The sequence below is a fragment of the Flavobacterium rakeshii genome (genome assembly GCF_009741375.1).
Classification (GTDB): Bacteria; Bacteroidota; Bacteroidia; order Flavobacteriales; family Flavobacteriaceae; genus Flavobacterium; species Flavobacterium rakeshii.
Genome location: NZ_WOWP01000058.1, coordinates 1 through 50,207, shown reverse-complemented (window position 1 = coordinate 50,207; position 50,207 = coordinate 1). Strand labels below are relative to the sequence as shown.

At 37.0% G+C, this 50,207-nt stretch carries 54 protein-coding genes and 1 riboswitch; of the genes, 17 read left to right on the top strand and 37 right to left on the bottom strand.

Going from position 1 to position 50,207, the window contains the following annotated elements:
• Positions 1–228: 228 nt before the first annotated feature.
• Complete coding sequence (gene fumC, locus GN157_RS15135) at positions 229–1,626, bottom strand: class II fumarate hydratase (protein ID WP_157484343.1); 1,398 nt, start codon at positions 1,624–1,626, stop codon at positions 229–231.
• A gap of 221 nt (positions 1,627–1,847) precedes the next feature.
• Here fumC and GN157_RS17875 point away from each other — a divergent pair, with 221 nt between their 5' ends.
• Together GN157_RS17875 and GN157_RS15130 are read left to right on the top strand one after the other, a co-directional pair.
• Positions 1,848–2,012, top strand: coding sequence for a hypothetical protein (locus tag GN157_RS17875; protein ID WP_197429474.1), 165 nt, complete (start codon positions 1,848–1,850; stop codon positions 2,010–2,012).
• A gap of 23 nt (positions 2,013–2,035) precedes the next feature.
• A riboswitch (Fluoride riboswitch) is annotated at positions 2,036–2,100 on the top strand.
• 39 nt (positions 2,101–2,139) lie between these two features.
• Entirely contained in the window at positions 2,140–3,480 is a 1,341-nt protein-coding gene (locus GN157_RS15130) for a voltage-gated chloride channel family protein (protein ID WP_157484342.1), read from the top strand.
• Here the strand turns inward: GN157_RS15130 and GN157_RS15125 are convergent.
• The 5 genes from GN157_RS15125 to GN157_RS15105 form a co-directional block, all read right to left on the bottom strand.
• Positions 3,450–5,720: an ATP-binding protein gene (locus GN157_RS15125; RefSeq protein ID WP_157484341.1), complete on the bottom strand. Its 2,271-nt coding sequence runs from the start codon at positions 5,718–5,720 to the stop codon at positions 3,450–3,452. The two genes, GN157_RS15130 and GN157_RS15125, sit on opposite strands and share 31 nt — an antisense overlap.
• A 13-nt stretch (positions 5,721–5,733) precedes the next feature.
• Positions 5,734–6,327, bottom strand: coding sequence for a biliverdin-producing heme oxygenase (locus GN157_RS15120; protein ID WP_157484340.1), 594 nt, complete (start codon positions 6,325–6,327; stop codon positions 5,734–5,736).
• A gap of 15 nt (positions 6,328–6,342) precedes the next feature.
• Positions 6,343–6,777 carry a response regulator gene (locus tag GN157_RS15115; protein ID WP_157484339.1) on the bottom strand — a complete coding sequence of 145 codons (435 nt, stop codon included), beginning with the start codon at positions 6,775–6,777 and terminating at the stop codon, positions 6,343–6,345.
• A 143-nt stretch (positions 6,778–6,920) separates the two neighbouring features.
• Entirely contained in the window at positions 6,921–7,367 is a 447-nt protein-coding gene (locus GN157_RS15110; protein WP_157484338.1) for a response regulator, read from the bottom strand.
• Between the two features lie 6 nt (positions 7,368–7,373).
• On the bottom strand, positions 7,374–7,934 hold the full coding sequence (locus tag GN157_RS15105) for a helix-turn-helix domain-containing protein (protein WP_157484337.1): 561 nt from the start codon (positions 7,932–7,934) through the stop codon (positions 7,374–7,376).
• Positions 7,935–8,165: 231 nt separating this feature from the next.
• Here GN157_RS15105 and GN157_RS15100 point away from each other — a divergent pair, with 231 nt between their 5' ends.
• Positions 8,166–8,840, top strand: coding sequence for a hypothetical protein (locus tag GN157_RS15100; RefSeq protein ID WP_157484336.1), 675 nt, complete (start codon positions 8,166–8,168; stop codon positions 8,838–8,840).
• A 54-nt stretch (positions 8,841–8,894) separates the two neighbouring features.
• Here the strand turns inward: GN157_RS15100 and GN157_RS15095 are convergent, their stop codons facing one another.
• The 4 genes from GN157_RS15095 to GN157_RS15080 form a co-directional block, all read right to left on the bottom strand.
• A complete protein-coding gene (locus GN157_RS15095) occupies positions 8,895–9,308 on the bottom strand; it encodes a VOC family protein (protein ID WP_157484335.1) in 414 nt (137 codons plus the stop codon).
• 181 nt (positions 9,309–9,489) lie between these two features.
• A complete protein-coding gene (locus GN157_RS15090) occupies positions 9,490–9,873 on the bottom strand; it encodes a DUF3037 domain-containing protein (protein ID WP_157484334.1) in 384 nt (127 codons plus the stop codon).
• On the bottom strand, positions 9,863–10,645 hold the full coding sequence (locus tag GN157_RS15085) for a HipA family kinase (protein WP_157484333.1): 783 nt from the start codon (positions 10,643–10,645) through the stop codon (positions 9,863–9,865). The genes GN157_RS15090 and GN157_RS15085 overlap by 11 nt, the downstream gene beginning before the upstream one ends.
• 98 nt (positions 10,646–10,743) lie before the next feature.
• The gene (locus GN157_RS15080) at positions 10,744–11,295 is read right to left on the bottom strand and encodes a hypothetical protein (protein ID WP_157484332.1); all 552 of its coding nucleotides are present in this window, start codon (positions 11,293–11,295) and stop codon (positions 10,744–10,746) included.
• A gap of 169 nt (positions 11,296–11,464) precedes the next feature.
• On the opposite strand from GN157_RS15080, the gene GN157_RS15075 reads away from it, so the two are divergent.
• Together GN157_RS15075 and GN157_RS15070 are read left to right on the top strand one after the other, a co-directional pair.
• Positions 11,465–12,715: a hypothetical protein gene (locus GN157_RS15075; protein WP_157484331.1), complete on the top strand. Its 1,251-nt coding sequence runs from the start codon at positions 11,465–11,467 to the stop codon at positions 12,713–12,715.
• A gap of 1 nt (position 12,716) precedes the next feature.
• Positions 12,717–13,943 carry a hypothetical protein gene (locus GN157_RS15070; RefSeq protein WP_157484330.1) on the top strand — a complete coding sequence of 409 codons (1,227 nt, stop codon included), beginning with the start codon at positions 12,717–12,719 and terminating at the stop codon, positions 13,941–13,943.
• On the opposite strand, the gene GN157_RS15065 is transcribed toward GN157_RS15070, so the two are convergent.
• The 9 genes from GN157_RS15065 to GN157_RS15025 all read right to left on the bottom strand — a co-directional run bounded on the left by GN157_RS15065 (position 13,940) and on the right by GN157_RS15025 (position 21,140).
• A complete protein-coding gene (locus GN157_RS15065) occupies positions 13,940–15,328 on the bottom strand; it encodes a sensor histidine kinase (RefSeq protein WP_317163547.1) in 1,389 nt (462 codons plus the stop codon). The genes GN157_RS15070 and GN157_RS15065 overlap by 4 nt on opposite strands.
• A gap of 17 nt (positions 15,329–15,345) precedes the next feature.
• The gene (locus tag GN157_RS15060; protein ID WP_157484329.1) at positions 15,346–16,008 is read right to left on the bottom strand and encodes a response regulator transcription factor; all 663 of its coding nucleotides are present in this window, start codon (positions 16,006–16,008) and stop codon (positions 15,346–15,348) included.
• A 3-nt stretch (positions 16,009–16,011) separates the two neighbouring features.
• Positions 16,012–17,334 carry a DUF3570 domain-containing protein gene (locus tag GN157_RS15055; protein WP_157484328.1) on the bottom strand — a complete coding sequence of 441 codons (1,323 nt, stop codon included), beginning with the start codon at positions 17,332–17,334 and terminating at the stop codon, positions 16,012–16,014.
• 2 nt (positions 17,335–17,336) lie between these two features.
• The gene (locus GN157_RS15050) at positions 17,337–17,546 is read right to left on the bottom strand and encodes a DUF4266 domain-containing protein (RefSeq protein WP_197429473.1); all 210 of its coding nucleotides are present in this window, start codon (positions 17,544–17,546) and stop codon (positions 17,337–17,339) included.
• Complete coding sequence (locus tag GN157_RS15045; protein ID WP_157484327.1) at positions 17,543–18,529, bottom strand: FAD:protein FMN transferase; 987 nt, start codon at positions 18,527–18,529, stop codon at positions 17,543–17,545. The genes GN157_RS15050 and GN157_RS15045 overlap by 4 nt, the downstream gene beginning before the upstream one ends.
• A 3-nt stretch (positions 18,530–18,532) precedes the next feature.
• Positions 18,533–18,964 carry a thioredoxin family protein gene (locus GN157_RS15040; protein ID WP_157484326.1) on the bottom strand — a complete coding sequence of 144 codons (432 nt, stop codon included), beginning with the start codon at positions 18,962–18,964 and terminating at the stop codon, positions 18,533–18,535.
• Between the two features lie 140 nt (positions 18,965–19,104).
• Positions 19,105–19,899 carry a prohibitin family protein gene (locus GN157_RS15035; RefSeq protein ID WP_157484325.1) on the bottom strand — a complete coding sequence of 265 codons (795 nt, stop codon included), beginning with the start codon at positions 19,897–19,899 and terminating at the stop codon, positions 19,105–19,107.
• A 5-nt stretch (positions 19,900–19,904) separates the two neighbouring features.
• Positions 19,905–20,099, bottom strand: coding sequence for a hypothetical protein (locus GN157_RS15030; protein WP_157484324.1), 195 nt, complete (start codon positions 20,097–20,099; stop codon positions 19,905–19,907).
• Between the two features lie 132 nt (positions 20,100–20,231).
• Entirely contained in the window at positions 20,232–21,140 is a 909-nt protein-coding gene (locus GN157_RS15025; RefSeq protein ID WP_157484323.1) for a LysR family transcriptional regulator, read from the bottom strand.
• Positions 21,141–21,243: 103 nt separating this feature from the next.
• On the opposite strand from GN157_RS15025, the gene GN157_RS15020 reads away from it, so the two are divergent.
• Together GN157_RS15020 and GN157_RS15015 are read left to right on the top strand one after the other, a co-directional pair.
• On the top strand, positions 21,244–21,846 hold the full coding sequence (locus GN157_RS15020) for an NAD(P)H-dependent oxidoreductase (RefSeq protein ID WP_157484322.1): 603 nt from the start codon (positions 21,244–21,246) through the stop codon (positions 21,844–21,846).
• The gene (locus GN157_RS15015) at positions 21,833–22,123 is read left to right on the top strand and encodes a putative quinol monooxygenase (RefSeq protein ID WP_157484321.1); all 291 of its coding nucleotides are present in this window, start codon (positions 21,833–21,835) and stop codon (positions 22,121–22,123) included. The genes GN157_RS15020 and GN157_RS15015 overlap by 14 nt, the downstream gene beginning before the upstream one ends.
• Before the next feature lie 27 nt (positions 22,124–22,150).
• Here GN157_RS15015 and GN157_RS15010 read toward each other — a convergent pair whose 3' ends face one another.
• Positions 22,151–23,734, bottom strand: a complete 1,584-nt coding sequence (locus GN157_RS15010) for a L,D-transpeptidase family protein (RefSeq protein ID WP_157484320.1) — start codon at positions 23,732–23,734, stop codon at positions 22,151–22,153.
• A gap of 208 nt (positions 23,735–23,942) precedes the next feature.
• Here GN157_RS15010 and GN157_RS15005 point away from each other — a divergent pair, with 208 nt between their 5' ends.
• The 4 genes from GN157_RS15005 (at position 23,943) to GN157_RS14990 (ending at position 25,454) form a co-directional block, all read left to right on the top strand.
• On the top strand, positions 23,943–24,197 hold the full coding sequence (locus GN157_RS15005) for a hypothetical protein (protein WP_157484319.1): 255 nt from the start codon (positions 23,943–23,945) through the stop codon (positions 24,195–24,197).
• Positions 24,198–24,335: 138 nt separating this feature from the next.
• The gene (locus tag GN157_RS15000; RefSeq protein WP_157484318.1) at positions 24,336–24,704 is read left to right on the top strand and encodes a helix-turn-helix domain-containing protein; all 369 of its coding nucleotides are present in this window, start codon (positions 24,336–24,338) and stop codon (positions 24,702–24,704) included.
• An 11-nt stretch (positions 24,705–24,715) separates the two neighbouring features.
• Positions 24,716–24,988, top strand: a complete 273-nt coding sequence (locus GN157_RS14995) for a hypothetical protein (RefSeq protein ID WP_157484317.1) — start codon at positions 24,716–24,718, stop codon at positions 24,986–24,988.
• 211 nt (positions 24,989–25,199) lie between these two features.
• Positions 25,200–25,454 carry a hypothetical protein gene (locus GN157_RS14990; protein WP_157484316.1) on the top strand — a complete coding sequence of 85 codons (255 nt, stop codon included), beginning with the start codon at positions 25,200–25,202 and terminating at the stop codon, positions 25,452–25,454.
• 46 nt (positions 25,455–25,500) lie between these two features.
• On the opposite strand, the gene GN157_RS14985 is transcribed toward GN157_RS14990, so the two are convergent.
• From GN157_RS14985 to GN157_RS14965, 5 genes are all read right to left on the bottom strand, one after another.
• Positions 25,501–26,514 (bottom strand): M28 family metallopeptidase, encoded by a 1,014-nt coding sequence (locus GN157_RS14985; RefSeq protein ID WP_157484315.1) that lies wholly within the window; start codon positions 26,512–26,514, stop codon positions 25,501–25,503.
• Between the two features lie 39 nt (positions 26,515–26,553).
• Complete coding sequence (locus GN157_RS14980) at positions 26,554–27,573, bottom strand: DUF3667 domain-containing protein (RefSeq protein WP_157484314.1); 1,020 nt, start codon at positions 27,571–27,573, stop codon at positions 26,554–26,556.
• A gap of 123 nt (positions 27,574–27,696) precedes the next feature.
• Entirely contained in the window at positions 27,697–28,170 is a 474-nt protein-coding gene (locus GN157_RS14975) for a hypothetical protein (RefSeq protein WP_157484313.1), read from the bottom strand.
• A gap of 40 nt (positions 28,171–28,210) precedes the next feature.
• Positions 28,211–28,975, bottom strand: a complete 765-nt coding sequence (locus GN157_RS14970; protein WP_157484312.1) for a dienelactone hydrolase family protein — start codon at positions 28,973–28,975, stop codon at positions 28,211–28,213.
• Positions 28,976–29,065: 90 nt separating this feature from the next.
• Positions 29,066–29,614 carry a type 1 glutamine amidotransferase domain-containing protein gene (locus GN157_RS14965; protein ID WP_157484311.1) on the bottom strand — a complete coding sequence of 183 codons (549 nt, stop codon included), beginning with the start codon at positions 29,612–29,614 and terminating at the stop codon, positions 29,066–29,068.
• A 161-nt stretch (positions 29,615–29,775) separates the two neighbouring features.
• Here GN157_RS14965 and GN157_RS14960 point away from each other — a divergent pair, with 161 nt between their 5' ends.
• Positions 29,776–30,468 carry a DUF421 domain-containing protein gene (locus GN157_RS14960; protein WP_157484310.1) on the top strand — a complete coding sequence of 231 codons (693 nt, stop codon included), beginning with the start codon at positions 29,776–29,778 and terminating at the stop codon, positions 30,466–30,468.
• Between the two features lie 58 nt (positions 30,469–30,526).
• Here the strand turns inward: GN157_RS14960 and GN157_RS14955 are convergent, their stop codons facing one another.
• Complete coding sequence (locus tag GN157_RS14955; protein WP_157484309.1) at positions 30,527–31,843, bottom strand: hypothetical protein; 1,317 nt, start codon at positions 31,841–31,843, stop codon at positions 30,527–30,529.
• 145 nt (positions 31,844–31,988) lie between these two features.
• Between GN157_RS14955 and GN157_RS14950 the strand changes: the two genes are divergently transcribed.
• Positions 31,989–32,483, top strand: coding sequence for a GNAT family N-acetyltransferase (locus GN157_RS14950; protein WP_157484308.1), 495 nt, complete (start codon positions 31,989–31,991; stop codon positions 32,481–32,483).
• A gap of 17 nt (positions 32,484–32,500) precedes the next feature.
• On the opposite strand, the gene GN157_RS14945 is transcribed toward GN157_RS14950, so the two are convergent.
• Positions 32,501–33,472, bottom strand: coding sequence for a YihY/virulence factor BrkB family protein (locus GN157_RS14945; protein WP_157484307.1), 972 nt, complete (start codon positions 33,470–33,472; stop codon positions 32,501–32,503).
• Positions 33,473–33,738: 266 nt separating this feature from the next.
• Between GN157_RS14945 and GN157_RS14940 the strand changes: the two genes are divergently transcribed.
• A complete protein-coding gene (locus GN157_RS14940) occupies positions 33,739–35,013 on the top strand; it encodes an NAD(P)/FAD-dependent oxidoreductase (RefSeq protein ID WP_157484306.1) in 1,275 nt (424 codons plus the stop codon).
• Between the two features lie 161 nt (positions 35,014–35,174).
• On the opposite strand, the gene GN157_RS14935 is transcribed toward GN157_RS14940, so the two are convergent.
• From GN157_RS14935 to GN157_RS14900, 8 genes are all read right to left on the bottom strand, one after another.
• Positions 35,175–36,929: a serine hydrolase gene (locus GN157_RS14935; protein WP_197429472.1), complete on the bottom strand. Its 1,755-nt coding sequence runs from the start codon at positions 36,927–36,929 to the stop codon at positions 35,175–35,177.
• A 111-nt stretch (positions 36,930–37,040) separates the two neighbouring features.
• Complete coding sequence (locus GN157_RS14930; RefSeq protein WP_157484304.1) at positions 37,041–37,523, bottom strand: hypothetical protein; 483 nt, start codon at positions 37,521–37,523, stop codon at positions 37,041–37,043.
• Positions 37,524–37,541: 18 nt separating this feature from the next.
• Positions 37,542–38,009, bottom strand: a complete 468-nt coding sequence (locus GN157_RS14925; protein ID WP_157484303.1) for a hypothetical protein — start codon at positions 38,007–38,009, stop codon at positions 37,542–37,544.
• On the bottom strand, positions 38,009–38,383 hold the full coding sequence (locus GN157_RS14920; protein WP_157484302.1) for an NTF2 fold immunity protein: 375 nt from the start codon (positions 38,381–38,383) through the stop codon (positions 38,009–38,011). Before GN157_RS14920 ends, GN157_RS14925 begins: the two co-directional genes overlap by 1 nt.
• A 29-nt stretch (positions 38,384–38,412) precedes the next feature.
• A complete protein-coding gene (gene tamL / locus GN157_RS14915; protein ID WP_157484301.1) occupies positions 38,413–40,749 on the bottom strand; it encodes a translocation and assembly module lipoprotein TamL in 2,337 nt (778 codons plus the stop codon).
• Positions 40,742–45,829 (bottom strand): translocation/assembly module TamB domain-containing protein, encoded by a 5,088-nt coding sequence (locus tag GN157_RS14910; RefSeq protein WP_157484300.1) that lies wholly within the window; start codon positions 45,827–45,829, stop codon positions 40,742–40,744. Before GN157_RS14910 ends, tamL begins: the two co-directional genes overlap by 8 nt.
• 99 nt (positions 45,830–45,928) lie before the next feature.
• A complete protein-coding gene (locus tag GN157_RS14905; protein WP_157484299.1) occupies positions 45,929–46,495 on the bottom strand; it encodes a pseudouridine synthase in 567 nt (188 codons plus the stop codon).
• A gap of 33 nt (positions 46,496–46,528) precedes the next feature.
• Positions 46,529–47,275, bottom strand: coding sequence for a hypothetical protein (locus GN157_RS14900; protein ID WP_157484298.1), 747 nt, complete (start codon positions 47,273–47,275; stop codon positions 46,529–46,531).
• Positions 47,276–47,399: 124 nt separating this feature from the next.
• Here GN157_RS14900 and GN157_RS14895 point away from each other — a divergent pair, with 124 nt between their 5' ends.
• Genes GN157_RS14895 through GN157_RS14885 form a run of 3 tightly spaced genes read left to right on the top strand, consistent with a single transcriptional unit; the run spans position 47,400 to position 48,652 of the window.
• Positions 47,400–47,861, top strand: a complete 462-nt coding sequence (locus tag GN157_RS14895; protein ID WP_157484297.1) for an SRPBCC domain-containing protein — start codon at positions 47,400–47,402, stop codon at positions 47,859–47,861.
• A 29-nt stretch (positions 47,862–47,890) separates the two neighbouring features.
• Positions 47,891–48,205 (top strand): ArsR/SmtB family transcription factor, encoded by a 315-nt coding sequence (locus tag GN157_RS14890; RefSeq protein ID WP_035133752.1) that lies wholly within the window; start codon positions 47,891–47,893, stop codon positions 48,203–48,205.
• 15 nt (positions 48,206–48,220) lie between these two features.
• Positions 48,221–48,652, top strand: a complete 432-nt coding sequence (locus GN157_RS14885) for an SRPBCC family protein (RefSeq protein WP_157484296.1) — start codon at positions 48,221–48,223, stop codon at positions 48,650–48,652.
• A gap of 25 nt (positions 48,653–48,677) precedes the next feature.
• Here GN157_RS14885 and GN157_RS14880 read toward each other — a convergent pair whose 3' ends face one another.
• Both GN157_RS14880 and GN157_RS18095 read right to left on the bottom strand, forming a co-directional pair.
• A complete protein-coding gene (locus tag GN157_RS14880; protein ID WP_157484295.1) occupies positions 48,678–49,958 on the bottom strand; it encodes an acetyl-CoA C-acetyltransferase in 1,281 nt (426 codons plus the stop codon).
• A 111-nt stretch (positions 49,959–50,069) separates the two neighbouring features.
• A partial coding sequence (locus GN157_RS18095; RefSeq protein ID WP_197429471.1) for an OmpA family protein occupies positions 50,070–50,207 on the bottom strand: 138 nt, incomplete at its 5' end.

Genomic DNA, 50,207 nt, shown 5'->3' with positions numbered 1-50,207 from the left:
TCCTTTTGTCTTGAAACAAAAGAACCAAAAATTCAAGGCTCGAACTCTTTAGACTAAAAATTATTTCATTCGTCTAAACCATCCGAACTCGGCTTGCCTCAAACACCGGATGCTTATTAACGTCTCATTTATAATTTTCTTACGTCACAGAGTTTAATGCCAGTAGGGGGTTGATGAAAAATAAAAGCCCCGTTATTGCGGGGCTTTATATATAAATTTAAGTATGTCTTATTTTAAAGAACCTACCATGTCTTCAGGTTTAACCCAAGCGTCAAAATCTTCAGGAGTCACATAACCTAAACGTACAGCCTCTTCTTTAAGGGTAGTACCGTTTTTATGTGCTGTTTGAGCAATTTCGGCAGCTTTGTAGTAACCAATTTTAGTATTAAGCGCAGTTACAAGCATTAATGAGTTGCTTACAAGCTCGTTGATACGAGTGTGGTTTGGCTCAATTCCTTTTGCACAGTGCTCGTTAAAAGATACACATGCATCACCAATTAATCTTGCTGACTGTAGGAAATTAGCCGCCATAACCGGTTTGAATACGTTAAGTTCGTAGTGACCCTGAGTACCACCTACAGTGATAGCCACATCGTTACCCATTACCTGAGCACAAACCATAGTTAAAGCCTCACACTGAGTAGGGTTAACTTTACCCGGCATTATAGATGATCCCGGTTCGTTTTCAGGGATAAGGATTTCTCCAATTCCCGAACGCGGACCAGATGCAAGCATACGGATATCGTTAGCTATTTTATTTAATGAAACAGCAAGTTGCTTTAATGCACCGTGAGTTTCCACAATAGCATCGTGTGCAGCAAGAGCCTCAAATTTGTTCTCTGCAGTTACAAAAGGATGTCCTGTAAACTTAGCGATGTACTCAGCTACTTTTACATCATATCCTTCAGGAGTGTTAAGTCCTGTACCTACAGCAGTACCACCAAGGGCAACTTCTGATAGGTGAGCTAAAGTATTTTTAAGTGCTTTTAAACCGTAGTTAAGCTGTGCTACATAACCTGAAAGCTCCTGACCTAAAGTTAGGGGAGTAGCATCCATAAGGTGTGTACGGCCTATTTTTACTACGTTCATAAACTCCTGAGACTTTTTGTGTAAAGTATCACGAAGTTGCTCTACACCCGGAATAGTGATTTCCACAACAGCTTTGTAAGCAGCAATGTGCATACCTGTAGGGAAAGTATCGTTAGAAGACTGGGATTTGTTTACGTCGTCGTTAGCTTTAAGTACCGGCTCCCCTTCGCCAATTTTACCTCCGGCAAGAACCTGAGCTCTGTTTGCAACAACCTCGTTTACGTTCATGTTACTTTGCGTACCCGAACCTGTTTGCCATATTACAAGCGGAAACTGATCGTCCAGTTTACCAGCAAGGATTTCGTCGCATACCTGAGCGATAGCATCACGCTTCTCTACAGATAGTACGCCTAAATCGTGGTTAGCATAGGCAGCAGCCTTTTTAAGGTAAGCAAAACCTTCTACGATTTCTTTTGGCATAGAAGCGGCATTACCTATCTTAAAGTTGTTTCTTGAACGTTCGGTTTGTGCGCCCCAATACTTGTCTGCAGGGACTTTCACTTCACCCATGGTGTCTTTTTCTATTCTGTATTCCATTTTTTGTGTATTTATTGTAATTCAGTTTGATTTGGTTTTTTAAAACGTAACTGACTGATGTTGTGAACGCGTTTTAAAAACTCAGCCAAAAATAAGCAATATCACCAGGTATTGAAAACGATTTCATAAAATTATTTTGTGTGTTTTTTGGTTTTTTGTGTTGGTAAAAATAAATTTTAGGATTATCTTTGGCGTGAATTAGAATAAACATATATACGATCATGTTCGAATTTCATCAATACTTAGGTTTCTTAGGCTTTCTAACTATTTTAACAATAGGATTTTGGTTAATGATGTTCCTTGTAAGCTTCGTGTTTTACTGGGTAGGCGGTGCAACCGTTGAATTAATCAAAGAGAAAAGAGCTAACAGAAATAGCGAAAACTAATAAAAGCTGCCTCAGGTAGCTTTTTTGGTACAGGCAATGATGTCTGCCTTGAACCGCCCTTCACAGGGCTGATGGCGTCTACAGTTACGGCAATTGCCGTGTAGATGTATTATATAAACAAGGTAACATGAATAAACAATCTTTAAAAGGACTCATTGCATCTGTCGAACAGATTCCACAATTTTTTTATCTTTTAAAGTGGCTGCTTATTTCGGCAATTGTCGGGGTATTGTGCGGTTCTGCTTCTGCATTCTTTTTAGTCTCGCTTGAATGGGCTACAAATTGGCGTGAAAACCATATTTGGATTATTGCTTTACTACCACTGGGTGGACTCATAATCGGACTCTTATATCATTATTTTGGCAGTAGTGTTGTTAAAGGTAACAATATGCTGCTGGAAGAACTCCATACCCCCAAACAGGTTATTCCTTTCCGTATGGCGCCACTGGTGTTGTTTGGTACTATTGCCACACACTTTTTTGGTGGTTCTGCCGGGCGTGAGGGTACTGCCGTGCAAATGGGTGGTGCTATTGCCGATCAGCTTACCAAACTTTTTAAAATGCGTCCGCGTGACCGTAAAATACTTATTATTATAGGTATTAGTGGTGGTTTTGCATCTGTATTCGGTACACCGTTGGCGGGAGCTGTTTTTGCGCTTGAGGTTTTGGTTTTGGGAAGGATGCGTTATGAGGCAATACTACCAAGTTTCCTTACGGCTGTGGTGGCTAATTATAGCTGCCAGATATGGGGAGTAGGGCACACGCATTACCATATTCCTTTTGTTCCCGATATGACTCCGATTAACTTGCTGTTAGCGGCCGGAGTAGGTATTGCATTTGGACTTACAGCTATGCTTTTTTCCCGAATGACACACTTTTGGGGTGAACTTTTCAAATCAAAAATCAGTTATTCTCCGTTACGACCTTTTGTGGGAGGTATAGTAATCGCTGTTGCTGTATTTGCAATTGGTACTACAAAATATATAGGTTTAGGTGTTCCTGTAATTGTAGATGCTTTTAATCAGGATCTTACTTCATACGACTTTCTTCTAAAAATTCTGTTTACTTCTTTTACCCTTGGCGCAGGTTTTAAAGGTGGGGAAGTAACGCCATTATTCTTTATAGGAGCTACACTGGGTAATGCACTGGCATTTTTTGTACCGTTACCTTTGGCATTACTGGCAGGTATGGGATTTGTGGCTGTTTTTTCGGGAGCTACTAATACGCCAATTGCCTGTACGCTTATGGGTATAGAACTTTTTGGTGCCGAAAGCGCCGTGTTTATCGCTATTGCGTGTGTGGTTGCTTACCTGTTTTCAGGACATACGGGAATTTATTCTGCACAAATAGTAGGTAGTTCCAAGCACCTGTTGTTTGGCAGGGAGCAAAATAAAACACTGGCTACCGTAGGCAGTTCACGTAAGGAAAGAAGAACCAATTATCTGGCTACTCTGTTTGCCGGAAAATAAATACTGATTACCGCACCTTCATCTAAATTACCTGTTGCCGATATGTACCCGTTGTGGTTTTGTACTATCTTTTTACAAAGTGCCAGTCCAACCCCAGATCCTTTATATTCTGAAGAAGAATTCAGCCTTGTAAATATATTAAAGATCGATTCGGCATATTCCTGCTCGAAACCTATACCGTTATCGGCTACATAAACCAGTCGGTATAACATTTTGTCTGTATCATTATGTACTACCGGTACAGCTTCCGCAGATATTTTTACTACAGGGTTTCTGTCGTGAGCTGAATATTTGATAGAGTTGCTTATAAGGTTAGAGAACAGCTGTTTTAAAAGGAATGGTACTCCCTGTATTACAGGAAGCTCATCCACCTGTACCTCGGCCTGTTTTTCTTCGATAGTTTCATGTAATTCAGTAATTACATCGTTAACAATATCGGTAAGGTTAACCGGTTCAAAGTTGCTGTCTTCGTGTTTTAAGCGTGTGTATTTAAGGATGTCTATCAGCAGGTTTTGCATCCTGTTAGCCGAACTGTTCATTCGCCTGATAGAATCTTCCACCTTTTCCGGGATATCCTTTTCGGTACTCAATATACGTGACGATATAAGCTGGATTTTACGTAACGGTTCCTGTAGGTCGTGTGTGCTTATCCAGTTGATGTTTTCAAGCTCCGAATTGGTTTCCTTTAATAACTCACTCAGTTTTCGGTATTTTTCCTCTTCCTGAGTAATGATTAACAGGTTAATTTGCCTTTGCAGGCTATAAGCATAAGTAGCCGCTGTATCAAGCTCGGGTTTTTCCCAGGGCTTGCTCTGGCAGTCTACTATTTCCTTCCAAAGTTTAAAAGAGTTTCTTGGAGAAAGCCCTTTTTCGTCTTTAATTATTGATTTATTTGGATCTCCGGCCCAATTTACTTCCTTCTTGGTTTCGGGTCTGTACCATATAATACAGTTGTTACTTTCTATATCAAGAGAATGATATATTAGTCCCGAAGCATCTTCACATATATCTTTATATTCCGGTAGCAGGCTAACTAACTTATCGGTATGTGTATGTCCGTTTTGGGTATATGTTGCCAGCCAGCTGGATAGCTTTTGTATTTCCTCATCAGGAGGAGTAAGTCCGTTTTTGTATACTGTGTTATTAATTAGTATTGAAACCCCCGATGCATTGCAAAGTTCCAGTAAATGTGGTGAGGCTATAAGCTCATCAAAAGTATGGTTCTCTGTTATGGAAATAGCGTTTAATTTCTCAAGTGCTGTATTTGTTTTTTGAGACAGTTCGTACTCCTCATTTTTTTGCCTAAGGTCAATTTGAGAGGTAATAAAATGCCCTTGTAACTGAGCTGCCAGCCTTAATTCGGGCGACAGGTTTTTAGGCGAATAATGGTGGCAGGCAATAAGTCCCCAAAGTTTTTTCTGGTAAATAAGCGATATGGTAAGCGTGGCGCCAACTCCCATATTGTGCAGGTATTGCACGTGGATAGGTGAGGTGCTTCTTAAAATAGACAGGCTTAAATCCAGGTTTTTATCTTCACTATCATCTAAGGTATATACCGGAACCGGAGTATAATCAACATCGGTAATAATACGTAACAGGTTTTGCATGTATAGTTCGCGTGCCTGCTTAGGTATATCAGTATGTGGATAATGAAGTCCTAAAAACGGCTCAAGGTCTTCGCGTACGCTTTCGGCAAAAACTTCTCCGTTATAATCTTTATCAAAACGATAAATCATTACACGGTCATATCCTGTAATATCGCGTGTTCCTTTGGCTACAAGCTGACACAATTCCTTAAAGGTATTGGTATCGTGCATGTAAGACAGAAACTGTGATGTTTGATTGTATTCGCGGGAAGCGTCTATTTCGTTTACGCTTGCCGGTTCGGCCTCAATAATATAAAGGGAATCGCTTTTGTGAACCGTACATACAAAATGCTTATCAAGCAGACTTATTTTAAGCAGACTTGATGAAAGCATCAGCTTTTTTTCAATATAGCTTTTAAGGTCAGTAAGTGCCTGTTCGCCAAAAACAGCATTAAAGGTTTTACCTAATGCCTGCTCATGGCTAACACCGGTAAAGTCTTTACTGTTACCGCTGCAAAATTCTATTTTGTAAGTGTTGGAGTGAACAGCAATTAGGAATCCGTGTGGCTGAATGCTTCCCGGAATATGTATGGGTTCCTGTTCACAATTAGTAAGGTTTACAATATCACGATTTACGATATCCTTTATATTCATAAACTAATGGGGGTTAGTTTTGGGTAAAATGCCTGCTAATGGTATTAAAGGCATATTCTGCCCCGGCTATTATTTGATCTTCGTTGTTGTGCTCTTCCTCATAAGCTGTTAATGCGTTAAGGAAAGATTTCCACATACTACCTGTTTTATTACCGTAGCCGGCAAAGTAAGCAGTTCCGTTATCTTCGGTAAGGCCTAAAGCAGTGTTGATATTTTTTAATATAATCCTTCCGCCAAGCGAAGAACCTTCAATAACATACAGTATCCCCATCCTGAAAGCAGGTGACATAGCTTCTATGTTTTCAAAAGGCTTTTGGTTTTGCATTTTAGCATAGCCCAGCGCACTGAAGTCACTTTCTATAAGGGCTGCTTTGTTACGTTCGGCAATATCGGGCATAATAGAGGTAAGGGCAGGAAAAATCTCTTCTTCTGCCTGCTTAACCACATCATGCATAAGGTTTAGGTAAAATAAATACTGGGAAGCTGTTACTTCAGGATCCATTATTGATTCTGAAACAGGAAGCCTTTCCAGGTTTGTATGGGCTACCGATGTTTTAGTACGTAATCTTTCTAAAAACGTTTCGGCAGTCGTAATATCATTATTCATAATAAAAATATCTTCTTAGGTAAAGTATACGAAGTCGTTAGTCTCTACAGTGAACTTATCCCAGTTTATTTTAAGGGTATGTTCTATAGATTTTTTAAGCTTATCAAAAGCGCCCGACTTAGGTACATAAAAAGAGGCTCCAAGGTCTTTACTCTGCTGTATGGTAATATCATCACTTGAGGTAGAGAACATTACCACAGGTAAATCTTTATGCTTCTCTGACTCGCGCATGCGTCTTAATGTTTCCAGTCCGTTCATGCCCGGCATATTAATGTCTAAGAATACCAGGTAAGGAGTGGGAGGCGGGTTGTCTAAAGCGTGCAGTAACTCTTCGCCGTTGCGTTGCGTAACCACTTTTACATTAGTATCTATGATATCGATAATTTCCCTGAAGAAATCAATATCTTCCTGGTCGTCATCGGTATAAAATATTGTTAGTTCATTATTCATGGCCTATTAATTTTAAGCGGGTTTGAAACAAATATAGTTTAATTAATACCGAATATCTGTTTACAAGCTGTTAATATTAGAGTTGCAGTGAGTTATGCAGAATGTTATAACATCCCTGCTTTAAATTATAAATACTTTACTTACTAAAAATTCAGTATAAAACTGTCTTTATTCAGTCCGTCTGTAATATACTGCCAGTTAATGTGAATTACATCTGAAAGTATTTTTTTCAGTTCGGTAAAATCCGAAGGTTTTTTGATGTATACATTAGCCCCCGAGATAAATGTCTGTTCCACATCATGATCTGAAGAAGAGGTGGAGTATATAGCTACCGAAATATTTTTAAGTCGCTCACTGTTCCTTATTTCCTTTAAACATTCCATCCCTGATTTTCGGGGCATGTTAAGGTCAAGAAAAATAATGTCCGGCAGCGGATTTTCCTTAACCACAAGGTGATTCATTAGCGATACCCCATCGTTAAATGTGGTTAGGGTATACTTTATTTTAACCTCCTCGAAGGCTTCGGTAAAAAACAGACGATCGTCTTCGTCATCATCTGCCAGCATAATGTGTAAGTGAGTATGTAGCATGTAGGCTTATATATTATTTTCTGCTATTCTTTTTTGCCTCATTATTTTTTGAAAGGTGGTAGGAGTAACTCCGGTTATATTTTTGAACTGCTGCGACAGGTAAGCGACGCTGCTGTAGTTCATCATGAACGAAATTTCGGTAAGGGAAAGACTTTCTGTCATTAACAGCTGTTTTACTCTTTCAATTTTATGTAGGATTATAAAATTTTCTATGGATATAAAGGTAACTTCCGAGAACACCTGTGACAGGGTGCGGTAACTTTCATTAAGCTTTTCAGAAAGGTAAGACGATATTTTTAACGACTGTACTCCCTTATCTGCATAAAGCATCTCTATAATGGCATTTTTTATTTTTTGTACCAGTATGCTTTTTTGATTGTCAACGATTTCAATGCCATATTCTTTTAAGGAATCAATCAGTTGATTGTATTTTTCCATCGGGATGTTTTCCCTGAATTTGACATATCCGGGTTCGGTTACTTTGCAGTCAATTTCAAATTTGTCTAATTGCTGCTGTAGCAGAACTTTACACATCTGGTCTATGTTGTATTTTATGTAAAGCTCCATTAGTTGTCCTTTAATTAGCGAGTAAAATTAATAATTTTTATTAACATGTGTTTAAGCACGCCGCTTTTCATAGCTGTCCGATAGACTAATATTGTAAGGTGTGTTTTTTTAAAAAATTTAGTGTCAGTATTTTAGGTCTTTTTTATAAATTTAGAGAACCTTTAAATCTTAACATTCTGCCCTGTGCAGTGTATAGCAAGGTTATTAACCCTAAATGCAATATAATAAATTATGCTGTTTTTTCAAATACCTCCTCCCGATGGCGGGATAATTTATACCGAAACAAACATGGATAACCTGTTTCCCGAACCGTTAAACGCCATTACCTCAATACTATTTTTGTTTTTGGCCTTTTACTGGACATTTAAATTATGGGGAAGGGCAAGGCAGCACACCTTTTTGTTTAGTGCTGTTATACTGCTGTATATAGGCGGAATAGGAGGGACAGTTTACCACGGACTGCGACAGTGGAGTGTTTTTATTGTAATGGACTGGCTGCCTATAATGTTACTTTGTATTGCTGCGGGTGTGTACTTTTTAACCCGACTTACAAAATGGTATTATGCCGTAGGACTTATACTGTTGTATGTAGGTTTTCAGTTTTTGTTGCGAAATATAATTAAGGGAGACAGGCATCTGCTTATAAACATTAACTATGCGGCTATGGCTGCCATGGTACTGTTCCCAGTGCTGGCTTATCTTGTAAAAACGAAGTTTAAAAACGGGTTATGGGTAGGCACGGCACTTTTAGCTTTTATTTTCGCACTGGCTTTCCGGGTAGGAGATGGCTGGGGCTGGGTAAGCTTCGGGACTCATTTTTTATGGCATTTGTTTGGCGCAGTAGCGGCACATTGTATGTTTCAATACATATACCTGATAAACAACAGGGATTTACTTACCGCCTAAAAACACAAAACCCGCTTTGAAGGCAAAGCGGGAATGGATAAAAGATAAGATGTGCTATTCGGTTGGCATGGCGCTCATATCCATATAGAATATTTCCCATTGGTGTCCGTCTAAATCCTCAAAATTGCGGTTGTACATCCAGCCGTAATCTATAGGATCTTTGTATTGTTTACCACCTGCAGCAAAAGCTTTCTCTATAATACTTTCTACTTCGTCACGACTGCTTACAGATAGTGCCGTGATTACCTCTGTTGCCTTTTTAGCATCTGCTATAGGTTTGGTAATAAAGGTACTAAAATATTTTTCGGTAAGGAGCATGGCATACATGTTTTCTCCTATAATCATACATGTTGCATTCTCATCAGTAAACTGAGGGTTAAAAGTAAAGCCTACTTTAGTGAAAAACTCAATAGACTTGTTAAGGTCGTTTACCGGAAGATTGATAAAAATTTGATTGATTTTTGTCATAACTGTTCGTTTGTTGATTTGTATACTACAAAGTTATAAACAAAACCCTCACACAGGGTGTGTATATTTGACTAGCAAAGGGGGAAATCAGGACGATTTTAGTAATTAGAATTGAGAATTGAGAATTGAGAAATCTCATAAATATCTTTTTATCTACTATCTCACTACTACTATCTCCTATCTATAATACCAAATCTTCAAACAGGCGTTGTGTCAGTTTTTCCATATCACTACAAAAGCCAGGGTGTGGTCTTGAGGTTTGTATAACCGAACTGCGCACAGCCGTTAACCACCTGAAACGTTCCGGGGCTTCCATTTGGGCAATAGGTCCGCCGTCTTTAGCACCACGTGCTATTTTTTCAAACGACTCCAGGTTTTGTTTAATTTGGTCGATATCGGTTTCCGGAGAAAACAGCAGTATTTTAGGTTCGTTAATGGTATAAAGTGCCTTAACGAACTTTTGCCTTTTGCAAAACACTATCACCCCTACATTAAGGAACTCTTCGCGCTCCACACGGGGAACAACACGAATCACGGCATATTCATATAGGTGTTTATCTTGCATTTTTAGCCTGATTTACAAAAATATCACTGTTTTCTAATCTCGTTAGCAGGAACTGAGTGTACACTTCGCGCACCTGTTCCGGCTCAAGGTCGTTATCCTGCCAGTCCATCCATTCGGCAGGGATAAGTGCTGTTATGGAGCGTATTTTTTCTTCGTTAAGCAATCCTTTAAATTCGGTATTCACTTCGTCCAGCAGGGATGCCTGTGGCAGTAGCACATGGTCTTTAATCAAAGCAAACGGAGTTACCGCAGCAGCCTGAGGATCGTTAAACGAATGGTGGAAATACAGCGAAGCTCCGTGGTCTATAAGCCACAGTTCCTTATGCCATATAAGCATATTAGTATTACGGAAGGTACGGTCTACATTGGTAATAAAAGCATCAAGCCATACAATTTGTGAAGCCATTTTAGCATCGACAGTTGTAACAACCGGATCAAAATTTATAGCCCCCGAAAGGTAGTGCAGGGCAAGGTTAAGCCCCTGGCTAAACTGTAGTAAATCCTGAATTTCCTCATCTGCTTCGGTACGTCCAAAAGCCTCATCAAGGTTAGCAAACACAAGTTCGGGTACGGGTAAACCTAATAGCCGTGCCATTTCGCCACCTATAAGTTCGGCGATAAGGGCTTTGGTTCCGTGTCCGGCACCGCGAAATTTAAGTACGTATTTAAAGTCGTCGTCAGCCTCGGCAATGGCAGGCAGCGAACCGCCCTCGCGCAGCGGGGTAACATAACGCATTACGTTTACAGTGCGTAATTGTGGTGTTTTGCTCATGGTTACTAAGTACAGCTTTTACACAGCAGTTTTGTGATGTAAAAATAGCGAATTTTTATAAAGAAGCCCTGTTTGTTACCCTTATGGGAAACAGGTGTTTAAACCGAAGGCATAGCAGTAGGATACCAGTTCCTGTCTTCCAGGAAAGAAATAATATCGTTAAAGCCCTCTTGGGTTACTTCCTTTTTAGATATGATGAAAGCCGGTGTAGTCGACGTATCAAAATACAATAGTACGCTGTTTTTATTGATTACCTTAAAACTGGTGCAGTTGTCCCAGCTTAGGGTTATGGCAACTCCGTTTGTTGTATAATGGAAAGCCTCTTTAGTGAACTCCAGTACTCCGGTTGTGTTTTTCCATTTTTGGATTGCAGCTTCAATAAGGCGGTGTTGTTTTTTTCTGTTCTTACTGATGTTTATGTAGTGGTTAACACAGTTGATAGCCAAATGCAACCCAACTGCTATAAATACATACCCTGCATTTGCCACACCAAGCCCCGAAACTAAAAACCAACCGCCAATACCGGTTATTAATATGGCCTGTGCCAGTAATAAATGGGTGTTTCTTACCCTGGTGTACCAAAGGTGATTAAAGGCATCAATAGTTTTTTCCCTGTAAAGGGCAGGGTTAAAGGGTATTTCAAATTTCATTTATATATAGCGTGGTTTGCCGTAAATATAAAGAATAAATTTTGAGAACTATATTTAAAAAAAACATACCTACAATAAAACGAACTAAATGTGATTTTTGATATCATTTAATATGTGAATTAGTTAAAAAAATAATTATATTTAACATAGTTATTTATTATAAAACATAATGAAAATAGAAATACTTGATTCAAAAAGAATTGAAAACCGTACATGGTATTTATGTAAAGGAAATTTACTTGATTATTTAAATGAGCTAAAAGAAGATTTTTATGAGTATGCTATTCAAAGAAAAATAGTTAAAAATCAATACTTAGATAGTCTTTATTCTACAATTAAAACAGGTGAACCAATCCCTACTATTACATTGACATATAATGAACTAACTATTGACAATATTGATGATAATAGGGGAGTTCTTGATTTAAGTAAATCGGAAATACTTGATGGTTTACAACGTTCATTTCGTTTGTGGTCATATTTGAAAATTTCAAATTACTATGGTCAATTTAAGGACGATATATCGAATTATAGAGATTTTGCTAAAAAAGTAAAAGATTTAAATCCTCTTTTTTTTAAATCAGGAGTTATTTCTACTAGGTTATTAAAAACAATTATTGAAAATAAAGAAATAGAAAATATAAAAGGAGTTTTTGATCAATCTTCTATATATATAACTATTTGGGCTGGTTTAACAGAGAATGAAATAATAAAAAAAATGTTAGTGTTAAATGCAGGGCAAAAATCGGTTTCAAAAACTCATCAATTTGAACTCTTATTTTTACACTTTTTCAATGCTATTGAAAGAGCTGGAATTGGTATAAAATTGTTTAGAGAAAAAGACAAGAGAGCAAATGATATTAAAAAAGGGAAAAGAGAAATAGGGGAGTTTATGTTTTCTTCTGTGATAGTTTCTTTGCAATCTTTCGTCGAAGAAAGACCTCTTCGTGTATCTACTGAAAATCTTATTGATAATGATGTTCAAGAGGTCGAAACTGATCAATCAATTTATGATTTAGTTTTTAACACTAGATACCTAATCTTCTTTTTAAGTAAATTAATTAAGCTTGATGAATTAATCTTTGAAATGAATGGTGATGATGGAAAAGAATGGTTTTCAAAGGATACTACTTTAAGTGGTGTTTTTGCAGCTTTAGGTCAATATATTAATTTATCACAAATAGTTGATGAACGTGAATTAAAAGAAAGGACAGGTTTTGTTTTCGATAAGTTTGAAAGTGTAATTAGTAATCAGGGGCTTAGTCTTAATGACTTTAAGCAAGAGTATAATGTTTTGTCAAGTAGGTCAGTTAATATTGGCACCTTTATAAGAAAGACGGTAATGGAGTTTGTAATTGTTCTGCTAAATGAAGGAGAGCCGACTTGGTCTCAAATTTTTGAAAAAGTAAAAAATAAATAGTATGACTGGAAGCGATTTATTATCAAAAATTATACTTTCTTTAAATATCTATTTTGATTTAAATGATGATGAGGTTATAGATTTTATCAATGTTGATGAAGATATTGAAAAGGCAATTGACAAACTATTAAACATAGACGATTTATCAGATAATTTTGAGATATTTTTAAATTCACTCAAAATTATTAATAGGGAAAATAGAGAAGATTTTTTAAATACACCTTATGCTTTGAGCGGTGATGTTAATATTATTGATTTTTCTCAACCTAATTTGATAAGAAAAAACAGGAGTTTTGCTTATTCAGATACAAATTTTGGTTATTTTTCTTCTAAAGTCTTATTTAATGTGAATAGCTTGATTGATTTATCATCTTTAGAAAACTCATTTATTTGGAAACAAATTGAAGAATTTTTAGTTATTAATTATGATAACAATCAAAATAATGACCTTTTACTGTTTGATACGATTAAAGCTACAGATAAGACAAAGGGATTAGTTAATAATAAGAATATGGTAGATTTCCAAGAAGAAAAGCATTATCCATATATTTATTTATGTTATTTAAATAGCTCAAAGTCAATTATTCTTCCACAAGATTTAACATATACACCGCCTAGTCTTTCAACTTTTTTTAATTATGTTAATAATAATAATTATGAACAGTTTTTTGATATATATGATGTTATAAATGAATTAAATCAAGCTCCCGATATTTTAAATAGATTTTTAAGGTTATATCATATATTGGAATATTTAGTTTATCGTGTTTATCTAGTTAACTTAGTTAGTAGGTTAAACGATAATAAATTTTTTGTTAGAGAATTCATTATTTCTGCAGAAAAAATGAAAAAGGAAGAAAAAATTTCTTTTTTAAATAATTTTGTATCTATTTTCAGTGTTGATACTACTTCAATAAATTCGGAATTAAATGCTGTTATAAATCAACAAATTATAGATTTTTTAAAAGAAAAAAATATAGTAAAAGGACTAGCATTAATTAATAATAATATGAAAAAAATAGCTGAGCTTATTTATGGCTTGCGATGTTGTATTGTTCATAATAAAGAGAGTGAATATCATATCACAGTTTCTAATCATGATGATTATGCATTGATTATTCCTATTATAAAAACTATTTTAAGAGTATTTGAAGACTTAATAATTAAAAAGATGGTTAATAGTCAAACGGAGATAACCTATGATAGAGCTAATGTAGATTTATTTTAATTTTTTTTCAAAAACAACCTTACCGTAGTACCTTTTTCCTCCTTACTGTAAATATCTATAGCGATACCCAGTAGTGAGCACAGGCGTTTTACGATAGAAAGCCCAAGGCCCGTACCTTTAATGTTGCTGTGTTCGGTAGCTTTAGAGCGGTAAAACTGGTTGAATATTTTTTGTAGGTCGTGCGCCGGTATACCCATACCGTTATCGTTTATGGTAATGCAGGTACCATCGTTCTGGTTTATGGAAACGGTTATTATACCATTATCGGGCGAATACTTAATGGCATTCGATATTAGGTTGTTTATAATAATAGAAAACAGGTATTCGTCGGTTTCATGGTAGTAGTCCTTATCAAATTCGGTTACTAGCTGTATGTTTTTATCCTTTACCGTTTGTGAATAGCGGGTAAGCGTGTCCAGTAATACCGAGTTAAGGTAAACGCTTTCGGGCTTAATAGATTGTTTTTGGTTTTCAAAACGCGCCAATAGCAATAACTGATCTACCATGTGGTTAAGGCGGTTTACTTCGCTGATGCAAAAGTTTATTTTTTCTTCATATTCCTCACGGTCACGCGGTTTGCGTACCAACACTTCCAGAGTTCCCTTAATCACGGCAAGGGGAGTGCGCAGTTCGTGTGAGGCATCGCTGGTAAACTGTTTTTCGCGCTCAATAGCATTTTGTATGCGGTCCAGCAGGTTGTTTATGGTTTGCGATAATGTGTATAGTTCATCTTTATTTGGTGGTAACGGAATACGTGAGGTAAGGTTATCGCGTGTAATATCGTTTGACGTACTCATTATAGATGCTACAGGCTTAATACTGCGCCCGGCAATAATACGGGCAATTATGAACAGTACCACCAATACAAGGGGATAGGCTATCCATAATATTTTACTCAGGTTGTTAATTACCATTGCGGCATCTTCCAGCGGAGCGGCAACCAGTATATATCCTACCACATTCCCTTCACTGGTTACGGGTACTTCTATTTGCCTAACCGACTTATGTTGTAGCCAGGTATCATAAGAGAGGGTTTGTTCCTTTTTGTATTTTATATGCAGGAACGATTCTTTAAGATTGGGCGACTTATCGGTATAATTACCGTCGGCATCTACAAACTCAATAAAAATAGGGTTTATGTCGAGCGTGTTGTGTTCTTTTTCCTGCCATTCCAGCGAGTCCTGTATGGCAAAACCGGCATTGGTAATATCGATTTCGGTCATCAAATCGGCTACCTCAATACTCAGGTCGCGTTCCACATCGCTGTATACGCTTTGGCGTACGGTAAAATAAATAACCACAAACACGGCAAACACCAATAGGGCAGTGCTCACAATGTAGTAAAACGCAATACGGTTGCGAAAAGAAAACGATATGGCTTTCACTGGGGATTCTTTATGGGTTATTCTTCTGCAATATAGCCTATTCCGCGCACTGTTTTAATAAAGTCGTCCTCTTTTTTAAGGTTGAGTTTTTTGCGCAGGGCATTTATAAAAACATCAATAACTCCGGTGTCATATTCAAAATGAATATCCCACACATCCTGTATTATTTGCTGGCGTGTACAAACATTCCCTTTGTTTTGAATAAGGTATACTAACAGGTCATACTCCCTTTGGGTAAGGGCAACTTCTTTACCGTTATGCCATACCTGATGCTTGTTTTGTATAATACGGGTATTACCTATGGTTAGCTCATTGGTATCCTGCATATAACGGAAGTGAATGTTGATGCGCTCTACCAGTTCCTGAAAACTAAACGGTTTCTTGATATAATCGTTAGCTCCTGCCTTTAGGCCTTCAATGGTTTCCTGCACGGTATCTTTTGCCGTTAGGAAAATAATAGGGGTTTTGGTATCGGTTGCCCTTACGGCACGGCATACCTCAATACCCGAAAAACCGGGCATCATCCAGTCCAGCAGTATAAGGTCGGGGTTTTTATCTATTATATCGTTATAAGCGTCTTTTCCGTTTTCAGATATGAATACCTCAAAACCTTCTTCCTCAAGCCCCTGCTTCAGGAAGTTAGTAATGCCTTTTTCATCTTCTGCTATAAGGATTCTCATAATTTACTGTTGTACAAATTTGATACCGAAAGATACAATATTTGCGTCTAAACCATCACTGCGGGAGTAGTGATTAAAACGCAGGTCAATGTTTTTGATTCCGTAACCCCAAATTCTTGCTGCGGCAAAAATATCGGTATAGTTTACACCGAAACCATACTGGTGGGCATCGAAAGTTGAAAGGTCATAATCACTGGTGTAATACTGCTCTGTAGACAAATGCATGTTATATGGAGCAAAGTACTTAGATCCTTGTTGTGTGTAATACCTGTACATAGGGAACACCGTGAACCTGTCGTTCAGTTTTATTGGTAATTCTATATTGGCGGTGTGCGAACTTAACCCCCAGTCGTCGGTATAAAAACGATAGTAGGTACGTACCACAAGCCATTGGTTAACATAATAGTTTAATCGTGCGCCTACAGGCAGTTTAAAGCGGTTATCCGGCAGGCGTTCTATATCATCGGCAAGATGAAACTCGTTAATGAAAGAATCGGCGACATCGGCAAAATACACCCTTTGGTAAGGGGTAGAGAGTAATCCCTGTTGATATAGTAAATCGGCAAACAGGGAGAACTGCATCTTATCTGTAGCTACCTGCGAGAAGCTAAACGACATAGAATAGGAGTTTCTGTTCTTTTTAGGATGTGGCGAAAACCTGCTGGGATTATAATCGGTATTACCGGTAATGGTAAAGCGATTGAATATCCCTCCGTTAAGGTCGTAACCGTTATTGTAAAAATCCTGTAATTCCTTTGGGTAAATAGGTCTCCAGCTATCCAGGTACACATTACCCGAGACATTCACTTCACTATTCTTATCGTTAAACAGTTTGGTATAACCACCACCAAAGCCTAATGATGAATAATCATACTCGGTTGATCCCGATAGGTGGGCGTTCCAAATGTCGTTTCTGTCGTCTGAACTATGGCTGAAATTAACCACGAGGGAGGTAAGCATATCTGAAGCGGATGCTCCCGAACTTGCCTGCCACGGACTTGGTGTACTGCTGTCAAACGGATTGATGTTCCCCGAAGATGCGGATGAATAGGCCGACAATCCGGCATCTACGGTAAGAACATCGTCATCATTCAATGGCATTGCTACCACTATAGTAGGAGTAACGTCAGACAGTTTCTCCATACCTTTACCTCCTGCAACAGCAGAGTGTACACCATCCTGCTGATAGTAACTCATTAAAAAGTCGACTTCGGTACTTTCCAGTACTCTCTTTTTATAAGTTACCTTTGTGCTATCCTGTTCCTGTTGTGCCACTGCGGCAACCGAGGTTAATAATAATATGCTAAATAATGTAATTCGTTTCATGCTTAATTACAGCCACAGCCTCCTCCTGTTTTTCCTCCGTTAGCACCTGCTGCAGCTTCCCTGTATACCTGAAAATTGGTTTCAAAACGTTCGGTAGGGCGTGCCGATAGTTTCATATCGGGATCGTTTATATACTGTTTCTCGTATTCTTTAACCGAGTTGCACGATTGTAGCGCCATTAGCACTACGCCCAGTATTAGTATCTTTTTCATGGTTTGTATTTCTCTATATCTATATTCTGTGAAACATGAATGTTTCCTTTATCGTCTACTATTATGCATTCTATGCCTTTAAGCTGGTTTATAAGGTTGAGACCAACTTCAATACCCATTACAAAAACCGAAGTAGCCAGTGCATCTGAAATTTCGGTAGTCTTTGCAAATACCGAAACACTTACAATTCCCGTTGCCGGATAACCCGTTCTCGGGTCAATAATGTGAGAGTAGCGCTTACCGTTAAACACCACATATTTTTCGTAACTGCCCGATGTTTCAATAGCGCTGTCTTCCAGCGGGAACATCGCAAACACCTTGTTTTTGTTCATTGGGTTTACAATACCTACTGTCCATTGACTTCCGTCAGGCTGTCTGCCCCAAGCATTAATATCGCCCGATACATTTACAAGCCCCGATGTACACCCGTTGGTATAAAGCAGTTCTTTTATCTTATCGGCTATATACCCCTGACCAATACCGCCCATTCCCAACTTCATTCCCTTGTCTTTAAGGAATACGGTACTGTTTTTCTTATCAAGGATTATTTTTTCATATCCTATTTTCTCAACTGATTTTTTAATAGCTTCTTCCGATGGCATTTCTTTCATACTGCCGTCAAACTTCCAAATCCTGTCCATTGAGGCATACGAAATATCAAAAGCCCCATCGGTTAGCTTGGATATCCTGATCGCCCTTTCAATAAGCGCCATCAGCTCTTCGCTAACCTTTACGGGCTTTACTCCGGCGTTATCATTAATTGCCGAAACCTGCGTAGTGGGGATCCAGTCGGATATAACATTTTCTATACGTTTTACTTCTGCAACGGCAAGGTCTATGTATTTGTTAGCCTGTACCGTATCTTTTGCTACTACTGTAATCTCAAAAGGGCTTCCCAGCATGGAGAGTTTCCTTTTGTGGGCTATTTGCCCGTAGCTGCCTGTAAAGCATAGCAGCAGCAAAAAGAATATTATTTTTTTCATGGCCTATTTTTCCATTGAATGCAACAGTTCGATGTATTCTTTAGGGGATATATTTTTAAAACCGGTTTTACCCAGTACTTTTCCTGTTTTGTCTATTACCACAACCAGAGGGAAATAGCCTTCACGGTTGTATTTTTCTGCCAGTTGGTCGTTATGCTTTTGTTGTGCTTCCGGCAGGGCATTTTGTTTCTTTTTAGGGAAGTCGGCTTTAAGAAGCACCCATTTTTCGGCTGATTCTTTTTTAAACTCATCCGACTGCCATATGTTCCTGTCCAGTTTTATACAGGGAGCGCACCAGTCTGACCCCGAAAAAACAAGAATGATATTTTTATTTTCCCTGGCAGCAAGTGCCTTGGCATCATCTATATTGTTGTTCCAGTTTTGGGCAAAAGCCGGAGCACTTATCAGTAATAGTAAGATTAGTATTTTTTTCATGATTATAAATTTATACAAATTAACGCTTGGTTTGGTGCTGCGCGTATGCCTGTAGCTGTTTCTTAAGCCAATTTTAAGAAACAAAAAATCCCGAAGCACCGGCTTCGGGATTATATAGTAACTGTTTTGTTTTTAACGTGTTAGTTTACACTTTTAAAGAAAGCAGGGGAGTTACCGTATATGGCGGTTTTACCATCCCATTTTTCTATAAACTGCTGTTGAATAAGCAGGCTGTTTAACGATTGTTTACGCAGTTCGTTAGCACGGGCTTCAGCTTCTGCCTGTACAATTAGTTTTTTAGCTTCTGCCTGAGCAATTTTAAGCTCGTTTTCAACTTTCATGGCCTGTTGTACGGCGGCATTTTTGGCATTAATAGCCTGAGTGATTGATTCAGGATATTCTATACCGCTTGTCATTTGTTCCAGTGAAAAACCTTCTCTGTTCAGTAAGTCGCCCATATTGGTTTGAATAGAATGCTCAAACCTTTCACGGTTACTTATAATACTATCGGTAGTATACTTATTGAACTCAATACGGAAAGCATCCTTAATGTAGTTGAACAGGGTAGTTTCGGTAATTTCCTTTATGTCTTTACGGTACTTTTTAAATATTACCGGACTGTGCCCGTCTTTAACCTTAAAGGATAGGGTAGGATCTACCGAGAAAACCGAACCGTCTTTAGCATTAACCGTAAACGATTCATAGTTTATGGTTTGTACATAGGTAGGGAATTCGTATACATCCTCTGTAAGTGGATTGTACCAAACCCTACCGGTAACAAGGCTTACATCCTGAACCCCTTTGTCACTACCGTATAGTTTAACCAGGATACCTTCGTAACCTGCGTCTATACGTTCGTTACACGAAATAAATGCAATAAGCATGAATACGCCTAAAATAATGGCGGTAAAAATAAATGTAATTCTCTTTTTCATTGTTTTTAAAATAGTTTTTTACGTATGTATAATATTGATTTAAGAAGGAAGAAAAAAGTAACACACAGCAAAATCACACCACCCAGTACCTGAGTGTCTGATTTTGCACTGAGCATATGGAATGCCTGTGTGGTTATCCATAATACAGCCAGAATTAATAGCGGTATGACCGAAAGGATAACGATTTTTTGTGTTTTCATTGAAGTAATTGTATAAGGTGTTTTAACAAAATTTTACCCTGTTAAATTACGAAAAATTTTCCGATTTTGCAACTATATTGGGCGATAGCGCGCATGTGACTATGATTTAGGTAATTGCAAAATGTTAAAATATTAAGGTGTTGGTCTTCCCATTTCTTCCCTGAATATTTTTTTGATACTTTCTATTTCATCGGCATATATTGTTTTCTTTCTCGTACCGAAGTTTAGGGTATTCACCACCTTGTTTTTGCCTTCCCAAAGCAGTTTTAACTGTTTGCTTTCTATCTCTTTTCTGCATAGGAAATCGGGGATAACGGCAAGTCCCGTACCGCTGCTTAGGCAGCGCACAATGGAGTTGAGATTGGGAACTATATAGTTAGGTCTGAAATCAGGGTGCTTGTCTAGGTTTTGCTTCCAAAAACGCCTTAAATGTTCCATATCGCCCGTTGTGCCATACCATTTTTGTTCCTTCAGCCACTTTTCTATGTCTTTAGGATTATCTTTTTTGATGAGTGAATTCAGGGCTTTATCGTCTGTATTGTTACCACCTACAAGGACTATGGTTTCGTATGAGAAAGGTTCGTAATCAATATCCTTACTGTTTATAGCCTGAGGTGTAATAATAAGGTCGAGTATTCCTTTTTCAAGACTATCCACCATTTCAGGATATTCCCCAAACTTAATAATGATATTAAACGGAAAGAAAGCAATATAAGGCTCCAGTGTTGTTTGAAAAGTTTCAAAGCACATACCTATACTTATTGTTGGTGTATGCTTTTCGGTACTGCGCTGAAAGCTTTTTTCTGCTTCTTCCAGTTTGGTAATTGGTTCGATAATAAAATTGTATAGTGCCTTACCTCTTTCGGTAGGTATCATTCGGCGCCCCCTTCGTTCAAAAAGTTTGTACCCTGTGTAGTTTTCAAGTGAACTTAAATGCAAACTAACACCGGGTTGGGAGATGTAAAGTTCCTCGGCAGCACCGGTAAGTGTTCCGGTTTTGTATATGGTTTTAAACGTACGATACCATTCTAAATTTACCATAGCTAAACTATTATTATAATAATACAAAGGTATGAATTATGTTATTTTTATAATAGGTTAACCCGTAATAACTTTGCATTGTAAATTTTAAAGGAAACATAAAATGAAAAAAATATTTGTAATAAACGGAGGTCAAAGCTTTGGTCATTCGGGAGGGAAGTTCAATGAAACCATAGCTAACGAGACGGTAGCCTTTTTTGCTGAAAATGAAGATTATGAAGTGCAGGTTACACATATTAGTGATGATTATGACCCTGTTGCCGAGGTTGATAAGTTTACCTGGGCCGATGTGATTATTTATCATACGCCGATATGGTGGTTCCAATTGCCTCATAATTTTAAAAAGTATATTGATGAGGTATTTACCGTAGGACATAACAAAGGTATATATAGGAGTGACGGACGATCATCTGAAAATCCGGCAATAAATTATGGTACAGGCGGACTAATGCATGGCAAGAAATATATGCTAACCACTTCATGGAATGCACCGCAAGAAGCCTTTACTTTACCGGGTGAGTTTTTTATGGAAAAAAGTGTTGATGAAGGACCATTATTCGGTTTTCACCGTATGAATGCTTTTACGGGTATGCAGCCACTTAAAAGTATTCATTTCCATGACGTGGAAAAGAATGCCGATGTAGAGAAGGATGTTAAAGTATATAACCAACACCTTACCGAAGTTTTTACCCATGTCGCAAATTAATTTAACTGCTATAGTAAAGAGCCTTCCTGAAAAAATGGAGGAAACAAAGGCTACGTTGCAGGAAATGGTTTTTTATTCCATTAAGGAAAAAGCCTGCCTTAAGTATGAATTGCATCAGTCACAAACCGAACCATATGTTTTTATTTTCCATGAAATTTGGAAGAGTAGGGAAGACCTAGACCTGCACAATAAGCAGCCTTACATAACAGGATTTATTGAAAAATCAACCGAATTGCTACAGGAACCTGTTTCGGTTTATATTACCGATATTATATAAAAAATCCCCTCAAGTGAGGGGATTTTGTTACATATATAGCATATCTGCCAGTCGGTCATCGCGCTTGTAAACATCATCAAAAAATACTACGTTACCGTTCTTATCGGCCCAAGCCGTAAAATAGGTAAGGAATACAGGGATTTTTTCCTTGAGCCTGTATATGTTTTCACTGCTTTTATGCATAGCGGCATCTACCTGTTTTTCGGTCCATCCTCCGTCTTTTGAGGTAATAGCTATAGCAAGTTCACGTGCTTTTTGTACCCTTACACACCCGTGGCTAAAGGCTCTGTCTTCTCTACTAAACAGGCTTTTTGCCGGAGTATCGTGCAGGTAAATATTATTTGAATTAGGGAACATAAATTTAACCAGCCCCAATGAGTTGTTTTTACCCGGTTTTTGCCTTACACTCTTACCGTTCCATTCCATATTGTGCTGGGCAAGGTAATCAGGGTTTTTGGCAATAGCGGGCTCTATTTCGTTTCTAAGAATACTTGTAGGTACATTCCAGTAAGGGCTAAATGCCAGGTAGCTCATTTCTCCGCTAAAAATTACGGTTTTATGTAGTGCTTTACCCACAACCACATTAGATATTAGCACGGTATCTTTATCTCTAAAATAATATAACCTGTATGAAGGGATGTTTACCGCTATATATTCCTTCTCGTTGTTTATGGATGAAGGTACCCAACGGCAACGTTCCATATTAACAGTAATGGTTTTTATACGCTCTTCTACCGGAACGTTAAGTTCAGCAAGAATATCTTTAGTGATAGCTTTACTTTGGTTTCTGTAATGTACTTTTTCATACCTGTTAATAGCAGTAAGCAATTCGTCGTCAAATACTTTGCTACCCGAATCGTTTTTAAGGTAACCTTCTGTAAAAACCCTTTTTCTAACCTCTGTTACAGTAACCGATGAATCTCCGGGTTTAATTGATTTTACACCTTCCTCAAAAGCAATTTTGGTATTCCATCCACCGTTCTTTTCAATGGTACGGTATTTTTCAAGTCCTTTTCTAAGGTTGTAATACTGAGTGAAAACCTCGTCTCTGTCTTTTTTAATCAGTTCGGGCTTTCTCATAAGGGTGTCAAGGTAGCTTACATAATCTACCCTGTCACGCGGCAGATACCAGCCTGTCGCTTCACTTTCTGATGGGTCAAGCCCCTGCAGTACGTTTTTGGCATAATAGAAATACATGGAGCTTACCAGTAGTTCAGATTCTGTATCAGGCTTACTGTTTCCTGCAAAAAATAACTGGTCTACACTATCTTTGTAGGGCATATTTTTTTTAACGCCTTCCTCTTCAAGATTTGAGGATAAATGATGTAGTACATCGGCAAATTCAATTAGTCCCTTATCATCATGCCATATGTAATGATCGTGCTTGCGGTATAGTTTTTTTATCTCTCCTTCAAACTTTTTAAAATCGGGATATTTTTGAAAAAAAGCATCAAATTTTGTGGTGTCTATGGGTATAATATTATCATGTTCGTGTACATCTGCACGAGCAATTTCTTCAATTTCTTTTTCTTCTTCGGTTTTCTTTTTGCAGGAAAATACTGCAAGTAAGGTAATTACGGTAAATAGGGTTAATAAAAGGGGTCTTTTCATAGTTTTCAAACTTTTTTCTAAAATTAAATAAAAAACACATGAAAATCTTTGTTTTAATAAAAATGTAATCTATATTTAACTAATGTTTATTATTTTTTGCTAAAAAAAAATTGAAGTTTCTTAAAATTTTAAATAATTAGTAAAATTTTAGTATTTTTTTGAATTAGTGTACGTATTTTTGTGACTTAATGAGGAAAGAGAAAATGTCATGTCTGAGTATACTAACATAGGGAGTCGCATAAGCGTTTCTGCAATAAGGGATTACCTGTTTGCAAAAAAGATTGAAAAAGGTGATTCGTTAGTGCTTAACAGTGCCGATTATGAACACCTTGTAGAAGAAATTAAAAAGAAAAGTGAGCCAATAGAAATACCTTTAAACATTTTTGGCGTGCTTATTGTAAAAGATAAAAGTGGGAGAGTGCCCACAGGAAAAGTACAGATTGTTGAAGATGACAAAATGTAGTGAGGCTAACAATCTCCATTTAAACAGAAAAAAGCTTCGTAGTAGTGCCCGAAGCTTTTTTTATTTGTGTACCTTTATGATAGTATCTCATTGTTAAAGCTGTCCCTCAATAGGCTTAAATTATAATGTTATTTACTCATGAACGATTACATTGGGCGGAACATAAAGTTTTTATGTGACAGGTACTCGTTGTCACAAGATGAATTTGGGGCTCAATTTGGTCTCAATAAGAGTGTTGTGGGTACATATGTGAGAGGTATTTCTCATCCTAAAATTGACACTATCCAGAAGATTTGTAGTGAATACCGGTTTTCCATGGACGATTTTGTAAATCATGATCTTAGTGAGAAATACACGGGGCATACTCCGGCATCAGGAATGCAAAAGGTTATGGAGGAAGCTGCTGTATATAAGGCGGAAAATGCCGCACTACTAAAAACCATAGAAGCTCAAAGGGATACTATTGAGGCTATGCGTGTAACTATTGATACTTTGCTTAAACGATAAATTGCTGAGTGATGAAAGAGAATTTTAAAATAATATTAGCTGCTTTACAGGAAGCAGGAATGGAAATGGGGCAGGCTCAGTTTAGCATTACAGAGTATTCGCTTAAAACCCGACTTAGTTTTAAATTTGAACATATAAATGAGTTTCTGGATTTTTTACAGTTAGAAGCATCTCATAATGATGAAAAATCAGATCACATCAAAAACATCCTTATAGAAGAGGGAATTAATCCCGAAAACTTTTTTTACGTTAACTTTTATAAGACAAAGGTTACCGAACTTTAAAATTTTCAACAACTGTTAAAGTGAGAAAATTAACCTAAAAAAAAGTTAATAACACATAATAATTTCTAATTTTGCCCGATATAAGTATGTTAACATGTAGGCGGGCAAACTCAGGTACTATGAGGGAATGAAAATGGTAATATACTTTTCCCCTTAAAACTGTACTTGTTATTCCTTACATTTTATTGCTGGCAAAAAAAGAAAAAGAAAAATGAAGCTGTTTTCACTGCTGCTGTCTGTTATTATGTTTTTTGTATCTCTGTATTTTTTCAGTATACAATTAGGTAGTATAGATAGTTTAAACGATGTAATTTATATCTCTCTTTTAGTTACCCTTATGGCTATATGTGTAGTAGGGGTGATTATTAACTGGGATATTTTAAAGAAGAAGAAAAACAACAAAGAGAATGTAATACTTTTTGTGAGTAACAGTTTTTCAAGAAAAGAAAAGAAGAACAAAAAATAAAAAACTCCAGTACTGTACCGGAGTTTTTTATTTATATCTATAGTGTTTATTTACCGTCTTTATCTACAACAGGTCTTTCGTCTCTGTTTGCAAGTTCCCAAGCAGTAACAAAAGCAAGTTGGGCTCTTTTTGCCAGTAAGTCATATTCAATTTTATCGGGTGTATCGGTTGGCTGATGATAATCAGCATGTACACCGTTAAAGTAAAATATAATAGGGATTCCTTTTTTAGCGAAGTTGTAGTGATCTGACCTGTAGTAAAACTGGTTAGGATCGTTTCGCTCATTGTATCTGTAATCCAGTTGCAGGTTAACGTATTTTTTGTTTGCCTCTTCGTTTATGTTGTGTAAATCGGTACTTAACCTGTCTGACCCGATAACATATACATAATTACCATCATCTTTATGGTCGTCGTCCCTGCGGCCTATCATATCGATATTTAGGTCGGTTATAGTATTAGCGATAGGGAATAACGGATGCTCAGAATAGTAACGTGAACCATGAAGCCCATGCTCTTCACCGGTAACGTGAAGGAAAAGGATGGAACGTTTTGGACCGTGACCGTCTTTTTTAGCTTTCATAAATGCCTGAGCTATTTCAAGAAGCGCTACAGTACCCGATCCGTCATCATCGGCACCATTGTATATCTCTCCGTTTTTCATACCTACGTGGTCGTAGTGAGCAGAGATAATAAGTATTTCTTCCGGTTTTTCGGTTCCTTCAATAAACGCCCAAATGTTTTCAGAATCATTAAGTTTAGGACTAAACGGTCTTCTCATAAACTCAGACGGTACGGTTTGATACCAGCCTTCTGCTGCTTTAGGGTGTGATATGTCATTAGCCTTATACTGGCTAATAAGGTACTTACCTGCTTTTTTTTGTCCTTCTTCTCCGGTATTACGACCCTGCATTTCATCTGATGCTACAATGTAAAGATGTGTTTTTAAATCATCTGCCGTAATAGTATTCATGTACTTGGATACATAATCCTTATTTTTTGTGTTTGTCGACCCGCATGATATTGCAAGGCAGGACAACGAAAGCAGCAATAATCTATTCATAAATATATTTTGGTTTATTAAGAGCTTAAAGATAGGAATTTAATGCAGGTTGTAAAATGCAAATGTTATAAAAACGATTGTTAGAAAAATTATTGATACAAGGTTTATAATTAACATTAATGTGCATTTTATAAAATTAATTATCCATTTTTCATGATACATTTTTCTATGTGACCTGTAAAAATAATATACAGTCCATAACATTGTTAATAGAACAAATATAGCTACCAATATATTGGAAAAATCAGTTTCAATTGGAATTATGAAATGTCCTATAGTTGCCAACATTAAAGTTGCTAATAGTAAGAAAGAGAAATAATGTAATGTAAAAATGCCATGATCAAAAAAGTACCACCTTTTTTTACCGTGAAAGAGCCATAGTATAAAAGCAAAAAACGGCATATATACAAAGATAGCTTTAGAGATATTATGACTTACAGATTCCATAATTTTTTCTCCTACTTGTAAGGGGGTATTGTGTTTATATAGAGTTAGTATTTTTTTTCCTATTTTATATTTAAACGAATTTAATTTGAGGTGTTCTGGTTTTATTGCCTCGATAGAATCCATTTCTTTTATGGATTTATAAGTCATAGGATTACTTATCAAAAAACCAGTTTCATTAAAAGTTAATTTTCTTATAGATATATCTTGTTTAGTATTTATTTTTTCATCAAGAGTTACATGTCTTTCTTCCTGTATTTCTTGAGCAGCATGTTCTGTTGTTTCCTTATCTTTATTTGTAAAGTCAGGATATAGGTTGGGTAAAAAGAAGGTAATAAAACTTATAAAAATATAAAGTTTCACTGGTGCTACATAGCGTTGCCTGTAACCTTCAAGGTATTCTTTAGTTAGTTTAGCAGGTCTTAACAGTAGGTATTTAATGGTTTTCCAAAAGGCACTGTCATAATGGGTAAAATCTTCGGCAAAATGGGTTATTAAATGCCAAAAACTCTGACGCGTTTCAACATTTTTTTGTCCACATTTGGAGCAGTAGGCAACATCTACAGTATACCCGCAGTTTTCGCATTCTTTTTCGGTACGTAAATCACCAGACATAGTTTTAATAATTAGAGGCGGTTTGTTAATTTGTTGTTTAGGTGTTAAAACTATAAAAAAAAGATAATAAAAAACAAAAAAGCCAAACTTTAAGTTTGGCTTTTTGTAATATGTTTTTGATTTTTAAAAATCAGTATATGGGTTTGGTATGGCTTCTTCCATAACTTTTCTTAATATGTCAGGGCCATATTTTAGTAAGCATTTTTGCATGAAATTAAAATATTCCTGATTCTTCATAAATGAGGTCATTCCAACAGTCTGTATATTATCCCATTCTTTTTTTGCCTCTTCATAGCTGGTGAATTGGGTTTTATCAAGGTTGTTTTTTATCCACTCCAGTGTTGCATTTACATCATTGCCTATAGCATCTCTCATTTTTCTGAGCTCTTTGATTTTATCATAAAAATCATCCATGAGTTTTAAGTGCTTTACTCTATCTTCAGAATTTTCATAAGCAATGTGGAGTTCCTTTAGTTGTTCAAAGTCTTTTTCATATGTACTTTCTTCAACGGCTTTCTTAGAAGAATTATCCTCTGTTGTTTGTGCAGTTAAAGTTAGGGAAAGAATTGAAAATGAAAGGGTGTATAAAAATTTCATGTATTAGGTAAGGTTTATAATTTTCACAAACATAAAAAAATTATTTAAGTACTTCCTTTAAGAATAATAAAAAATGCTCCCAACTTCTTTTGTCGGCTTTTTCATTATAGGCAGCACCCTTTGAGTTATCGTTACCGGCTTCTTTTTCGGTAAAAGCATGTACGGCACCGCTATAGTAAACCATTTGCCAGTCGGCATTGCTGCTGTTCATTTCCTGTTGGAACGACTGTATATCGCTTTGAGGAACGTGTGGGTCATCTGCACCGTGTAATACCAATACTTTTGTTGTGATGGTATTGTTTTCTCTCGAGACATCTTTACCAAGCCCACCGTGGAAAGAAACCACACCTCTTACATTAAGGTTACCTCTGGCAGCCTCCAGTGCACCTGTACCTCCAAAACAGTAACCTATAACAACAATATTATTAGCATCGGCTCCTGATTTAATAAGTTGTTCCAATGCCAGTGTTATTCTTTTTTGATACTCTTTATAGTTGGTTTTATAGTGCCCTGACTGTTGTGCGGCTTCGTTAGTATTGGTAGGGTAGTTGCCTTCACCATAAATATCGGCAATAAAAGCGTGATACCCCATGCCAGACAGTTTTTGGGCTACTTCTTTAGAGTGATTATTAATCCCTTTCCAGGCAGGGAGTATTAGTATGCCGGGATTGTTGTTATTCGGTTTAGAGGGTATCGCTGCAAAACCGTTAAGTTTTTGGTTTCCGTCGTTATACGATACAGGTTTAAGCTGTGCTTGTGAAATGGTTGTCATACAAAGTGCTATAAAAAGGTAAATGGTTTTCATGGTATGATTAGTTTATAGGTAAATATAAAAAAGAAAGCTTTTAGAAACAATCTCTAAAAGCTTTCGGTGAATTAAAGTATTAACCCTAATTTATGCTCTTTGCAGCTCGTGCTTACCTTCTTTAATTTCCTCTACCATTTTTTTATTAAAAGCCGGCAGGTCGTTAGGGGTACGGCTTGTAACCAGTCCGTTATCCACAACCACTTCTTCATCAGTCCATTTTGCTCCTGCATTTATAAGGTCTGTTTTAACCGATGAGAACGATGTTATTTTTCTGCCGTCTACCACATCGGCCTCAATAAGCATTTGCGGACCGTGGCAAATGGCGGCTACAGGTTTTTTCTGTTCAAAGAAATCTTTCACAAACTGAACCGCTTTTTTATCCCTTCTTAATAAATCAGGATTAATAACACCGCCCGGTAATACCAATGCATGATAATCTGATACAGAGGCTTCACTTACAGTACGGTCTACCGTGAAATCTTTCCCCCAGTTGCCGTTTGTCCACGATTTGATAGTACCACTCTCCAGGCTAACAATTTCGGCAGTCCAGCCCTGTTGTTCCAAATATTCTTTTGGTGATTGTAATTCGCTCTCTTCAAATCCATTAGTCGCCAGTATGGCTACTCTCTTTTCCATGATTTTTATTTTTTTGATGGTTAGTAAATTATTTTAGTACTATAAAATTAAGGCATCAAAAACGGCTCTTGTTTTAAGGCTGTACTAAAGTTGTGCTAATGTTTGTTAAGTAAGAAAATATTAGTAGTAATTTTAAGATGATTCAATTTAAAATACTGAAAATGAATACTTTTTTTGAATGGGATAGGATATTTTTTAATGATTTACCTGTCTCTTTTTTGCTTGAAGTTGTGTTTAGAACGGTGGTAATGTTTGTTATGGTTTTACTAACGCTAAAGCTTACCGGAAAGAGAGGAGTAAAGCAACTTTCAGTCTTTGAGGTAGTAATAATTATTTCGCTTGGCAGTGCTGCCGGCGACCCTATGTTTTATAAAGACGTAGGTATTATACCTGCTATAACCGTTTTTGTATGTATACTTATTATGTATAGAGTTATAACAGTATTACTGGGTAAGAGCAAGAAGTTTGAAATTTTTATGGAAGGTAAGGTGCAGTGTTTTGTGGAAGACGGACAGTTTTCCATTAATAACTTTGAAAGGGAAGATCTTGCCAAAGATGAGTTTTTTGCCGAACTCAGATTAAAATCAATAGAGCACTTAGGGCAGGTTAAAAACGCTTATATAGAAACAAACGGTGCTATTAGTGTGTATTTTTATGAAGAGGATGCCATAAAGTACGGACTCCCTATACGTCCTCAGCTATTTGATTTGAAAAGTACTATAGTACCGAAATCAGGGATATATGCCTGTACGTTTTGTGCTAATGTACAACAGTTACAACCTACAAGTGCTGTTTGTTCGGTTTGTGGGAAAAATGAATGGGTAGAGGCAATACGTACCAAACGTGTACAATAAAAAAACACTGTTGTGATGGATACAACAGTGTTTTACATGATAGAATTATAGTAAATAATTAACCTCTTGAATTTCTTGAGTTGTTTGATGACCTAGAAGGAGATGATGTTCTCGCCGGAGAACTGCTCCTTGAAGGTGAACTTGGCCTTACTGAAGGACTACTGCTTCTTGAAGGTGAAGAGCTTCTTATTGACGGGCTACTGGACCTTGACGGAGAACTCGATCTTACAGCCGGAGAACTACTTCTTGAAGGCGATGAACTTCTGATTGTAGAAGAACTGTTATTGCCAGATGAAGGGTTACTCCTTATCATCGGAGAACTACTCCTCGAAGGTGTAGCATCATAACTTCTGGTTGAAGATGATGATGGGGTAGATCTTACAGTATTACTGTTACCGTTTGTTCTTGACGGTGAAGTAGTGGTTCTTGTACTCTGGCTGTTACCGTTACTTCTTGTAGAAGGTGAAGTAATTGCCGAACCTCTTGAAGGTGTTGTTACCCTTACATTTCCGTTATTATCTGTTCTTGCAGAGTTTAAGCTTCTGCCTCGGTTATAATTATTGTCCTGAGATACGCGGGATGGCGTAGTGTAAGAATTTCTGGCAGATGTTGATGCCGAACGTTGTACTCGTGAGCTTTCCCTTGTTTGTTCCAGTGCATATCTGTTAGTAGAGTTTGTTCTGCTTGTAAACGAACGGTTAGGATGTTGTCTTTCATAAGCATTACTTCTCCTTGTGTTATGCATGGCTACCGCTCTGGAGCTTCTTCTGGTAGTTACATAGTTATAAGTGTTGTTTACGTTAATGTGTACGTGGATATTGTTTCTGTATCTGTACACAGGACACGGAGCCCAGTAGCTGTAGTAAGTAGGGTAGTAACCCCAATACCATGGTGAGTAGTACGGACGGTATGATACTGCCCAAAACACATCAAATATTACCGGTCTTGAAACATATACCGGTTCATATATATAATTATCACCATACATGTAAACATCACCTACTACCTGTACCTGTACATTACTGCCGCTTCTTTCCACTTCAATAGTAGCAATATCCTGATAGTTATCTATACCAAGTACGGCTTGTAGTATAATTAAGTGTGTATTGCTTTGTGTTGCTTCTACCACTCTAAGGTAGTCTACATAGTTATCACCATTAAGGTCAAGGTTCGATATTCTGGCATCCGGATCGTTAATTCTTCTTTCAAAGTCTTCAAGATCGGTCGATTCCCCAAAAATAGAGGCAACTGCCCTAAGGTCTAAGTTATCGCTTATATCATTGCTGTTAGCCCTAACGGTGGTAACGTCCTGAGCGAAAATTTGATTTACAGAAAGTAAAACAAAAAGGGCTATATGTAATATTCTCGTTTTCATAGTCTCAAAGTATTTATTTGCCCAAAAAATTAATTTTTTGCTGTTTGATTATAAATAACCAATTACTGTGCCAATAATTTTTATACCTTTATGCTATCGTGTTAAACCCTTTATTTATAAGGGTTTTAAATAAATTGCACTTAATATGGAAATTATAAAAGCCGGCTTTGGTGACTATAACTTAGTTCACACCCTGGCCGAAAAAGTTTGGCCACAAACATATAAAAATATTCTCACTAACGACCAAATTACCTATATGTTTGAAATGATGTATAGTCAAACTGCTTACAATGAGCAAATTGAAAAAAAAGATCATGAGTTTTTACTTATAAGAGATGAGAGTGGTTATTTGGGTTTTGCCTCTTATGAGCTTAACTACAATAATAAACCTATAACCAAAGTACATAAAATATATGTACTACCTCAAACACAGGGTAAAGGTGCCGGGCGTGCTCTTATTGATAAGATATCACAAATAGCTGCAGATAATAATAATACTGTTATATCATTAAACGTAAACATATATAATACTGCTATTGGGTTTTATGAAAAAATAGGCTTTGTTAAAGCAGGGGAGGAAGATATTGATATAGGTAACGGTTACCTTATGGAAGATTATATAATGCAAAAAGCAGTGTAATTACACTGCTTTATTTTTTATCTGGATTTGCTCTCCCTGCTACGGAGAGCTGTTATGGGGAGCACTTTTACTTCCTTTTCGGTTTCTTTTTCCTCTACATACACTGCATAATCGGCAGGTTTGATGGCCGAGCCTATATGTTCTGAATAGGCCTTGGTAAATTCGGCACCAATGTATAATATAGCTGCCGAGAAATATACCCACAATAGTATGACTATTATTGATCCGGCTGCTCCATAGGGAGATCCGGCTGCGGTGGTTTCAATATACAACCCTATAAGGTAACGTCCCAGCATAAAAAGACAGGCCGTAAAAAAGGCTCCAACCCTTACATCTTTCCACGAAATTTGGGCGTCGGGCAGTACTTTGAAAATTACCCCGAATAATACTGTTATTACCCCGAAGTTGATAAGTATATCTATAACATTAACTAATATAACGGCTATTTGTGGGAAATAAGACCTCATGGTATCACTTAACGCCAGTAATACACCGTTTACCAGTAATGATACTATTAGCAGGAATCCCAGCCCTATAATTACAGAGCCCGAAAGTAATCGGTTTTTGATAAGTTTTAGCCATCCTTTTTTTGGCTTAGCTTTTAGTTTCCATATCATATTGATGGAATCCTGTATTTCACTGAACACTGTTGTGGCACCAATAACAAGGGTTACTGCTCCCACAATCATGGAGATATTTGTTTTGCCTGATAGTTCAAGATTCTGAATAATATTTTGTATTTGTAAAGCTGCGTCACTACCTATTAGTCCGTTAATTTCGGCAAAAATTTTACCTTCAACGGCTTCCTTGCCAAAAAATAGTCCGGTTAGTGATATTATAAGTAAAAGTAACGGAGCTAACGAAAAAACCGTATAGTAGGAGAGGGAGGCACTAAGTTTTAGCCCCTTATCCTGCATAAAGCCGATAAACGTATCCTTTATAATTTTTACAATAGGTTTCATGAGTTTTCTTTTAGAATATGCAATCATGGGAGGTGTGTTTGTTGTGTGACTAAGTTATTAAGCCTGTTTTTTAAATACTATAATATTAACATTCTTATAAGGAACTTAAGCAATTTAAAACTGCTTTTTAAGTGTAAATTATAACCTACAGTTTAAAAACCAAAAGTTTTCATAAATCTTACAAATTAAGGAGGTTACGTATTGTTAATAGCTTTTTAAAGCGTAAATTTATAGAGCTTTTATGAGTATGTGAAACTTATAAAAAGCAGGTACTATCACATAAAATCGCATCTATGAGAATTGTAATTATTGGCGGAGGCTTTGCCGGTGTTAATTTGGCCGAAAAACTTGCCGGAAATGAAAACTTTAAGATAACACTGGTAGATAAAAATAACTATAATTTTTTTCCGCCTCTTATCTATCAGGTAGCTACGGCTTACTTAGAACCTTCGAGTATAAGCTACCCATTCAGGAAACTTTTCAGAAAAAAGAAAAATGTACAGTTTCGCCTTGCCGAATTTGAGTCGGTTAACCTAGCCGAGAATAAAGTAATATTAAGCAACGGCGAACTGGAATATGATAAACTTGTTTTTGCAACAGGAGCAGAGAGTAACTATTTTGGGATGGAAAACGTAAAGAAAAATGCCATCCCTATGAAAACGCTTAATGATGCCATTGAAATGCGTAATAAATTATTACAACGAATGGAAAAGGCAGCTATTTGTAAAAACAGTAAGGAACGCCGTAAATACCTAACTATTGTTGTTGCGGGTGGTGGACCAACAGGTGTGGAGGTATCGGGTATGTTTGCCGAAATGCGTAATGGTATTTTACGTAAGGAATACCCTGAGCTATCTACAACAGTGAGTAATATTTACCTTGTGGATGGCGGACCTAATTTGTTAGGGCCTATGAGTAAGGCTTCACAGCAGGATACTCTTGATGCTCTTACTAAACTTGGAGTTATTGTTAAACTGAATACCCGTGTTACCGATTATGTTGATGATGTTGTACACTTTGCTGACGGACAAACCATAACCACAAAAAACCTTATTTGGGCAGCAGGTGTATGGGCTAAGGTATTTGAAGGGCTTCCGCAGGAATGTTACGGCAGGGGCAGAAGAATGTTAGTTGACGGACATAATAAAGTACAGGGTACCGAAAATGTATATGCTTTAGGAGATACCTGTATAATGCTTAATGTTGATAAAGCTTTCCCTGACGGGCATCCGCAATTGGCACAAACAGCTATACAGCAGGGAGTGCACCTGGCAGAGAATCTTAAAAAGGAATTAAAAGGAGAAACATTAAAACCTTTTAAGTACAATGATAAAGGCTCTATGGCTATTATAGGTAAAAATAAGGCAGTGGTAGATTTACCTAAGCCTGTTATGCACTTTAAAGGCTTTATTGCATGGTTAATGTGGTTGTTTATCCACGTGATGTCGCTTATAGGCTACCGTAACAGGTTTGCTACAGCATGGAACTGGATGATTGCTTATTTCTCTCAAGATCAGTCACTACGTATGATTATACGACCTAATAAGCGTAAAGGCGCTATTAATTAGAGAGTATAATGATAATATAAATAAAGGGAATATCTCAAAAACACTAATGATTACGCATTGTCATTTTGACGATAGGAAAAATCTCTTCTAAAATAGTTTGAGATTCTTCATTTCCACTGCGTTATATTCAGAATGACATTTTTGAGATATTCCCTTTTATATTATTTGTAAGGTATATAGTTTAGCCATTGCCACGGCATGTATTTATCGGCAATACTATATTCTAAAAGCTCTTTAAAAACACTCTCGGCATTATCAGAATTACTCATAATCAATATTCCTTTTCCTGATTTAGGGAAGATAATGGAGTAGTGCTGGAATCCGCTACCGTGCCCGCCTTTAAAAACACCTATACCATAAGGAGTTTCAAGATATCCCCATCCAAGTCCGTAACTTAATTTGATATCCTCATACTTATCGGTAGTAAGTTTAGCACCTTCATTAAACTGGGTAAGAGAGTTTATTTTTACCTGTGGGCTAAACATCTCATTGGTAGATTCCTTACTGATTAATTTATTATTTAGCACAGCGGTTAAAAACTTCACATAATCACTAAAGGTAGTTTCCATAGTACTGGCTGATCTGGGTTCGTTATCCTTGTCTTTTTCGTAAAGGTTTCCGTCTTTAGCATGCCCGTAAGCAAAATCCTTTTCAAATTCAGGTTTCCATTCAAAAGCAGAATGATCCATTCCTAATGGTTTGAAAATATTTTCCTGAACCAGTTCTTCCAGGTTTTTACCTGTAATTTTTTCCAGTACTACCTGTAGGTATACAAAGCCTTCACCGCTATAAGAGTATTTTTCACCCGGAGTACCGTGTACTTTTAGTTTCATATCGGGTTCAAAAAATCTCCAGTTAATGAATCCGGTAGTATGAGCAAGGCACATGCGGGCTGTTATTTTATGATAGAGACTGTCTGTTTCTAAATTCCTGTAATCGTCATGCCATTTTGTTTGTGCATCGTATTCATAAATCTTTTTAGGCAGGTAGGACTCAAGCGGAGTATCAAGATCAATCACACCGTCTTCAACCATTTTCATAGTAAGAACAGCAAATACAGCCTTACTTAGGGATGCCCCATAAATACTTGTTGAATCGGTTAGCAGTAATTTTTCAGCTCCATTCTTATAGCCTGTTACATGTTCATATACCGGTTGATTATTATTAAATATAGCTACAGCCATCCCTGTTACATTAGCCTCTTTTGTAAGGTGGTCAATTTTGTAGCTAACAGAATCTTTTATAATAGTACTACCGTCTAAACGTTCAATAGTATTGTTGCTTTTGGTATTACAGCTACTAACAAAGGCCATAATGAGAATAACAGCCAGTATTTTTGAGGTAGCTCCTTTTTTATATTTTAAAAACGGAATAGATAGCGGGTAGTAGCATTTATCTTTTTTTAACACGTAAATGATATTGAATATCACTATTGCAATGCAAAAAGGTACGGTAAGAATGAATATAAGGAAGCCTAAACCGGTACCTATGGTCATTAAGGCAACAAATGATAATACGGCATATATTAATACCGAGATTTGGAAATTGATGACTTTTATACCGTGTTTGTCGTAAATAGGGTTGTCTTCTCTTTTATGTATCCAAAGGAAAAGAGGTATTAATACATTACATAACGGAATGAAAAGACCTAAAAGGGGAGTGGCATGTATAAGTAACAGCCATTTCTTTTTTATGGTTTCTTCCTTTGGGTCATCCAGGGGTAATAAGTCATTTACTGCAACATCCAAGGCTGCGGCAAGAAGTTTAATGGTATTAAGGTGCGGATTCACATCTGCGTTCTCTATACGTTGTATAGTACGCACGGTAACATTTGTTCTTAGGGATAGTTCTTCCTGAGATAATCCTTTGATTTTTCTCTGATACTTTAGTCTTTCGGCAATTGATTGATTCTTCATGATTTTTAGTTTTAGATTATGAAGCAAATGTATCCTATCCGCCCTGCCTTTACCCCGACATTTACATGTCATGTATCTGTCATTACCTATAAATAAAGGGATGGCTATTAATTATAGCCATTTTTTTTCATTTTCTGTTGCGTCGAGTATATCAATATCTAAAGCAAGTTTAAAGTGTTCTGCAACTTTAAAAGCATCCTCTTTACTATTCGTTTTATAGAAAGTAATGTGTTTATTTCTGTTATAAAATAAATTGAGTAGTATTATTTCAGACGACGTTGTAGCTTCTGCAGTTACCACACGTACAGTTTGATTTTCCTTAGTCCTGAATACCGAAACATATTCAAATTCAGGTATGGGTTTCCAGCTACCAACAGTTATTCCAAAAACAGACCTGATTGTTCTGTATGTTTTTGAAGTAAGGTTTATTTCAGAACCTTCTTTAGTATTAAGGCCTGCACCTAATACGATCATAATTACTCCCATAATTAGATCTCCGGTAACTAAAAGCGCAAATCCTAAAATCATTAATGCATATCCGAAAACAGTTTTAGCCACAGGGGCTTTTTTAGTGTAAGTAATAATATTATCCATTTGTGTTTATATTTTATATTATGCATTTCCGTTAACTTCAAGGTCAAATAGTTCTCCGGTATCAAGGTTGTATTTTACATTCCAGTAAAAACTCCCTCCGTCACGAACGGTTATTCGGTCTTTAAGCCATAACTTTTTTGCCATCTTATCTACATTCTTCCAAAAGCAATTGATAATTAATATGCGGTTACCGTTTTCATCAATATAACCAAAATACTGCCTAAGGTATTTGTTTAGGTTTTTATGTATTACTGGCGAGTTAGACTGGTGGGTTAACAAGTAGTTGAGGTCTTCAAGCTTAGTGCGTAATGCCAGTTCGGCTTCTGTTATATTCTCATGAGTAGGGGTAAACCTTTTTTCCGGAAGTAGTTCCTTATAGGTTTCCGGGAAAATGGCAACATCAAACTCTTTTGTTTTATAATGTTCTGCTTCCTGAGAAAAGCAAAATGTTGTGAATAGTATAAAGTAAAGTAAAAAGCTTTTCATTATTTACCGTGGGTTATTCTTAAAACTTCGCCCGTTCTTTCATCAATAATACAAAGAAAAGTACCGCCTCTAAACCCTCTTTGAAGAGTACCGTTTATTACCCAGTAATTATCAATATGGTGTATTTCGTAAGGACGTTGTTTTATAATGTTTTCTTTAGTGTATATCCCAAAAAGTATAGGCTCTGCAACACCTATTGCTGTGACAGTATCTTTAATAATTACATCCTTACCGTTCACAATATTATGACCGTTATCCTGTAAAGCTTCCTGCAATTCCTGTTTGGCATGGTCTATACCCAAGAGGATACGGTCATTGGTTTGCGCCTGACTTGTAACAAACAGAGTAAAGACAAAGAATAATTCGTATTTCATATAGTTGGTTTATATACAAATATATAAAACTAGAAAGGATAGCCAATAGCAAGATTAAATACCAGGTTGTCTTTACGCCAGGTTTTACTGCCCATTTTTACATCATCAATAACCCATTCATATCTGTTAGTATTGTAATTAAGGTTTCTAATAGGAAAGGCACCATCTAAGCGAAGCACAAGGAAGTCAAGATCCAGCCTTAATCCTAAACCGGTACCTACTGCAAGCTGATCCATAAAGCTTGAGCTGAATTCTCCACCGGGTTTATCATCCTTTTTATTCCAAAGCCATACATTACCGGCATCTACAAACACGGCTCCGTGAATAATACTGTACAGCTTGGCTCTATATTCAAGGTTTAATTCCAGTTTTATGTCACCCGACTGATCAGGAAGGAAAGTATCCTCAAGAGGTTGCGCATTACTGTCTTTAGCATAATATACCCCCGGACCTACAGATCGTGCCCTGAATGCTCTTAAACTATTTGTGCCTCCTGAGAAAAACTGACGTATAAAAGGTAATTCTGTAGAGTTACCGTAGGGGATACCTACACCTGCAATAACACGTGCGGCTAGTTTTGAGTCTCTCCCCAAACGCATATAGTACCTAAACTCGTGTTCGGTTTTGGTATATTGACTAAAAGGTACTCCCAGTATACTTATTGTGTCTCCTTTTTTAGCATTAGCACCCGTTACTAAACCGCTTAGTGTACCTGCCACTTCTACAGAGCCCTTGTAATATATAGTATGCCTTTTATATCTGCGGTTAGTATTGGTAAAAGTGTAGGAATAAGATGGTGCTATAATAAGCTGTTTATCTATTACCCTTTGAAGGGAAGGAATAGAGTCGGCTTTTTGCTGGTATTCATCTGTAACGTTATTGGGGCTAACATAGTTTACATCAAACACATTTAGCTGATGTTCTTTTGTGGCATCTTCCTTCCATAAGTAACTAAACTGCGACCTGAATGAGTTTAGAGCATACAGGTGAATCCTTTTTTGGTATTCATAATTAACCAATGCTCTTGTTTTTGGTACAAAGGCGCTAGGGGAATGTACCGGAAACGGGGTGATAAAACGCGGCCATACCAAACTGGTTTCTCCCCCTACGCGGTATATGTTATAGCCCTTGTTTTGTCCGCCCATTTGTACTTCCAGTCCGCCAAAGGCAGAAATACTTAAAAGTTCGGCTCCCTTAAAGGTATTACGGTTGCTCCAGTTAACTGTTAGTTCAGACCCATTATAGTTAGCCGAATTGGTTTTAGCCGAAAGCTCTGTTCTAATCGACTTTTTCGGCATAGGGGTAAGGTAATAATAAGCATCGAGAGTGTTGTTGAGAGAATCGTTTACTTTGAACTCATTTTTTACAAACCTGAAAGTTCCTAAACTTATCAGCCTACTAAGGGAAAGGTTATGATCGTTCCTGTTATATAAATCACCTTTATGGAAGTAAAGGGTACGATCGTATATAAGAGGTTTAAAAGTATTATGCGGATCTATTATGGTAAAATCCTTGTATTGCTGTATAGAGTCGGTAAGAATTGTTTTAGCCCTAATGGTATCCCTACTATCGTTAAGGGAATAGTTAGGGTAAATATATATGTTATTTATAGTATATTGTCTTTGGGCTTTTTCGGGTGTTTCCTTTTTTACTATAACCTTCATGTCTACCTGATGGTCGCCCACAGTACTATCGGCCCTTACCAGTATATAGTCGGGGTTAAAAAAGTAATAGCCTTTTTGTTTAAGGCGTTGGTCTATACGGTCACGTTCATCTTTAATAACATCAAGGTCATAAGGACGGCCTTTTCTAAGTCGGGTTCTGCGCTGTGTTCTTGCCACCGCGCTGTCCAGTTGTGTGGATGCCGAGTCTTTAGGGAACTCTACATTACGTATTTTATATTGCCATTTTGGTTTTACGGTATAAATCGCCTTTACTTTTTTATTTCCTGAAGAAGTAGAATCGGCAGATGTTCTTGCCTTAAAGTAACCGTTGTTTTCTACGTGGCTTTGCAGCACATCGGCGTTATAATCCATATCTACCTGCCCGAACAATACAGGCGGTTCACCCACTTTATTACGCAGCCAGTACCTAAAGCCTTTATCTTTTTTAGGTTCTCCGGCTATGTTGTATAGGTATAGTTTTATTTTAAGTCCCAAAAACGATCTGTTAGGCTTTGGTCTTGCCAACTCTTCCATTTGCGCTTCAAGGTCTTTGCGTTCACGCCTGGACATAGCGGTGTCTTCCACTTTAACCTCGGCTCCGGTATACAGCATTTCGCCATCCTGCAGGTAGCGGGTATTACTACAGCTATACAGGATAAGTAGTAGAAAAGTAAAGATGATATATTTAGATATGTTATTCATTATTTTCCTTTTTGGCGGCTCTTTTATCTCTGGCTTCACGTTTCTCACGTTCTTCCTTTGCTTTTTCTTCCTGTTTTTGTCGCTCTCTCAATTCTTTCTCCCTACGTTTTATTTCCTTTTCTTCTTCTGTTCTATGGAACAGCTCCCTGAACTTATTATAATCCATAGTGATGATAAACGCAACACCGGTTTCAACTACCTGTCCCTGTACTGCCACCTGATATTCGTCTTTCCTGTAGGCCCTAACCATATAACGTCCGTCTTTAGTAAGCTGGTAGTCTAATGAAACATCTCCGGCTATATTAGTGGTTTCCTCATTAGCCTGTTGAGGTCCTTCTAAACCGAAGCTACTACCTACAGTTACTTTAAGCCTGTCGTTTAGCAGCTCTTTAGAAACGCCAACGTTTAGATCGGTCCTGTTTTCACGTTGACCTGTAGTATAATCTTCGGTCGATTCCAAATCGAAGTTAAGCTCAAAGCCATTGATAAGGTCTCCTGCAATATTGTTAAGCTGCTGGGAAAGCAGTTTACTAACACTTTGCCTTGCAATAGCTTCGGTACTTGTGCCTGCTTCACTTGAAAACGGATTCTCATTGATAAAGTGATTCAATAGCAATAGGGCAAATACCTGCTTGTTCAAATCTGATGATTGCTGACGTAGCTGAGCCAGTTTTGTTTTTGTATTGTTGATAATGTCTGAAGATACACCATAGTTGCCATCTGGCAGTATAATATCAAACGACAGTTCCGGTTTTAGGAGTTCGCCCTGCATTTTCAATACCGTTTGGAAAGGTATTTTTTGTTTATAGGTATTCCTGATAGAGGAGGAGGCCGTAGCCAGTTCGTCGCCTAACAGGTCTATAGGGGCGGCTTCTACCTCATAAATGGCAGTAATATCTATAGTAGCCTCGGTAGGTTCACCTGTCCATAAGATGTAACTGTTTTTCTGAATGTCAAATTTTCTTTTCAGGAAGTTAAACGACATCCTGTAAGCTCCGTCATTAAATTCATAACGTCCTGTAAGGGTTGTTTTACCCGAAGGATCTATACCACCATTTAGTTTGGCATCACCTTTAAGCTCCAGGTAATCACCATTTCCTTTATCAATAATCATATTGAGCTCGGCTTCTTTGTTTACCTGTATCGCTACCGAGACATCCATACCCAATACATCACTTTGATTTACGGTCTCTTCAATTTTAAGACGTTGCTTTAAAGCGGCATTATCTTCATCTACAAATTCCACAACACCCTCCCTGTCGGCAATACCGGGGTCTGACTGTGGTAGTACTACCGTAAAATCAGTATTCTCATCTATGTTGATGTTACCGTCTATTACAGGGGTTTCTAATGTACCCTTAATGTTGAGGTGGGTATCAAAGTATAGCGTACCATAATAAAAATCGTTATCCTTTTCGGTAGAGTTCACCGCCTTAAAGTTTTCGGCATCCACTGTCATTCCGAAATTATAATCGGTATAATCAGTAGTGGTAATTTTACCGTTAAGTATCATCAGGTTTTTATCTTCATCTTCAATACTAAAGTCGTTAAATGTAATGGCATTATCATTTAGCGTAATATTATCGTTCATGGAGTTGAAGTAGGAATTAAGCTGTGTAACTCTGAAACCTACGTCATTAAAATCTAATGTTCCGTTTACAATAGGTTTTGCGGTTGTACCGGTAACCTTAAAATTACCCGACAGGTAACCGTTACCATCTTTAAGCGCCCTGAAGGTAAAAGCCTGTACGCTGGTCATGTTCAGTTTTTCCATATCCAGATTAAGGTCAAATGACTTTGAGGTAGAGGTGTAGGTTCCGTCTAGGTTTACTTTGTTGCCATTGCCTGTAATGTTTACATCGGCATTATAAACATTAGTAACTGTGTTGTCTACCTTAATTTTTATATCGCCAATGGTGTCTTTACTTATAGCAAAGTTGTCAATGCTAAGGTTTGATACAAATACCGGATTAGTGGTTATATCCCGCAATTCGGCATCACCATTAAGAGTACCGCTTAATTTAAGCTCCTCTTTTTGTATCATGTTTGTAATGGTCTCAATTTTAAAATTGTCCAGTTCAACATTTAACGGAGCATTAGGTACATCTTCCTTAGACTGTATTTTTATAGTACTGTTCTCATTGCTTATTTCACATAGGTTGGCATAAATACCATCCTTACCAAAGCGCATTACGTTTTTTGGGTTGACGTCCCATAGGTTATAGTTAAGCCTTAAACCTTCGGGGTATAGGGAAATTTCGGTGTTATCGCCTTGTGCCCTTAATTCTCCCGAAACCAAATAATGCTCTTCATCTTTGTTATCCAGTACCTGTATATGGTAGGTTAGGGTATCGTTTTTTAACCTTCCTGTAATGCTTGTATGAGGCACTATAAACTGTTCGTTTTGTACTTCATCAATCACGATGTTGTAGGTAAGACTGTCTTTTTGGGTAGAAATATCTATAGTCCCACCCGAAATAGTATTTGAACCATATACCAAGCGCGGAATAGAACCCTTAACACTCAGGCTGTCTATACCACTTCTGTAAGAGGCGGTTAATTCTACAGGCTCAATACGGGTTATTTCGGGGATTAGTTTGGTGATAATTGGGTCGTTGTCAATTCTGAGCTTTAAATCGAAGTTTTGTTCTTCACTTACTTTTTTAGGTTCGCCCGAGTTTATATCATAATACTTGGAAACAGTATTTGTTATAGCGTTTGCCAGTTCGGCAGGGTTATATTTCCCAACTATAGAGGCATCGACAATTTGCGAACTAAGCCTTATTGAATCTTTCTCAGGCGATGATACCGCAAACAGTTTAACCGAATCAAGTACAATCTCTTCCCTTGGTGTTACCACTATAAAATCATACAGGTTTACTTTACCGTTTAAGTTAGCAGGGTTGGAATCGGTTATATAAGCATCCAGGTTACCACGCATTTTTAACGGACCCGCATGCAGGTTAAGTTTATCAAGGTCTATCAGGTCGGCATTAATTTTAATGGTTCCGTTAGGATAATTACCGTCAAAATCACCATTAGCCACAACTACAAAATCAAGATTAGGATCTTTCATGGTGGCGGTAGCATCAAACTTACCATTGTTAACAGTACCTTTTACTTTGAGGTCTTTGTACAGATAACTGTTATATTCGGCAGCTATTACATTAGCATCGACTTCTGCACTGGCTGTTTGCATATTAAGTCCTTTGCCTTTAACTGTAGCTTTAAGACTCAATTTACCTATTGAATCATTTTTTAAAAGTCTTCCCAAATCAAAATCGGTAAGCTCAGCATCGGCATCATATACTTCAGCATCTTTATTTCTTCTGTCAAAAGCGGCTTTTACATTGGCTTTACCATAGGTGCTGTTAAGGTTAAAGTCGGCTTCAAAATTTTCAATTGTTCCTTTAAACTTAGCTTTTGCAGCAAGCTCTTTAGGTAGTTGTATATTACTTGGTAAAGTACCCTCCGGAAGGAAAAGAGCTATATCATTTGCTGTTGAGGTAAACTCCCTTACATCCATATCAAAATAAGTCTTTTCAATATCGGGTAGTCCTGTTATTTTTCCGCTGGCAGCAATAACAGTATTGCCTACACCTCTTATTTCGAGATTAGGGATAGATAAGTTATTTACTCTTCCATTTACTGTACTGTTAATGTACATAATCCCGTTAGGATCACTTTTAAACGGATTGGTGTCGGCTAGGGTAGGGACAAACAACAGTATATCTTTAAAACCTATGTGACTGCCTTTAATATCAGCATCCACAGCCATTTGTCCTATGTTATCACTAAGAGATTCAAGAGAAGGGTAACTCACAATTATTTTATCCTTTACTTCAGTTTGCGGAGTCTTTAGGTATAAATGAGTTAAGCTTGCACCTTTATTGGTATAGGTGAAATTAGTTGTTAGCTTTTCAAGGTTTACTCCGCTTTTATCTTTGACTGTAAACGACTGTATATTTCCTGAAATACTATCGGTAGCATAGGAAAGCTTTTTAGCTTCCAGATTAAAATTAGTAATATCAAGGTGTTTGTAATCAATCCCTTTTGCTACGGGAGCCGAATTGTTGTCATCAAAACGGAAGTTTACATCTTTTATAGCTGTTTCATTAAGCCTGAATTTCCAGTCGTTTGATGAGGTTATTTCGTTTTCTGTAGCGGTCTTTTGTATTGTTTTACCTAAAACCAATTCACCTCTTAAACCGTTTATCTCAAGGTTATCTAAGTCAATATTCTGTTTGTTTAAGTCAATATCATTTACCTTTGTGATGAGGTTATTTAGGGTAAGTTTTGTATCAAGTTTGCTATCATTGTTTAGGTAGCCAACATCTATATTGGCTATGTTTATAGCCTTTAATTTAAGCTTTAAGTTAGGGGATTCAGTAGTTTTATTAATAGTGTTTTGAGTGTCATTTAAAACTTTTTCTAAACTACTTTGAGTTAGGGTTAATTTGAGTCCGTCAAGATTAATTTCAGGAACATCAAAATCCATTTCATCCAAATCAAATTTTCTGAATTCGGTATCAAAATGAGTCAGGTTGGTACTAATGTCATTCTTAGAAATATCGTCTTTAAAAGTTACCCTAATCCTGTCCAGCTTAATATCTTTAACCGATATTTTCATTGGAGCAGCCGTAGTGTCTTTTGGTTCATCTGTTGCAAAAGCATTAATGATGTAATCAAAATTGAAAACAGAATCTTTATCCCTGCTAACATTGGCAACAATACCCTGTAGGTTTACCGAGTTGATCTCGAGTTCATTTTTAAGTAGTTTGAACAAGCTTACATCAACCGCCAGTTTTTCACCTGCTAATAGCGTATCGCCTTGCTGGTCTTCAAAATAAACACCTTCCAGTATTACTTTTTTAGGAAGACCTATTTCTATTTTGTTTACATCTACATCGGTACCTATTTTCTTTTCAAGATAAGTAACGGCTTTGTCTTTAATTATATTCTGGAAGTAGGGTATTTGTATAAGCAGGACAATGAGAAGAAATAGCCCTATCAAAGAGCCTATTATCCAAAGTATAATTTTTATACCCTTACGTAAGTATTTTTTGTGCTGTTCCTTCATTTTATCACCCTAAAAGTAGGATAATTTGAACAGTATAATTTTAAAGTTTTGCTAAAATACTTACAAAAATGGCGGTTTGTAAGGTTTTGTGTTCAATTCTTATACTTCTATAGAATCTATTTCTATTGCCTGACCCGGTTGCAGTTCTCCAAGCACTATTTTACCAACGCGAACCCTTACCAGTCGTAAGGTAGGAAAACCAACTGCCGATGTCATTTTTCTTACCTGCCTGAACTTGCCCTCAGTAACCGTTATACTAACCCACGATGTTGGTCCGTGGCGTTCGTCTCTTATTTTTTTACCACGTTCGGGCAAATTTGGAACTTCATTTAAACGAAAAGCTTTACAGGGCAGGGTAGTGTATTTTTTTCCTTTAAAGCCAATCTCTACTCCGTTTTCTAACTGTTTTACAGCTTCATCGGTTATCAGTCCGTCAACCTGAGCATAGTATTCCTTTTCTACTTTTTTACTTCTAACCACTTCGCTCATCCAGCCATCTGTAGTGAGTATAAGTAAGCCTTCAGAGTCTTCATCAAGTCGACCTATAGCCATAGTGCCCTCCGGGAAATCATGTAATTCTCCTAACAGTTTTTTATTTCGTTTAAGGTTATAAATAAACTGACTTAAGTATCCAAATGGCTTATAAAGTAAAAAGTGATGGTGCATGAAATATAAATGTATTACGTTGGTTGAATAAAGTTATTTACTTAGATAAGTCCATAACGAGTCCATTTTTGTTAGTTCACGATAAAGACCTTTTTCATGATTTGAACCATATATAACTGCAATCTTTTTATGAGGAGAGTCTGTTATGTATTTAGCTAGTTTTATATCTCTAAAATCCAGTACAATGTATTTCTTATTATTTTCAGGTACAGTAATACATTGATATACTGTATTAGGTGATGTATTATAATCACATTCGTTTAGTACTATTGTCCCGAATTTGTTCTCATATTCGTCAATTAATAAATCCAGTGAAACATCTGAATGTTCACTATTAGTTTTACTGATTCCTAATTTTGAATATTTTGGCTGATTAATTAGTCCTTTATTGTTTTTAAAAGGATAGCCCATGTATGTACTATTAATAGTATCAACATAAATATTTACATTGCCTCCTACTATTTTTCTAAGTTTAAGTTCAAGAGTATCTATTCGCTGGATAGAAAGTTTGGTGCTGTCTGTCTTTATTCCTTCTATGAAGAATACAAAACCTTTTGAAGCCAAAGAATCTACTTTAAATTGAATATTATTATAAAAGTTTTTAGTCCCTACGTGTCTAATGGGAAAATATACTATTGTTTTATCATTATTTGTCAAAGTTGAAAAATTTACATCTTCTTCATAAAAACCTGCTGATTTTATTTTCTTGTCTATAGAGTTTGATTTGCAGGAAATTAATGAAAAGTAGACAAGGAGTGCTAAGAAGGATTTAATTTTCATTCTCTAATTTTTACTCGAAAATATAATTATCTGTCAATATTTGAAAATTTTTTATTATGTAACCAAATGGTTTCTTATATTTGTAACCGAAAGGTTACTTATTTTTAATTCAAAAACAAGTTATATGAAATCAACTCAATTAGAAATTCAGTGCTCAATGCAAATTTTAAAGCCGGTAAACGAGGTGTTTGAGGCTATAGTGAACCCTGAACAGATGATTAATTATTTTATATCGAAGAGTTCAGGAAGGATGGAGGAAGGAAAAAACCGTACCTGGAATTTTCCAGAAATTGAAATGGATGTACCTGTAAAAGTAGCTAAGATTATTAATGACAAATATATTTCTTATTACTGGGAGAATGGTGAAAGTACCCAGCTTGTAGAGATGAACTTAAAGCCTTATAAAGATGGATTTACGGTAGTAACTGTAACCGAAAAAAGTATGGAAAATACTGAGACCGGTATAAAATGGCTTAAGGAAAATACCGAAGGATGGGCTAATTTCCTAGCCTGTCTTAAAGCGTGGTTGGAATATGGTATTCATTTGCGTAAAGGCGCTTTTGATTATCGATTTGAGAAAAAATAATTATTGAATAAAAAGAGAATACAATATAGATGAGAAGAGATGTTTTTCAGGCTATTGCCGATCCTACCAGAAGGGAAATTATTAACCTCTTAGCCCAAAATGAGCTGAACCTTAATGCTGTTGCCGATAATTTTGAAATTAGCCGTCCTGCTGTATCTAAGCATATTAAGATACTTACCGAATGCGGACTGATAGTCATTAAGCAACAGGGTAGGGAGCGTTATTGCCGTGCCGAACTTAAAAAACTTAAGGAAGTGGCCGAGTGGACTAACCTGTACAGGGAGTTTTGGAATGAAAAACTGGATGCTTTAGGTAGCTTCCTTGAAGATGAACAAACTAAATAAAATAAATTATTAATTATGGAAACAACAACTAAACCATTGGTAATGGAGCGTACATACAACGCTACTGCCGAAAGAGTATGGAGTGCAATTACCAATGTTGAGAAAATGAGACAATGGTACTTTAACCTCGAAGCTTTTGAAGCCAGGGTTGGCTTTAAATTTCAGTTTTCTGCTTCATGTGATGACAAAGAGGTTTATGTACACCTTTGTGAGGTTACAGAAGTGGAGGAAGGTAAAAAGATTACCTATAGCTGGAAGTATGAAGGCAGAGAAGGTATGTCATACGTGACATGGGAACTCTTGCCTGAAGGGGATAAGACAAAACTGATATTAACCCATAGAGGACTGGAAACATTTCCTGCTCACGAGAATTTTACAAGAGATTCTTTCAACGGCGGATGGACTCACTTTTTGGGTACTTTACAGGATTACGTGGAAAACAATTAATAAAGAAACCGGCTTTATGCCGGTTTTATTTTTCCAGTATAACGGTCATTCCCTGTCCGCCCGCAGCACACACAGATATGAATCCTTTACCTGATCCTTTTTCATGTAATAGTTTTGCCATAGTTGCCAGTATACGGCCTCCGGTTGCTGCAAATGGATGTCCTGCTGCAAGGCTGCTTCCGTTTACATTGAGTTTACTTCGATCTATGGATCCCAAATTTTCATCAAGTCCAAACTCTTTTGTAAACTCCGGGCTTTCCCAAATTTTTAAGGTAGCCAGTACCTGTGCAGCAAAAGCCTCATGTATTTCATAAAAATCAAAGCCTTGCAGCTTCATTCCTGCTTTCTGTAGCATTCTTGGTGCTGCATATATAGAGGAGAGTAGTAGGTTTTGTTTGTTTTCTACATACTCAATAGCTGCCATTTCAGCATGTGTTATATAAGCCAATACAGGTAAGTTATGTTGTTTTGCCCATTCTTCACTTGCCAATAGAATACAGGAAGCGCCATCAGTTAGGGGAGAAGAGTTCCCTGCAGTAAGACTACCGTTTTCTTTATCAAAAGCCGGACGAAGTTTAGCCAGTTTTTCCATAGAAGTATCTCTTCGCAGGTTATTGTCTATAGTGAGTCCCTCATAAGGAGTTATCATATCGTCAAAAAATCCCCTGTCAGCAGCCGTAGCCATTTTTTGATGACTGGATAATGAAAAGGCATCCTGTTCTTCACGCGATATTTTATAGTACTTAGCAGTATATTCAGTATGTCCGCCCATTGAAAGACCTGTACCGGGTTCTATGTTCATTGGAGCGATAGGAGTGAAGTCCTTAAGTTTTATGCCAAAGAGTTTTTTTATTCTGTCGAAAGAAGATTTACTTCGCCTTACAGATAAAAGAATATTCCTGATATGTTCATTTAGTACTAATGGTACATTGCTGGTAGAATCAACGCCGCCTGCTATACCACATTCCAGTTGACCCAAAGCTATTTTGTTTGCTATATACACAGCTGATTCTATACCTGTGTTACAGGCCTGTTCAATATCGCATGCAGGGGTTTTGGGATCAAGAGAAGTAGATAGTACACATTGTCGCATTAGGTTGATTTCCCAACTGTGTTTAATAACTGCTCCTCCAGCCACTTCGCCAAGCAACTTACCGGATAGACTATATTTTTCTATAAGCCCGTTTAAGGTTGTTACCATCATATCTTTGTTTCCCACGTTTACATAAGCTGTGTTTTGCCTTGCAAATGGAATCCTGTTATAGCCTACAATGGCTACTTTTCTGGCTTGATTACCTGTAAGCATAATAGTTTGATTTAGTTGTACTAATTTACGAATTATACTCCATAGGGATAATAAAAAAAGCGGCCAATAAATGACCGCTTTAAACATTATAGGTGGTTTGTTAAGTCCTTATTATTTTTTTACGATAATAAACTCCGATCGTCTGTTTTGAGCATGTTGCTCTTCAGTACAGTTTTCTTTACAGTCCACTTTAGGCTCGCTCTCACCATATCCCTGTCCGGAGATACGCTCTTTAGCAATACCTTTTGA

Excerpts from the sequence above, each read along its gene's own strand:
- GN157_RS15105 (WP_157484337.1), bottom strand. The coding sequence starts at position 7,934 with ATGGAGCTTTACATAAAATACAACATAGACCAGATGTGTAAAGTTCTG.
- GN157_RS14905 (WP_157484299.1), bottom strand. The coding sequence starts at position 46,495 with ATGCACCATCACTTTTTACTTTATAAGCCATTTGGATACTTAAGTCAG.
- GN157_RS14920 (WP_157484302.1), bottom strand. The coding sequence starts at position 38,383 with ATGAAATACGAATTATTCTTTGTCTTTACTCTGTTTGTTACAAGTCAG.
- fumC (WP_157484343.1), bottom strand. The coding sequence starts at position 1,626 with ATGGAATACAGAATAGAAAAAGACACCATGGGTGAAGTGAAAGTCCCT.
- GN157_RS15110 (WP_157484338.1), bottom strand. The coding sequence starts at position 7,367 with ATGCTACATACTCACTTACACATTATGCTGGCAGATGATGACGAAGAC.
- GN157_RS14950 (WP_157484308.1), top strand. The coding sequence starts at position 31,989 with ATGGAAATTATAAAAGCCGGCTTTGGTGACTATAACTTAGTTCACACC.
- GN157_RS15005 (WP_157484319.1), top strand. The coding sequence starts at position 23,943 with ATGTCTGAGTATACTAACATAGGGAGTCGCATAAGCGTTTCTGCAATA.
- GN157_RS14990 (WP_157484316.1), top strand. The coding sequence starts at position 25,200 with ATGAAGCTGTTTTCACTGCTGCTGTCTGTTATTATGTTTTTTGTATCT.
- GN157_RS15095 (WP_157484335.1), bottom strand. The coding sequence starts at position 9,308 with ATGACAAAAATCAATCAAATTTTTATCAATCTTCCGGTAAACGACCTT.
- GN157_RS14900 (WP_157484298.1), bottom strand. The coding sequence starts at position 47,275 with ATGAAAATTAAATCCTTCTTAGCACTCCTTGTCTACTTTTCATTAATT.
- GN157_RS14995 (WP_157484317.1), top strand. The coding sequence starts at position 24,716 with ATGAAAGAGAATTTTAAAATAATATTAGCTGCTTTACAGGAAGCAGGA.
- GN157_RS15040 (WP_157484326.1), bottom strand. The coding sequence starts at position 18,964 with ATGAAAAAAATACTAATCTTACTATTACTGATAAGTGCTCCGGCTTTT.
- GN157_RS14980 (WP_157484314.1), bottom strand. The coding sequence starts at position 27,573 with ATGTCTGGTGATTTACGTACCGAAAAAGAATGCGAAAACTGCGGGTAT.
- tamL (WP_157484301.1), bottom strand. The coding sequence starts at position 40,749 with ATGAATAACATATCTAAATATATCATCTTTACTTTTCTACTACTTATC.
- GN157_RS15020 (WP_157484322.1), top strand. The coding sequence starts at position 21,244 with ATGAAAAAAATATTTGTAATAAACGGAGGTCAAAGCTTTGGTCATTCG.
- GN157_RS14925 (WP_157484303.1), bottom strand. The coding sequence starts at position 38,009 with ATGAAAAGCTTTTTACTTTACTTTATACTATTCACAACATTTTGCTTT.
- GN157_RS15070 (WP_157484330.1), top strand. The coding sequence starts at position 12,717 with ATGACTGGAAGCGATTTATTATCAAAAATTATACTTTCTTTAAATATC.
- GN157_RS15085 (WP_157484333.1), bottom strand. The coding sequence starts at position 10,645 with ATGAGCAAAACACCACAATTACGCACTGTAAACGTAATGCGTTATGTT.
- GN157_RS15125 (WP_157484341.1), bottom strand. The coding sequence starts at position 5,720 with ATGAATATAAAGGATATCGTAAATCGTGATATTGTAAACCTTACTAAT.
- GN157_RS14930 (WP_157484304.1), bottom strand. The coding sequence starts at position 37,523 with ATGGATAATATTATTACTTACACTAAAAAAGCCCCTGTGGCTAAAACT.
- GN157_RS17875 (WP_197429474.1), top strand. The coding sequence starts at position 1,848 with ATGTTCGAATTTCATCAATACTTAGGTTTCTTAGGCTTTCTAACTATT.
- GN157_RS15080 (WP_157484332.1), bottom strand. The coding sequence starts at position 11,295 with ATGAAATTTGAAATACCCTTTAACCCTGCCCTTTACAGGGAAAAAACT.
- GN157_RS15055 (WP_157484328.1), bottom strand. The coding sequence starts at position 17,334 with ATGAAACGAATTACATTATTTAGCATATTATTATTAACCTCGGTTGCC.
- GN157_RS14880 (WP_157484295.1), bottom strand. The coding sequence starts at position 49,958 with ATGCTTACAGGTAATCAAGCCAGAAAAGTAGCCATTGTAGGCTATAAC.
- GN157_RS15130 (WP_157484342.1), top strand. The coding sequence starts at position 2,140 with ATGAATAAACAATCTTTAAAAGGACTCATTGCATCTGTCGAACAGATT.
- GN157_RS15090 (WP_157484334.1), bottom strand. The coding sequence starts at position 9,873 with ATGCAAGATAAACACCTATATGAATATGCCGTGATTCGTGTTGTTCCC.
- GN157_RS14965 (WP_157484311.1), bottom strand. The coding sequence starts at position 29,614 with ATGGAAAAGAGAGTAGCCATACTGGCGACTAATGGATTTGAAGAGAGC.
- GN157_RS15015 (WP_157484321.1), top strand. The coding sequence starts at position 21,833 with ATGTCGCAAATTAATTTAACTGCTATAGTAAAGAGCCTTCCTGAAAAA.
- GN157_RS14935 (WP_197429472.1), bottom strand. The coding sequence starts at position 36,929 with ATGAAGAATCAATCAATTGCCGAAAGACTAAAGTATCAGAGAAAAATC.
- GN157_RS14910 (WP_157484300.1), bottom strand. The coding sequence starts at position 45,829 with ATGAAGGAACAGCACAAAAAATACTTACGTAAGGGTATAAAAATTATA.
- GN157_RS15035 (WP_157484325.1), bottom strand. The coding sequence starts at position 19,899 with ATGAAAAAGAGAATTACATTTATTTTTACCGCCATTATTTTAGGCGTA.
- GN157_RS14975 (WP_157484313.1), bottom strand. The coding sequence starts at position 28,170 with ATGAAATTTTTATACACCCTTTCATTTTCAATTCTTTCCCTAACTTTA.
- GN157_RS14895 (WP_157484297.1), top strand. The coding sequence starts at position 47,400 with ATGAAATCAACTCAATTAGAAATTCAGTGCTCAATGCAAATTTTAAAG.
- GN157_RS14940 (WP_157484306.1), top strand. The coding sequence starts at position 33,739 with ATGAGAATTGTAATTATTGGCGGAGGCTTTGCCGGTGTTAATTTGGCC.
- GN157_RS14955 (WP_157484309.1), bottom strand. The coding sequence starts at position 31,843 with ATGAAAACGAGAATATTACATATAGCCCTTTTTGTTTTACTTTCTGTA.
- GN157_RS15115 (WP_157484339.1), bottom strand. The coding sequence starts at position 6,777 with ATGAATAATGAACTAACAATATTTTATACCGATGACGACCAGGAAGAT.
- GN157_RS14970 (WP_157484312.1), bottom strand. The coding sequence starts at position 28,975 with ATGAAAACCATTTACCTTTTTATAGCACTTTGTATGACAACCATTTCA.
- GN157_RS15120 (WP_157484340.1), bottom strand. The coding sequence starts at position 6,327 with ATGAATAATGATATTACGACTGCCGAAACGTTTTTAGAAAGATTACGT.
- GN157_RS14985 (WP_157484315.1), bottom strand. The coding sequence starts at position 26,514 with ATGAATAGATTATTGCTGCTTTCGTTGTCCTGCCTTGCAATATCATGC.
- GN157_RS15000 (WP_157484318.1), top strand. The coding sequence starts at position 24,336 with ATGAACGATTACATTGGGCGGAACATAAAGTTTTTATGTGACAGGTAC.
- GN157_RS15045 (WP_157484327.1), bottom strand. The coding sequence starts at position 18,529 with ATGAAAAAAATAATATTCTTTTTGCTGCTGCTATGCTTTACAGGCAGC.
- GN157_RS14960 (WP_157484310.1), top strand. The coding sequence starts at position 29,776 with ATGAATACTTTTTTTGAATGGGATAGGATATTTTTTAATGATTTACCT.
- GN157_RS14890 (WP_035133752.1), top strand. The coding sequence starts at position 47,891 with ATGAGAAGAGATGTTTTTCAGGCTATTGCCGATCCTACCAGAAGGGAA.
- GN157_RS15030 (WP_157484324.1), bottom strand. The coding sequence starts at position 20,099 with ATGAAAACACAAAAAATCGTTATCCTTTCGGTCATACCGCTATTAATT.
- GN157_RS15025 (WP_157484323.1), bottom strand. The coding sequence starts at position 21,140 with ATGGTAAATTTAGAATGGTATCGTACGTTTAAAACCATATACAAAACC.
- GN157_RS15050 (WP_197429473.1), bottom strand. The coding sequence starts at position 17,546 with ATGAAAAAGATACTAATACTGGGCGTAGTGCTAATGGCGCTACAATCG.
- GN157_RS15100 (WP_157484336.1), top strand. The coding sequence starts at position 8,166 with ATGCTGTTTTTTCAAATACCTCCTCCCGATGGCGGGATAATTTATACC.
- GN157_RS14945 (WP_157484307.1), bottom strand. The coding sequence starts at position 33,472 with ATGATTGCATATTCTAAAAGAAAACTCATGAAACCTATTGTAAAAATT.
- GN157_RS15010 (WP_157484320.1), bottom strand. The coding sequence starts at position 23,734 with ATGAAAAGACCCCTTTTATTAACCCTATTTACCGTAATTACCTTACTT.
- GN157_RS14885 (WP_157484296.1), top strand. The coding sequence starts at position 48,221 with ATGGAAACAACAACTAAACCATTGGTAATGGAGCGTACATACAACGCT.
- GN157_RS15060 (WP_157484329.1), bottom strand. The coding sequence starts at position 16,008 with ATGAGAATCCTTATAGCAGAAGATGAAAAAGGCATTACTAACTTCCTG.
- GN157_RS15075 (WP_157484331.1), top strand. The coding sequence starts at position 11,465 with ATGAAAATAGAAATACTTGATTCAAAAAGAATTGAAAACCGTACATGG.